Here is a 55,692-nt window from a genome sequence, read left to right on the forward strand (position 1 = left end):
CTGCGCATGCAGCGCCATTGCGACAATGCGCTCACCGTCGCCGGCTGGCTCTCCGACCACCCCAAGGTCGAATGGGTCGCCTATCCCGGTCTCAAGAGCGACAAGAACCACGCGCTGATGAAGAAGTACTCGCCGCAGGGCGCCGGTGCCGTCTTCACCTTCGGCCTCAAGGGCGGCTACCAGGCCGGCGTCAAGTTCGTCGAGGGCCTCGAGCTGTTCTCGCACCTTGCCAACATCGGCGACACCAAGTCGCTCGTCATCCATCCGGCCTCCACCACCCACCGCCAGCTCTCCGACGAGCAGAAGGTGGCGGCGGGCGCTGGCCCTGACGTCGTCCGCCTGTCGGTCGGCATCGAGGACGTCAGCGACGTCATCGCCGACCTCGAACAGGCGCTGGCCAAGGTCTGATCGGTCATGCAACAGTGGCCCCGGCCCCAAGCCGGGGCCATTTTTGCATCCTGGGGGTGGACTTGCCGAGATTCCTGACGATCGAGACCGATGGCATCGAGCCGGAAGCCGGTGCTCCGGCGGAAGGCCGGCTGATCTCCGGCGATCCGAAATTCCGCACCTGGAACGCCGAGGAAGCCGAAGGCGGCCTCTATGCCGGCATATGGGAGGCGACCCCCGGCAAGTGGCGCATCGAATACGACGAATGGGAGTTCTGCCACATCCTGTCGGGCGTTTCGGTGCTTGCCGAGGAGGGCGGCGAGACCCGCACCGTGCGTGCCGGCGACAGTTTCGTGCTCAGGCCCGGCTTCAAGGGAAGCTGGGAAGTGCTTGAAACGACTCGCAAGGAATACGTGATCCGCGTCTGAACAGTCACGCCCGCCCGTCGTCATATCTTGCCGAGGCGCTTGCCAGTGCGTCGATCTCGCTTGCGCAAAGCAGCGGTTTCAGCGCCTCGAATTTCTCCGCCGTCCAACTGTAGACCTTCAGCTCCAGCAGCCTGTCGAGGGTGGCCTGGGGGAAACGCGTCTTGATCGGCACTGCCGGATTGCCCGCAACGATCGTGTAGGGCGCCACGTCCTTGGTGACGATCGCGCCTGACGCGACGATCGCGCCTTCGCCGATGGTGATACCAGGCATGATCATGGCACGCATGCCGATCCAGGCGCCGTCGGCGATGACCGTGTCGCCCTTGCCGGCATAGGCGTCGACGATGAATTCAGCGAAGGGATAGAGGCTGAACCAGTCCGTCCGGTGCGTGTGGTTCCCGCCGAGCAGGATCACCGCCTCGGCACCGATGCAGACATAGTCGCCAATATGCAGTTGGTCGATCGGCCATGCCGGTTCCCACGCCTTCAGGCTGTAGTCGTCGCCATAGAGGTAGCGCACTACGCTGTCTTCGAACGATCCCGTCCACGCATTGCTGTAATAGCTGTGCGTCCCGCGAATGCGGATGTTCGGATTTCGGACGGTCTCGTGCAGGTACTCCACCTTGGACCAGTGCTTGTTCGTTTGGGTCGGATCATTCATCGCGGGCATTCCATTTGGTTCAAATTAGCCGGCCTTGGTGGCGACGGCGTGAAGCCAGTCCGTCGGCCGGCCGTCATAGCCGCTTCCGGTTTCCCGGCCGATCTCCAGGGCACTCCAGCGCTCCGTGCCAAAGGCCCGTGCCAGCCATTCGGGAGACGGGTAGTTGTAATATCTTCCGAAGCGATCGCGTCCTTCGGCTTGGCCGGCCTTGAAGCTGGCGTAGAACACGCCGCCCGGTTTGAGCGCTGCATGCACCCGACGGATGATCGAAGGCAGTTGAGGGCGCGGCACATGCAACAGGCAGGCATTGGCCCACACGCCGTCGTAGCTGTCTTGGTCGTCGATGTCCTCGAAGAGCAACACCTTGACCGGTCGCCCGAGGCGCTTGGCGGCGGCGGCAGCGATCTCGGGCGTGCCATCGGTCGGCATGACATCGAAATCGCTCGCCAGCATCGCTTCGCTGTCCTGCCCTGCGCCGCAGCCAAGTTCGAGCACGCAACCCCCCATCGGCAGGCGCGCCATGAAGGTGCGAAGATGGTGCTTGCTCGCCTTTTCGCCCCGCGTCGTATAGGCTTCCGCCTCGTTCGCGTAGAACTTGATCGTCTGGTTGTCCTTGGCTTCCGTCACGGTCGCTGCCCTTTTCAATACGTCCAGCGCCAAGAATCCGTGCAGTTGATTGCAGGGCGTCGTTTGATGGCCACCTTTACCGGCGCAGGTGCGGCAAGTTCCAGTGCCGGCCATTGAGCCAGCGCTTGCCGAAAGTTAGCGGCAGCTGAAATCAAGCCCCTTTACCGGCCTTGCACAATGATGACGCGGCATCCTATTTACAGGGCAAAGCCTCTGAACCGATTCTGCCCGCCCGGAGCCGGAATCCCATCTCGATAAAGGGATAGTCGATGAAGAACCCCGTCGAAACATACATGAACCTCGTTCCGATGGTGGTCGAGCAGACCAACCGGGGCGAGCGCGCCTACGATATCTTTTCGCGCCTGCTCAAGGAGCGCATCATCTTCATCACCGGCCCGGTCGAAGACGGCATGGCGACGCTGGTCTGCGCCCAGCTGCTGTTCCTCGAAGCCGAGAACCCGAAGAAAGAGATCAGCCTCTACATCAACTCGCCCGGCGGCGTGGTGACTTCGGGCATGGCGATCTACGACACCATGCAATTCATCAAGCCGGCGGTTTCGACGCTGTGCATCGGCCAGGCCGCCTCTATGGGCTCGCTGCTGCTTTGCGCCGGCCACAAGGACATGCGCTTCGCCACCCCGAATGCCCGCATCATGGTCCATCAGCCTTCGGGCGGCTTCCAGGGCCAGGCTTCGGACATCGAGCGTCACGCCCAGGACATCATCAAGCTCAAGCGCCGTCTCAACGAGGTCTATGTCAAGCACACGGGCAAGGACTACGAGACCATTGAAAAGACGCTCGACCGCGACCATTTCATGACTTCGGACGAGGCGCGTGACTTCGGTTTGATCGACAAGGTCATCGACAGCCGTGAAGCCGTTGAGGGTGCCACCGCTTCGTGATTGGACGCTGCGACCTGCCAATCGGGTCACATCTCGCATTTTTGAGATGTCCTGCGGCATTTCGGACACATTTTGCTGTTCCCTCGGCGAAAGCGGCGGCCTACGTTAAGGCTGCGTTGAGCTTCGACGGCTTAGCGTTGTTCAAGGGTGCCGCGACTCGTTGCAGCGACTTCTGGAATGTGAGTTGTACGGAGCTCGTTGCGGCGGCCAGGGGCTGGCGGTGGCGGCGTCCGGCGTTAGATTGCATATGCGCCCACAAGCCACTCCATCGGCCGGGCGGCAGTGAAAGGACTTGGACAAGATGAGCAAGGTCAGCAACGGCGGCGGCGACTCCAAGAACACGCTCTATTGCTCGTTCTGCGGCAAGAGCCAGCATGAGGTGCGCAAACTCATCGCCGGTCCGACCGTCTTCATCTGCGACGAGTGCGTCGAACTGTGCATGGACATCATCCGCGAGGAGAACAAGACCTCGATGGTGAAGTCGCGCGAGGGCGTGCCGACACCGCAGGAAATCCTCAAGGTTCTGGACGACTACGTCATCGGGCAGCCCTACGCCAAGCGCGTGCTGTCGGTGGCCGTCCACAACCACTACAAGCGCCTGGCCCATGCCGGCAAGAACAACGACGTCGAGTTGGCAAAGTCGAACATCCTGCTGATCGGCCCGACCGGCTGCGGCAAGACCCTGCTTGCCCAGACGCTGGCCCGCATCATCGACGTGCCGTTCACCATGGCCGACGCGACGACGCTGACCGAAGCCGGTTACGTCGGCGAGGATGTCGAGAACATCATCCTGAAGCTGCTGCAGTCGGCCGACTACAACGTCGAGCGCGCCCAGCGCGGCATCGTCTACATCGACGAAATCGACAAGATCTCGCGCAAGTCGGACAATCCCTCGATCACCCGCGACGTCTCGGGCGAGGGCGTCCAGCAGGCGCTGCTGAAGATCATGGAAGGCACCGTCGCTTCCGTGCCGCCTCAGGGTGGCCGCAAGCACCCGCAGCAGGAGTTCCTGCAGGTCGACACCGCCAACATCCTGTTCATCTGCGGCGGCGCCTTTGCTGGCCTCGACAGGATCATCTCGGATCGCGGCCGCAAGACCTCGATCGGCTTCGGCGCCACGGTCGCTTCGCCGGAGGATCGCCGCACCGGCGACCTGTTCCGCCAGGTCGAGCCTGAGGATCTGCTGAAGTTCGGCCTGATCCCCGAGTTCGTCGGCCGTCTGCCGGTTCTGGCGACGCTCGAGGATCTCGACGAGCCGGCGCTGATCCAGATCCTGACCGAGCCGAAGAACGCGCTGGTCAAGCAGTACCAGCGCCTGTTCGAGATGGAAAACGTCGACCTGACCTTCCACGAGAACGCCCTGTCGGCGATCGCCAAGCGCGCCATCGAGCGCAAGACCGGCGCTCGCGGCCTGCGTTCGATCATGGAAGCGATCCTGCTCGACACGATGTTCGAGCTTCCGGCCCTCGAAGGCGTCCAGGAAGTGGTGATTTCGGATGAGGTGGTGACCGGCAGCGCCCGGCCGCTCTACATCTATTCCGAGCAGAAGGAAAAGAAGGGCAACGTCAGCGCCTGAGGCCTGCCGTTTTCCCTTGAACCGCTCCAGCGAACGGCGCCCCAGCGGCGCCGTTCGGCATTTGGAGGTTTGCCGATCCCGGGTCGCTACACGGCAACGTGTTTGGCCTTGATGTTTACCCGGCGAAGCTCCAACTAACGGAGAAGAGGCGATGGGGTCTGTTCCGTGCTCTAATATGCCGCGCGGTAATCGGCGGTAGGCGGAACCGTCCATGGTCGTTAATATGAGATTCGCGGTTGGCCTTGCGCGACCGCGATATGAAAGGTTGGACAATGGCCAAAATATCCCGCTCTTCCAGCGAAGGAACCTTCGCAGTCCTGCCGTTGCGCGACATTGTCGTGTTCCCGCACATGATCGTCCCGCTGTTCGTGGGGCGTGAAAAGTCGATCAAGGCTCTGGAAGAGGTGATGGGTCAGGAAAAGCAGATCCTGCTTGCGACCCAGATGAATGCCGCCGACGATGATCCCGAGCCGGATGCCATCTACGACATTGGCACGCTCGCCAATGTGCTGCAGCTGCTGAAGCTGCCGGACGGCACCGTCAAGGTGCTGGTCGAAGGCACGACGCGCGCCCGGATCCAGTCCTTCACCGACAAGCCCGATTTCCACGAGGCCCACGCTCTCATCCTGACCGAGCCGGAAGAGGAAGAGGTCGAGGTCGAGGCGCTGTCGCGCTCCGTGGTTTCCGACTTCGAGAACTACGTCAAGCTGAACAAGAAGATTTCGCCCGAAGTGGTTGGTGCTGCCAGCCAGATCGAGGACTATTCCAAGCTCGCCGACACGGTGGCCTCGCATCTCGCCATCAAGATCACCGAGAAGCAGGAAATGCTCGGCACGCTGTCCGTCAAGGAGCGGCTTGAGAAGGCGATGGGCTTCATGGAAGCCGAGATCTCCGTCCTGCAGGTCGAAAAGCGCATCCGCAGCCGCGTCAAGCGGCAGATGGAGAAGACCCAGCGCGAGTACTACCTCAACGAGCAGATGAAGGCGATCCAGAAGGAGCTCGGCGAAGGCGAGGACGGCCGCGACGAGGCCGCCGAGATCGAGGCCCGCATCAAGAAGACGAAGCTGACCAAGGAGGCCCGCGAAAAGGCGGAGGCCGAGCTGAAGAAGCTGCGCTCGATGTCGCCGATGTCGGCCGAAGCCACCGTCGTGCGCAATTATCTCGACTGGATCCTGTCGATCCCGTGGGGCAAGAACTCCAAGGTCAAGCAGGACCTCAATTTCTCCCAGGAGGTGCTCGACACCGACCACTACGGCCTCGACAAGGTCAAGGACCGCATCGTCGAGTATCTCGCGGTGCAGAGCCGCCAGAAGAAGCTGAAGGGTCCGATCCTCTGCCTCGTCGGCCCTCCCGGCGTCGGCAAGACCTCGCTCGGCAAGTCCATCGCCAAGGCGACCGGCCGCGAGTTCGTGCGCATGGCGCTTGGCGGCGTGCGTGACGAGGCCGAGATCCGCGGTCACCGCCGCACCTATATCGGCTCGATGCCCGGCAAGGTCATCCAGTCGATGAAGAAGGCCAAGAAGTCCAACCCGCTCTTCCTGCTCGACGAGATCGACAAGATGGGCCAGGATTTCCGTGGCGATCCTTCGTCGGCGCTGCTAGAGGTGCTCGACCCGGAACAGAACGCAACGTTCATGGACCACTACCTCGAGGTCGAGTACGACCTTTCGAGCGTGATGTTCGTGACGACGGCGAACACGCTGAACATTCCTGCGCCCTTGATGGACCGCATGGAACTGATCCGCATCGCCGGCTACACCGAGGACGAAAAGGTCGAGATCGCCAAGCGGCACCTGATGCCGAAGGTGGTTCGCGATCACGCGCTGCAGCCCAAGGAGTTCTCCGTCTCCGAGGATGCGATCCGCGCCGTGATCCAGACCTACACGCGTGAAGCAGGTGTCCGTAGCCTCGAGCGCGAGCTGATGAAGCTCGGGCGCAAGGCGGTCACCGAGATCATCAAGACCAAGAAGAAGTCGGTGAAGGTCACTGCGGCCAACCTCGACGACTATCTGGGCGTGCAGCGCTATCGCTTCGGCCAGGTCGAGGGCGAGGATCAGGTCGGCGTGGTCACGGGCCTTGCCTGGACCGAGGTCGGCGGCGAGCTGCTGACGATCGAAGGCGTGATGATGCCGGGCAAGGGCCGCATGACGGTCACCGGCAACCTGCGCGACGTCATGAAGGAGTCGATTTCGGCTGCGGCGTCCTATGTCCGCAGCCGCGCTATCGATTTCGGCGTCGAGCCGCCTTTGTTCGACAAGCGCGACATCCACGTGCACGTGCCGGAAGGCGCGACGCCGAAGGATGGTCCGTCGGCCGGCACGGCCATGGCCACCGCGATCGTGTCCATCCTGACGGGCATCCCGGTCAGGGCGGATGTCGCGATGACCGGCGAGATCACGTTGCGTGGTCGGGTGCTGCCGATCGGCGGCCTCAAGGAGAAGCTGCTTGCAGCGCTTCGCGGCGGCATCAAGAAGGTGCTGATCCCGGAAGAGAACGCCAAGGACTTGGCCGACATTCCGGAAAACGTGAAGAGCGGCATGGAGATCATCCCGGTCAGCCGCATGGGCGAGGTTATCAAGCATGCGCTGGTGCGCCAGCCCGAGCCGATCGAGTGGACTGAGCCGGTCGACGTTCCCGCGGCCAAGACGGACGCGGGCGACGATGCCGGCAAGGGCTTTGCTCATTAAGTTGCATCTAAAGTTGCACTGAAAACGGAAAAGCCGGGCCCGCGCCCGGCTTTTTCATGTGAAAAAAGCGCGGAATTCCGGGCTTTGTGAGCCTTTTCGACTTGGTTGTGCCCAAGCTTCTTTCTAAAGTCCGTGTCCTACCGGCTGAGTCTATGTCCCGGTTTTCTCATGGAAGGGAATTTGAATGAACAAGAACGAACTAGTGTCCGCCGTCGCCGAGGCTGCCAAGCTCTCCAAGGGCGATGCGCAGTCCGCTGTTGATGCAGTGTTTTCAGTCATCACCGGCGAACTGAAGGGTGGCGGCGATGTCCGGCTTGTCGGTTTCGGAAATTTCACCGTGTCAAAACGTGCGGAGTCCACCGGCCGCAACCCGCAGACCGGCGCGGAAGTGAAGATCCCGGCTCGTACCGTCCCGAAGTTCTCGGCCGGCAAGGGCCTCAAGGACGCGGTCAACTGATCGCTGTCTGAGAGACAAATGCTTGAAAAGCCGGGCTTGCCCGGCTTTTCTTTTGCCTGCGCGGGCAGGGGCGGGATCAGTGGATCTCTGTTTTCGACCGGCTGATGAAGAAGCCATGCCCGTCGTCGCGGTTGCAGCTCAACCCGGCTTTCGTCGCCTCGCAGCTGAACGGTCCCTTCTTCCAGCTGTTGCCATATTTAAGCGTGTGCGAACCGTCGCAGCAGCCGGTGTCGCCGACATTCTGGTAGCGCTTGGCCTTTCCCGATTTGCCGAGGATGAACCTCTGGTATGCCGGTTCGATGCGGTCGCAGCCGAGCTCCGGGCCGCCGTCCTCGGGCATGTAGACATCCGAGCCGCCCGCGGGCGTGTACTGGCAGCCGACATTGCCCGACGGCATGTTGAAATAGACCACGCCGCCATCCGCCGGGAAAGTCTGTTCCACGGCGCTCGCATTGGTCGACATCAAGGCAATCACCGCCACGAGAAAAGATCGCACAGCCCCTCCAGTGCAGTATCCAGGCTCCTGGCTGCAACGATAGCTTTGTGCCGGGCCGTTGAACAGCCTGCCGGCCGGCCCTTGGCGCGTGGCAGCAGGGCATGTAACCCCAACAAAAAAAGGGCCGCTGCTGCGGCCCTTTCGTCTGTCGAGAGGCGGTTAGGCCTATGCCTTGACCACGAAGGCCTCGCGCGGCAGGTCGGACAGCACCTCGGCGCGGTTGCCGCGCAGGATCACGATCTCTTCCAGCCGCAGGCCGAAGCGGCCCTGCAGGTAGATGCCGGGCTCGATCGAGAACACGTTGCCTTCCTGCAGGATCGTTTCCGACGTGCCGGTGATGTAGGGCTGCTCGTGGATGTCGATGCCCAGGCCGTGGCCGGTACGGTGCAGGAAGTTCGGGCCATAGCCGGCCGCCGCAATGACGTCGCGGGCGGCCTTGTCGACTTCCTTGGCGGCAACGCCGGGCTTGGCGGCCGCTATCGCCGCCTGCACCGCGCGTTCGAGCACGCCATGCACCTCGTCGAAGCCTTCCGGCTTGTCGCCGAACACGCCGACGCGGGTCATGTCGGAGGGATAGCCGTCCTTGCGGCCGCCGATGTCGATCAGCACGGCCTCGTTCGCCCTAAGCTTGCGGTTGCCGGTGTGGTGGTGGGGGAAGGCTCCGTTTTCGCCGAAGCAGACGCTGACGAACTCACCCACGGCGCCGTTCCTGGCATAGAAGTCGCGGATCGCCTGGCCGACTTCCAGTTCGGTCACGCCGTCCTTGAGCGCGGCAAAACCTGCCTTCATGGCGCCGTCATTGAGCACGGCATTCATCTTCAGCAGCGCGTATTCCGCCTCGTCCTTCTTGCCGCGCAGGAAGCTTACCGTGTCGTTGAGGAAGCTGCGCTTGGCGCCACCGGGGAGGGCATCGAGCAGCAGCAGCGCGAAGTCGGCGCGCATCGTCTCGTCGAGCGCAACCGAAAGGCCTTCCTTGACGCCGCAATCGGCGAGCAGCTGAGCAAGTGCGGCCTGCGGGCCGTCAGCGTCGGCCCAGGGGTAGAAGGGCAGCTTGGTGAAGGGGCGCTGGCTGTCGGCGTTCAGTGCCGGCATCAGGAAGCCGGCGTGCTTCTGCGCAACGAGCAGCAGCACCGGGCGCTCGTCGCCATGCGGCGACATGCCCGTGAGCCACACCAGATGCGACGAGGGGCCGACGACCACGAGGTCGGTTCCCGTCTCAGCCATGCGTTCGCGCAGGCGCGCCATCCGCTCTTGGTACATTGTCTTTGCCTTCCGAGATTCTGCTTTGTGGTAAGGAAAAAGGGCCGCTCTCGCGAGCGGCCCTGGCGTCTTGCCTGGGTTAGTTCTTCTTGACCAGACGGTAGTAGACGAAGTCCGACGTCGCGCCATTGACGTAGCCGTCGACGTTCTTGGCCCGCGCCACCTGGGTCGCGGCCTGGAACATGATGACGATCGGCGACTTCTCCTGCACCTTCTTCTGCAGGTCGACATACATCGCGCTGCGCTTGGCCTGGTCGGGCTCGGCGAGCGCTGCCTTCGTCTCCTTGTTCAGCTCTTCAGGCACGGCCCAGCCGTTCCGCCACGTGGTGGTCGACTGGTAGTTTCCGTCCGAGTTGTCCTCGTTGTAGGCGAAGGCCTTGGCGTTGGAGTGCGGGTCCATGAAGTCGGGCCCCCAGTACAGCAGCATCGCCTCATGCGTGCGGGCGCGGTACTTGGTGATCACCTGCGAGCCCGTGCCCGGGATGATCTCGAAGTTGATGCCGGCTTCGGCGAAGCTTGCCTGCAGCGACTGTGCCATGTCGGTGAACGGCGTCGAGTTGATGACGTCGAGCGTGACGGTGATCGGCGTCTTGACGCCGGCATCGGCCAGGATCTGCTTGGCCTTGGCCGGGTCGTAGGTGTAGGGCGTCTCGTCGAGCGAGCCGGGGAAGCCCGACGGCCAGAATGCCTGGTGCGTCTGCATCTGGCCCTTCAGGAAGGTGTCGGTCATGCCCTTGTAGTTGACCAGGTAGCGCGCGGCATCCCACACGGCTTCCGGCTGCAGCGCCTCGTCCTTCTGGTTGAACGACAGGAAGTGCACGGCCGCCTGCGGATAGGTCTCGGTTACCAGCGTATCCTTGCCGGCGATCGTCGCGATCTGGTCCGAGGTCAGGTTCTTGGCCATGTCGACGTCACCCGATTCCAGCAGCAATTGCTGGGTCGCCGCTTCGGCGACGTGGCGGATGATGACACCCTTGATGGCCGGTGCGCCGTTGAAATACTCGGCATTGGCCGTCAGGTTGATCAGTTCGCCCGGGCGGAAGGCCTTGAGCACGAACGGGCCGGTGCCTGCCGAGTTGGACTTCAGCCAGCCATTGCCCATGTCGCCATTGGCCTCGTTGGCCTGGAGCGTGACCGCGTCGACCACCGAGGCGGGGCGGGCCGCCAGGACGTTGAGCACGAAGGCCGAGGCGAAATCGCCCTCATATTTGACCACGACCTTGTTGCCGTCGGCCTTGACCATCGAATCGAAGTTTTCCGGCGTCCAGCCGAGCTGGGTCAGGATGAAGGCGGGCGCCTTGTTGAGCACGATGACGCGCTTCCACGAATAGACCACGTCTTCGGCGCGCAGCGGATTGCCGGAGGTGAACTTGACGCCGTCGCGCAGCGTGAAAGTGATGGTCTTGGTGGCGTCGTCGGCTGCCCATTCCTTGGCGAGGCCGGCTGCCAGCGTCTTGGTGTCGGCGGCATCGTACTGGACCAGGCGGTCGTAGGTCTGCGCGACATACTCGCCCGAGGAGAATTCGTAGGCCTCGGCCGGGTCGATGCTGACGATGTCGTCGATGTTCTGCGCCACCACCAGGATGTCGGCCGGCGTGGTGGCCAGGCTGATCGCCGGCGTCATCGGCATGGCAAGCGCCGCCGCAAGCAGCGCGGCTTTGAACAGTTTCATCATTTTCTCTCCTTTTTGGTTCCCGTTTTCTTTGTCTCGGCCCGTGAACCGCGCAGGGCCGGATGTTCCGTGCGTGATCTGAACATCGGCAAGGTGCCGGTCCAGAGCATGCGCGCGAATGTGTCGGTGTCGTTCGACCAGGAATGCGGGCGGTTGCCGCGGAAATGCAGGCTGTCGCCGGCCGTAAGCACCATTTCGTCGTTCTCGAGGCGCTGGGTGATCGAGCCTTCGAGGATGAACAGGATTTCCTCGCCCTCGTGGCTGACCGTCTCGGAGCGATAGCCGGGCGGAACATTGAGGATGAAGGACGACAGCACATTGCCGGTGAAGTCGGCGGCGATGCGCTCGTAGATGATCGAAGACCCGTCGACCGAGAAACGGTTGCGCTGGTCGGCTCGGGTCAGCCCGTCCTCCATCGAGGGGGTGGCGATGAAATAATCCACAGCCACGTCGAGGCTGCGGGCGAGCTGGGCGAGGGTGCCCAGCGACGGGGTGGCATGGTCGCGCTCGACCTGGCTGAGATAACCGACGGAAATGCCCGCCGCGTCGCACAATTCCTGCAATGTCATCGACAACTGCCTGCGGCGCGCACGGATCAGTGCGCCCACCTTCGGCTGGCTCGCCGTCGCGTTCTTGCTGGCCTCCGAGGACACGCCGAATTTTGCTCCCATCAAAATTTTTTTGATCTAAGCAAAATTATTTGTATAGTCCAAGCGGAATTTTGCTCGACAGACAACATCCGTGCCGCATCCGCAGCGCGGCCAATGTGGTAGGAACAGACACCGCGTGGCATCAGAAACCGACTCCGCCGCTCAGGCGCTTCCAACAGGGTCCGGCGGCTCGCCGCGCAATGCGCGGCAAGCCTGGAAAACGCTGAAGGGGGTACTGGGCGTCCTTGCCGCCGTTGCCTTCACCTTCCTCGGCCTCCTCGCCATCACGTTCTTCATTGGCCGCGTCGTGCCGATCGATCCGGTGCTCGCCGTCGTCGGTGACCGCGCGCCCCGCGCCGTCTATGAGGCCGCCCGCATCGAGATGGGGCTCGACAAGCCGCTGATCGTCCAGTTCTTCAACTATGTCGGCAATGTCCTGACCGGCGACCTCGGCATGTCGGTGTCGACCGGCAAGCCGGTGGCCGAGGACTTGGCCCGCGTCTTCCCGGCGACCCTCGAAATGGCCACGCTCGGCATCATCATCGGCGTGCTGATGGGCGTGCCGATGGGTGTTTATGCCGCGAGCCGCCAGGGCAGCCTGCTCGACCAGGTCATCCGCGTCGTCGGCCTGCTCGGCTATTCGGTGCCCGCCTTCTGGCTCGGCCTCGTCGGCCTCGCGCTGTTCTACGCCAAGCTGCAATGGGTCGGCGGCCCCGGCCGGCTCGACATCTTCTATGACGGCATGGTCGACCCGGTAACGGGCCTGATCCTCATCGACAGCCTGATCGCCGGCGAAACCGACATCTTCTTCAATGCGCTCTCGCATATCGCCCTGCCGGCAGCAGTACTCGGCTTCTTCAGCCTGGCCTACATCGCCCGCATGACACGGTCCTTCATGCTCGACCAACTGGCGCAGGAATATGTCACCACCGCCCGCGTCAAGGGCGTCTCGGAGCGGCTGGTGCTGTGGCGCCATGCCTTCCGGCCGATCCTCGTGCCGCTCATCACCGTCATCGGCCTGTCCTATGCCGGCCTTCTCGAAGGCTCGGTGATGATCGAGACCGTCTTCTCCTGGCCCGGCATCGGCAATTACCTGACCACCGCGCTGCTCAATGCCGACATGAACGCCGTGCTCGGCTCGACGCTTGTCATCGGCGCGGTCTTCATCGGCATAAACAAGATTTCGGACGTGCTCTACCGCGTCCTCGACCCGAGGGCACGCTGATGATCACCCGCGACTGGCTTCTCGACGATTCCCCGACCTCGCGCCTCCAGGCGCGTCTCGGCCGCAGCTACCGCCTTGCGCGCTCCCTGATGCGCAATCCCCTGGCCATGGTCGGCGCGATCATCGTGCTGACGCTCATCCTGGTGGCGTTGTTCGCGCCCTGGATCGCCACCCATTCGCCGGTCGGCCAGGACCTGGCCATGCGGCTCAAGCCGCCGAGCTGGGACAACTGGATGGGCACCGACGAGCTCGGCCGCGACATCTGGAGCCGCGTCGTCTATGGCGCGCGCATCACGCTGATGATCGTGGCGGTGGTGGCCGTCCTTGCCGCTCCCGTCGGCCTCGTCATCGGTGCTGTCGCTGGCTATTTCGGCGGCTGGACCGATCGCATCCTGATGGGCATCACCGACATCTTCCTGTCGATGCCGAAGCTCATCCTGGCCCTGGCCTTCGTCGCGGCCCTCGGGCCCGGCATCCAGAACGCCATCATCGCCATCGCCATTGCCACCTGGCCGGGCTACGCCCGCATCGCCAGGGCGGAGACGCTGACCATACGCAACTCGGAGTTCGTTGCGGCAGTGGAATTGCAAGGTGCCTCGTCGTTCCGCGTCATCGTCAATCACATCCTGCCGCTCTGTACGTCGTCGATGATCATCCGCGTCACGCTCGACATGGCCGGCATCATCCTCACCGCCGCCGGCCTCGGCTTCATCGGCCTCGGCGCCCAGCCGCCGCTGCCCGAATGGGGCGCGATGATTTCGCGCGGCCGTTCCTTCATCCTCGACCAGTGGTGGGTCGCGACCATGCCCGGCTTTGCCATCGTCATCGTCAGCCTCGGCTTCTGCTTCCTCGGAGACGGCCTGCGCGATGTCCTCGACCCCAAGCATGGAGACCGCCAATGAGCGCCTTGCTTGAAATCGAGAACCTGCGCGTCACCTTTCCGACGGCGCGCGGCCCGATAGACGTGGTCAAGGGCCTGTCGCTGACGCTCGGCCGCGAGCGCCTTGGCATCGTCGGCGAAAGCGGCTCTGGCAAGTCGATGACTGGCCGCTCGATCCTGCGGCTGATCCGTGCCCCCGGCAAGGTCACCGCCGACAGGCTGCGCTTCGACGGCGTCGACCTGCTCGCCCAGTCGGAGCGGCAGATGCGCGCCATCCGCGGCGCCCGCATCTCCATGGTCATGCAGGACCCGAAGTTCTCGCTCAACCCGGTCATGACTATCGGCGACCAGATCGCCGAGGCGTTGCTGACCCACCAGAAGCTCGGCCGCGCCGACATCAGAGGCCGCACGCTCGCCATGCTGGAGGCCGTGCGCATCAACGACCCCGAGCGCGTGCTCGGCCTCTACCCGCACGAGGTCTCCGGCGGCATGGGCCAGCGCGTCATGATCGCCATGATGCTGATCCCCGAGCCGGACCTGCTCATCGCCGACGAGCCGACCTCGGCGCTCGACGTCTCGGTCCAGGCGCAGGTGCTCGAGATCATCGACGACCTCGTCAAGCGCAAGGGTATGGGCCTGATCCTGATCAGCCATGACCTCGAATTGGTCTCCAGCTACTGCGACCGCATCCTGGTGATGCGCAGCGGCGAGGTGGTCGAGGCGTGCGATGCCGGCGAGCTCAAGAACGCCAGGCATCCCTATACGCGCGGCCTGCTGGCTTCGATCCCGCGCATCGACGAAAGCCGCGACGAGCTTCCCGTCCTCGAACGTACTGGGGCCTCGACATGAACGCGCTGGCGATCGACAACCTCGACATCTCCTATGGCGACTCGAAGGTCACCCACGGCATCGGCTTCAACGTTGCCGAGGGCGAGAGCTTCGCTCTGGTCGGCGAAAGCGGTTCGGGCAAGACGACCGTGCTCAAGGCCATCGCCGGCATGGCGAAGAGCTGGACCGGCTCTATTTCGGTGTTTGGCGAGCAACGCACGCATGGCATCGACCGCGGCTTTGCCCGCCAGTGCCAGATGGTGTTCCAGGACCCCTACGGCTCGCTCCATCCGCGCAAGACGGTGGATGCGACGCTGAGCGAGCCGATGGCCATCCATGGCATGGGCGACAGCGGTGCGCGTGTCGACGAGGTCATGCAGTCGGTCGGCCTCGACCGCCGCTTCCGCTTCCGCTTCCCGCACCAGCTCTCGGGCGGCCAGCGCCAGCGTGTCGCCATCGCCCGCGCCCTGATCCTCAAGCCCAGGCTGTTGCTGCTCGACGAACCGACGTCGGCGCTCGACGTGTCGGTACAGGCCGAGATCCTCAACCTGCTCAAGCGCCTGCGCCGCGAGCAGGGGCTGACCTATCTGATGGTCACCCACAATCTTCCTGTCGTTTCGTTCCTGTGCGACCGCCTTGCCGTCATGCGTCATGGCCGGGTGGTCGAGATCGCTGATGTCGGCCAGCTCAAGCGCGGCGAGATGCAGGATCCCTATTCGCGCGAACTGACCAGGTTCAGCGCTGCTCATCCCCAGACTTGAAATAGAGGTACGTCATGACAGAGACCAATTTCGCCGAGGCGCTGGCCGCCTTCGATGCCGCCATTGCGACCACGACTGACGTCGAGGGCGTGTGGAAGGCGCTCCAGGCGCTGGCCGATGTGCTCGTCGGCGCCAAGCTGTTCACGGTGATGAAGCTTGACTGGGCCACCGAGGTCTCGGCCCGCACCTACACCAGTCACCCGGACGCCTATCCGGTGTCGGGCACCAAGCCGATCAACCGCACCCACTGGTTCGACACCATCCACGTCAAGCGCCAGCCCTTCGTCGCCAATACCATTAAGGACATTGCCGACGTGTTCCCCGACCACGAGACGATCTGGTCGCTCGGCTGCGGTTCGGTGCTCAACTGGCCGGTCTTCGTCGGCGACATCATGCTCGGCACCGTCAACATGCTGCATGACGAGCATTACTACACGCCTGCGCGCGTCGAGGCCGCCAGCCGCCTGTCGCTCGCCGCCAAGGCTGCTTTCCTCGCCGTCGAGCACCTCGAGCGCCGCTAGGACCTTGTGAGCGTGGCCAGTCGCCGCGCGCTTGACTCGTCTGCCGGCGCTCTTGTGCCGGCAGACCCATTTCCCCGATCGGGCCTCCCTAGGACCCTGCAAGGATTTCGGCGAGCGGGCTGCCGGGCGGCGGGTCGAACGTCGGCGTAATCGAGTTGTTGTAGAGGTGGATCGCGTAGGTCCTTGGCGTCGTGACGTCCCTGACCGACAGCCCAGCGTCGAAGAGCAGGTCGGTCATCGCCTGATGGACAGGATAGAAGGCGTCCATCGGGAGCGCCTTGTCTGCTAGGCCGTATTTCTTGATGAGAAAAGTGAGCAATTGGGGGCCAGTCGTCCCCCAGCGCGTCCGCCTGATATCACGCCCAAGCCCGACTTTCTCGAGTCGCTTGTAAACCGCCGTCTTGCCTGGCGACCACCATGGCGCGATGAAATGCCGGCCGGAGGTGCATTGGACGAGGCTCTTGACGAGATCGCTGTCGGCCGGTGCCTTCAGGACGGCATTGTTGACGACGTTGTTGCTCTCCCACCCGAAAAGCCAGTCTTGCTCAGGAAACGGTCGGACGCAGTAGACATCGCAGTCGGCGTAGATGCCGAGCCCTGCCTGAAGCAGCCTGTAGCGGTAGATGTTTGCGGTCAGCGCCAGGCTCTTCTCGTGCCTGTAGGTCACGATCTCGCTTCGTGACAGCAGCTGCGAGGCATCGAACATCTCGACGCCATCGGGCGTGTCCTTGGGCGTTTCGAACGCGTGCAGCACCGTGCGATGCCCATGCCGCCGAAACGAGCGGATGCAGGCGGCGTGCAATGGACCGAGCTTGTCGCCGATCCACACGAAATTGACGGTTTCGCCCATGGTGCCTTGCCGGTCGGGTGAAGTTGACAGGAATGCTTTCAGGGTGTGCGAGTTGTTTCGATCGTCGCCCGCACATGCCTCTGGTTGCAATCTTTGCGGGAAATTCAGCGGCACGGCAACAGCACAGGAACGTCTCGCCCTGGGCTATGCCTCTGGAGCGTCGGCCTAGTGGCTGCTCACCAGCGCAGGGATGGCAAGCCGCGCGCTCGTCTCGTCCAGGATCGAGAAGGCGTAGCGGCCGAACTGGTCGCGCTCGACCGAATAGGTCAGCCGGTCGGCGATGCGGTTGTCCTTGTCGAAGGTCAGCACGCGCGGCTTGAGCGTGGTGATCTCGTTCTCGTTCACATAGACGGAGTTGCAGATGATGATCTGGTCTCCGGCCTGGCAGGTACGGGCGGCGGCCCCATTGAGGATGCAGCAGCGCGAGCCGCGCTCGCCGAGGATCACATAGGTCGAAATCCGCGCGCCGGAATTCTTGTTCCAGATCTCGACGAACTCCATCGGCAGGATGCCGGCTTCCTCGCAATGGTCGGGGTCGAGCGTGATCGAGCCGTGATAGTTGAGGTTGGCTTCGGTGATGTGGATGCCGTGCAGCTTGCCGGCGACGATCTTGCGCATTCTTCCTCCTGATAGGCCAGCGTCGTTCTCACATTCCCAGCACCAGCGCACCGCCGGTCAGGCCGGCGCCGGCTGCCGCCAGCAGTAGCGTTTCGCCGCGCTGGAACGGCTGGGCCCGGTGCGCCAGCGACAGCGACAGCGGGATCGTCGCGGCGGACGAATTGCCGTATTCGGCGATGGTCTTGACGATCCTGTCGTCATCGATGCCGAGCGACTTGCCGACGGCGTTGAAGATGCGGGCGTTGGCCTGGTGTGGCACGAAGCGGCTGACCGCTGCTGTGTCCAGCCCAGCGGCAGCGAGCGCCTCCGTCGAGCAACGGCTCATCATGTCGACCGCCTTGGCGAACACTGCGCGTCCGTCGGCGATGGTCATGCGCGTTTCGGCGATGTCGAGCTCGTCGGAAAATGGCCGGTTGCTGCCGCCGGCGGGGATCTGGATCAGGCCGTAGCCGCCGCCGTCGGCAGCGACCGAGGCGCCCTGGATGCCGTGGCCGGGATCGTCCGAAGGCGCAAGCACCACGGCGCCGGCGGCATCGGCGAACAGCACCGCACTCGCCCGCTCGGCCCGATTGATGCGGCGGCTCAGGATGTTGGCGGCGATGACTACGGCCGGCTTGTTGTGCAGGCGCACGAAACCGTCGGCGAAGGTCATGGCATAGATGAAGCCCGCACAGGCGCCGGCAAGGTCGACCCCGCCGGCATGGGCGAGGCCGAGCCGGTGCGCCACCAGCGGCGCGCTCGGCGGCAGCAGGTGGTCGGGTGTCGAGGTGGCGAGCAGCAGCAGGCCGATGTCCGCGCGCGCGATGCCGGCCTGTTCGAGCGCCATGTCGCCGGCCTTGACGGCAAGCTCCGACAACGTGTCCCGGGGCCCGGCCCAGAAGCGCGCACGAATGCCCGTGCGGCCCTCGATCCAGCCCGCATCGAGCCCGAGGCTCGCCTCGATCTCGGCGTTCTCGACCCTGCGGCCCGGCACGTGGTGGCCGAAGCCGGCGATGCGCGCGGTGCGGCTCATCCGGCACCACCGGCAAGTTCGGCTGCCTCGTCGACGGCATCGTAGAGCCGGTCCAGTTCAGCCGAGGTCACGCAATAGGGCGGCAGCACGTAGATGACGTTGCCCAGTGGCCTGATCAGCAACCCGCGTTCGAGGAAGAAGGCGCGTAGCTTCGGCCCGACCTCGGCGAGATAGCCGCCCTTGCCGACGACGAGGTCGAGCGCGGCGATGGTGCCGGTCGTGCGCACGTTCTCGAAGCGCGGATCGGCGCCGAACCGCGCGACCTTTTCGGCCTGCATCCGCGACAGTGCCGCCACCCGCTCGGCCACCGGCTCGTCGCGCCAGATCGCGACATTGGCGAGGGCTGCGGCACAGGCGATGGGATTTGCCGTGTAGGAGCTCGAATGGAAGAAGGTCTTCGCCCGGTCCGTCGAAAAATGCGCCCGGAAGACCGCGTCGGTCGCAAGCGTTGCTGCGAGCGGCACCGAGCCGCCGGTCAGCCCCTTGGAGGTGCACAGGATGTCCGGCGAAATGCCTGCCTGCTCGCAGGCGAACATGGTGCCGGTGCGGCCCCAGCCGGTCATCACCTCGTCGGCGATCAGCAGCGTGCCGGATTTTTCGGCGATGCGCTTGAGCTCGGCCAGCACCCGGGCCGGGTACATCAGCATGCCGCCGGCACCGAGCACCAGCGGTTCGACGATCAGGGCAGCGGCCTTGCCGTCACGGATCAGCGCCTCGAAACGGTCCAGCGTTTCCTGCTCGCGTCCGGCCACGGGGAAGGGGATGGTATCGACCTCGAACAGCAGCGGGTCGTAGGCGGCGTTGAACACGCCGCGTTCGCCGACGCTCATCGTGCCGATCGTGTCGCCATGGTAGCTGTGCTCCATGACCACGATGCGCGAGCGCGGAGCACCGTTGTTGCGATGGAAGCCGAGCGCCATCTTCAGCGCCACCTCGACGCTGGTCGAGCCGCTGTCTGAGTAAAACACCCAGTCGAGCCCGGCAGGCGCCATCTCCACCAGTGCCGCGGCCAGCTGTTCCGCGGGTTCGTGGGTCAGGCCGGCGAAGATCACCTGGTCGAGCGTTTCGGTGGCGGTGCGGATCGCCTCTATGATCTTGGGCGCGCGGTGTCCATGGGTGACGACCCACCACGACGAGATCGCGTCAAGGATGCGCTTGCCGTCGGACGTCTCGACATAGGCGCCCTCGGTGCGCGCGATCGTCGGCGGCACCGGTTCGGTGGCGTGCTGGGTGAAAGGATGCCAGACGGCGGAACGGCTCATGGCTTTGCCTCGAAGAACTGGGCCTCCAGGAAATCGGCGGCATTGAAATTCGCCTGCATCGCCTTGGCCAGCGTCTGCGGCGTCAGCGCGTCGAGCCTGGGCAGGCGTCCGAGCACGCGCACCTTGCCCATCTCGGCGATGGTACGCTGGGTGTCCGCCATCTCGTCGCCGATGAAGGTTACGCCGAGCAGCGGGATGGCGCGGCTGCGCAACGCCTCGATGGAGAGCAGCGTGTGATTGATCGTGCCGAGCCCGGTGCGGGCGCAGAGCACCACGGGGATAGCCCAGCGCGCGAAGACGTCGATGTAGAGCGTGTGCCGGTTGACCGGCACCATCAGCCCGCCTGCGCCTTCGACGACCAGCGGCCGCTCGGTTGGGGGCAGGGCGAGTTTGTCGGCATCGATCTCGACCCCGTCCAGTTCAGCGGCGCGATGCGGCGACAATGGCGCGTTCAGGCGCCAGGCCTCCGGCAGCACCCGATCCTGGGGCAGGCCGGACAGGCGCGCGACGATCTCGCTGTCGGTCTCCTCTTCGATGCCCGACTGCACCGGCTTCCAGTAGACACCGTCGAGAAGGGCCGTCAGGCCCGCCGCGAACACGGTCTTGCCGATGCCGGTGTCCGTGCCTGTCACGATGATCGCCTGGCTCATCGGTCCCATTCCTCGGCGAGAGAGTCGAACAGCGCCGAAACGTCGTCCTCCCCGACATTGAGCGTCAGCGAGACCCGGAGCCGTGCCGTGCCTTCCGGTACGGTCGGCGGGCGGATGCCGCGCACGTCGAAACCGCGCGCCTGCAGGGCTTCCGCGAGTTGCATCGTCTTCGCATTGTCGCCGATGACGATGGGCAGGATCTGCGAGCCGCTTGGCTGGAAGCCAAGTGCCTGTGCCCGCTTTCCTGCAAGCGTCACAAGCCCGGCCAGTCGCTCGCGGCGTGCGGGTTCGTCGGCCAGGATGTCGAGCGCTGCCATGGCCGCCACCGCCATCAGCGGCGAGGGCGCCGTGGCGTAGATGAACGGCCGGCTGCGGTTAACGATATAGTCGGCAAGCACGGCTGGTGCGGTGACGATCGCGCCCGAGCCGCCCAGCGCCTTGCCGCAGGTGTGCAGCACCACGACATTGTCGCGGCCTTCGAGATGGTGCGCCAGCCCGCGCCCCTCGGGGCCGTAGACGCCGGTGGCATGCGCCTCGTCGATGAACAGGAAGGCCTCGTGCCGGTCGGCCACGGCGGCGAGTTCGTCCAGCGGAGCGCGGTCGCCATCCATGGAATAGAGGCTTTCGGCGACGATCCATGCACGCCCGGTGCCACCACCCTCGCGCCACGCCTTGATCGCATCGTCCACCGCATCGGCGTCGTTATGCCTTGCCTCCGCCACCTCGGCACGCCCGGCGCGGGCGCCTTCATGGGCGCTGGCGTGGATCAGCTCGTCGAGCACGATCAGGTCGCCCTTCTGCGGCAGGGTCGTCAGCACGGCGAAATTGGCGACATAGCCGCCGCCGAAAAACAGCGCCCGTTCCGTGCCGAAGAAGCGCGCCGACTTCGCTTCCAGCGCCTCGTGTTCGGGGTCGTTGCCGCGCAGCAGCCGCGAACCGGTAGCGCCGACGGGCGTGCCATTGGCAAGCGCCACGGCCACCGCATCGGCCAGGCGCTTCGACCCGGCCAGCCCGAGATAATCGTTGGAGGCGAAATCGAGCCCGGCGCGGCCGCTCAGCGAGCGCAGCCGGCTCTTGCGGGCCAGCCCGCGCAGGCTGGCCTCGTAGCGGTCGAGCAAAGCTCGTCCGCTCACTGCGCGTCGCGCTCCATCGGCTGGATGCCGAGACGGCGGAACAGCGCTGTGTCCTTGTCTTCGCCGGGGTTCTCGGCGGTCAATAGCGTGTCGCCGACGAAGATCGAGTTGGCGCCGGCGAAGAAGCACAGCGCCTGCATTTCGTCGCTCATCGCCGTGCGGCCGGCCGATAGGCGCACATGCGACTTGGGCATCATGATGCGGGCCAGTGCGATGGTGCGGACGAATTCGATCGGCTCGATCGGATCGGCCTCGCCCAGCGGGGTGCCTTCGATCGGGATCAGCATGTTGATCGGCACCGAGTCGGGATGCTCTGGCAGGTTTGCCAGCGTCATCAGCATGTCGACGCGGTCGGTCTTTTCCTCGCCCATGCCGACGATACCGCCGCAGCAGACCTTGATGCCGCTGTCGCGGACATTGGCCAGCGTGTCGAGTCGGTCGGCGAAGGTGCGCGTGGTGATGATCTCGTTGTAGTAGCGCTCGGAGGTGTCGATGTTGTGGTTGTAATAGTCGAGTCCGGCCTCCTTCAGCCGCTGTGCCTGGCCGAGATCGAGCATGCCGAGCGTCATGCAGGTCTCCATGCCGAGGTCCTTGACGCCCTCTATCATGGCGACCACCGCGTCCATGTCGCGTTCCTTGGGGCTGCGCCAGGCAGCGCCCATGCAATAACGCGTTGCACCGGCGTCCTTCGCCTTCTTCGCCTCGGCCAGAACGCGCTGCACTTCCATCAGCTTCGAGGCCTTGAGGCCTGATTCATGGCGCGACGACTGGCTGCAATAGCCGCAATCCTCGGGGCAGCCGCCGGTCTTGATCGACAGCAGGCGCGAGAGCTGGACACGATTGGGATCGAAATTCTGGCGGTGGACTGTCTGTGCCCGAAACAGCAGGTCGTTGAAGGGCAGGTCGTAGATCGCCTGGGCTTCCGCCCGGGCCCACTGCGGCTGCGCCCCGCTGATCTCGGTTGCGGCTGCATTCAGGTGCAAGTCGGCGTTCATACGCTCTCCATTGCCAAGAGTTGTCTGTGCCATCCCGCCGCGGCGGGACCATTGCCTCGGTCAGGCGACCGTGTCCAGTCCAATATCGAGGATCGGCGCACTGTGCGTCAGCCAGCCGACCGAAATCAGGTCGACGCCGCTGGCCGCGATGTCCCGCGCCGTCGCCGGGCTGACCCGGCCCGATGCCTCGGTAATCGCCCGCCCGCCGACCATTTCGACGGCCCTGGCAAGCGTTTCCGGCGTCATGTTGTCGAGCAGGACGGCATCGACGCCGAGGGCCAGCACCTCATCCAACTGTTCGAGCGTGTCGACTTCGACCTCGATCTTTACCAGATGCCCGACATTGGCCTTGGCCCGCTCGATGGCGGCCTTCACGCCTCCGGCGATCGCGATGTGGTTGTCCTTGATCAGCACGGCGTCGTCGAGTCCGAAGCGGTGGTTGGAGCCGCCGCCGGCGCGCACCGCATATTTTTCCAGCGCGCGCAGGCCGGGCGTGGTCTTCCGCGTGCAGACGATGCTTGCCTTGTGACCGCGCACCGCCTCGACGATGCCGGCGGTGGCCGTGGCGACGCCGCTGAGATGGCAGAGGAAATTGAGCGCCACGCGTTCGGCGGTCAGCAGGCCACGCGCCGGGCCGCTGAGCGTGGCAATCGCATCGCCTGCCGCGAGCCTGCTGCCATCAGGCCTTGCGACCTTCATCTCGATGGCGGGGTCGATCAGCCGAAAGGCAAGCGCCGCCAGGTCCAGCCCGGCAACCACGCCAGGCTGGCGCGCCGCGAGCACGACGGTCGCCCGATGGTCGGCGGGCACGACGGCGTCGGTGGTGATGTCGCCGGCGCGGCCGAGGTCTTCCAGCAGTGCTGCCCGAACCAGCGGCTCGAGCATGACCTGGGGCAGGGGCGAAAGGGTCATCGTTCAGGCGCTCCGGGCAAGCGGCGTGGCGTCGAGTGCTGCAGCGGTGTCCAGCGCCTCGACCAGGGTGATTTTCGAGCGCCGTGCGACGGTCGCGCGGAGCGGGAAGTCTGCCCGGCTGTGCGCGCCGCGGCTTTCTTCGCGCCGAAGGGCGGCGACAACCATCATCAGCGCCACCGCCGCCGGGTCGGAGGCCGGACTGGCTCCCCTGGCAAGGGGCAGCAGCGTCGATGCCGCTTCGCGCAGGCTTTCGCCGTCGCGCGTTACGCCCAGTGCCGGCGAGGTTATGCTGCGAACCAGCACGGGATCGGGCCGCATGGGCACTGAAGGCATGGCGATGGTCTTCCGTCCCATGCCGGGCGAGGCAGTGACGCTTCTGGCCGCCCAGCCGGCCATCACCACCGCCTCGGTCAGCGAATTGCTGGCAAGCCGGTTGGCGCCGTGCAGGCCGGTCGAGGCGACTTCGCCGCAGGCCCACAGGCCGGCCACCGAACTGCGGCCGTCGGAGCCCACGGCGATGCCGCCCATATGGTAATGCGCCGCCGGCCGCACCGGGATCGGATCGAGCGCCGGGTCGATTCCGGCGTCGCGGCAATAGCCGGCTATGGCGGGGAAGCGGTTAGCAAAGCCTGCACCCAGGCAGGCTCGTGCGTCGAGAAACACGCGGTGCCCCCGCGCCAGGTGGCGGTGGACCCCTCGCGCCACGGCGTCGCGCGTGCCGAGTTCCGCGCCCGGCAGGTCGGCAAGGAAACGTCGCCCGGTCTCGTCGATCAGTACGGCGCCTTCGCCGCGCACAGCCTCGCTGATCAGCCGCATTGGCCGCTGCGCACCGTCGAGTGCCGTCGGATGGAATTGCACGAATTCGAGATCGGCGAGTTCGGCGTCCGCGCGCGCGGCAAGCGCCAGCCCCTGGCCGAAGCAGCCGAGCGGGTTGGTGGTGTCATGGAACAGGCCGCCGACACCGCCGGTGGCGAGCACCACGCGGCCGGTCGCAAACGACAGCTCACCCGATGCTCCTGCGGCGAGCACGCCGGTGATCGCGCCGTCCTCGACCAGCAGGCGCCGGGCTTCGAGGCCCTCGACGATGGTGATTGACGCAGTCCGCCTGACGGCCGCGACGAGCGCCCGCATCAATTCGCTTCCGGTTGCCGCACCGGCTGCATGCACGATGCGCCGGCGGCTATGGGCGGCCTCCAGCCCAAGCTGCGGGGCGCCATCCCTTGCCCGGTCGAAAGCGACTCCGAAATGTTCCAGCCTCTCGATTGCCGCGGGCGCTGCCTCGATGATGCGCCTCGCCACGGCCTCGTCGCAAAGCCCGTCGCCTGCCGCCAGCGTGTCGGCCAGATGCAGGGCAGGGCTGTCGTCGCCGCCGATGCTGGCGGCAAGCCCGCCCTGCGCCAGCGCGCTCGACGCTTCGCAGCCGAGCGGTGCCGCCGACAACAGCACGACCGGCTCCGGTGCCATCTCCAGCGCCGTCATCAGCCCGGCCAGGCCGCCGCCGATGATGACGGGACAGCCTGAAGGCGCGCTGAGGCTCATACGGCGAGCATCCGCTCGACCGCCAGGCGGGCACGCGCGGCAACGGCGGGATCGATGGTCACGGCATGTTCGTTGCGTTCCAGTGCGGAACGGATGTTACCGAGCGTGATCCGCTTCATGTGCGGGCAGAGATTGCACGGCCGGATGAACTCGACGTCGGGATGCTCGACGGCGACGTTGTCGCTCATCGAGCATTCCGTCACCAGGACGACGCGCGACGGCTTCTTGGTCCCGACATAGTCCGACATGGCTGCGGTCGAGCCGGCGAAGTCGGCCTCGGCAACGACCTCCGGCGGGCATTCGGGATGTGCCAGCACGGTGACGCCGGGATGGGCGGCACGCATCTCGCGGATGTCTTCGGGCGTGAAGCGCTCATGCACTTCGCAATGGCCTTTCCAGGCGATGATCTCAACATCGGTCTGCTTGGCGATGTTCTGCGCCAGATATTCGTCCGGCAGCATCAGCACGCGCGGCACGCCGAGGGATTCGACCACGGCCTTGGCATTGCCCGATGTGCAGCAGATGTCCGATTCAGCCTTCACCGCAGCCGACGTGTTGACGTAGGTCACGACCGGTACGCCGGGGTAGCGCTGGCGCAGCAGGCGGATGTCGTGGGGCGTGATCGAATCGGCCAGCGAGCAGCCGGCGCGCATGTCGGGGATCAGCACCGTCTTGGCGGGGTTCAGCAGCTTCGCCGTCTCGGCCATGAAATGCACGCCGGCGAGCACGATCACGTCGGCCTCGACCTCCATCGCCTTGCGGGCGAGCGCCAGGCTGTCGCCGACGATGTCGGCCACGCAGTGGAAGATTTCCGGCGTCTGGTAGTTGTGCGCCAGGATGACGGCGTTGCGCTCGCGCTTGAGCTTGAGGATGGCGTCGATGTCGTCGGAAAACACCGGCCATTCAATGGCGGGAATGACGCGCTGGACGCGGTCATAGAGCGAGGCGGCGGAAGGGGTCATGCCAGACATCGTCATCCTTATTATGCTCTAGTTGAGTATAATAAGGACATATGCTTAGCATGAGCATAAGTCCTGTCAAGCGGTGATTTTCTTATTTGGTTCCGGCGACCGGGCGATCGTCGAGCACGGCATGGCGGAAACGGAACAGTTTGGCCGGGCGTCCGCCGGTGTCGGCGCTCATTTCGCCAGTCTCCTCGACGAGGTCTTGCTGCTCGATGAGCCGGCGGAAATTCTGCTTGTGGACCGCCACGCCGGCCAGCGCTTCGACCGCGCGCTGCAGTTGCAACAGCGTGAAGGATGGCTGCATCAGTTCGAACACCACGGGACGGTATTTGATCTTGGTCCGGAGGCGGCCGATGCCGGTGGCCAGGATCCGTCTGTGGTCGCCGCTCATCGCCTTGCCGGGAACGGTCGCCGCAATCTTTGCGCCCGCTGCGCGAACCGCTTCGTCGACCAGCCCTGCCTCGTAGAGCAGTTCGTAACGTTGCAGCACCATTTCTTCGTTCCAGTGGCGGTCGTCGAAACCGAAGGCGGCCGCAGCACGGCGCAGGCGGTTCTGTCGCGTGTCCTGCTGCTCGGCCTCGTCGGCCCACTGGCGCAGGCGCGGCACGATGATGTCGCGGATGATTTCAGGTGCGCCGGCGCGATGGTCTTCCCATGGAAAGAACTCGTACCAGTTGCGCCAGCTTCCCGGCGGCGTGCGGTGCGAGGGTTCTTCGCGCGTCAGGCCGAGATAGCTGATCGAGATCACCCGGCCGGCCGGTTCGTCGCTGCCGCGGTCACGGTCGGCAAAGGTGTAGAGCTGTTCGATATAGCCGACCGGATGGCCGGTCTGCTGCTCAACCCAGTTGCGCAGTCCCGATTGCAGCGAGCGGTGGATAAGTTCGAACGGACCGGAGGGCAGGGCGGAGCCATCCTTGACGGTCAGCACCACCGGGTTGCCGTTGGGGGCTGCGACAAGCACCGCGATCAGGTCTGCACTGATCGCGTGACGCTCCGCGGCACTTTCCCTGGTCAACCCTGATGTATCCCGCATTTCGCCCTGGTTGGATTCTTCTGGCGGTGATCGGAAGGCCAGACGGATCAAAGGTCAACACCCCATCGCCTGCAGCAGGCAATGTCATGCTCAACTATTGGCCTGCAGGAGCAAGAAAATCCACACCGCCTGCGAGATTCGCGGATGACGCTGGGGCAGGAGTGCTTTGTCTCAGGGGACAGAAAAAGCCGGCACTTCGGCGGGATGTCAGTGAAGCGAAGGCCGGGAGGGCCAACGACCGTCCGAGAGGCGGGTCGATTCGATGCGGTTGCGGCCTTTTTCCTTGGCGATCTGGATCTGGTGTTCGGCCGCAACAAGCAGGTCGTCGGCGGTAGCCTCCGTCTCGAACAGCACGGCGCCGACGCTGACCGTCAGCGGCCAGTTCGATCCGCTGGGTTCGAAGAGCACTTCGGATACGGCATGCCGGATGCGTTCGGCGACCTTCTCGGCGTTTTCCTTGCTTGCGCCAGGCAGGTAGACGCCGAATTCGTCGCCGCCGATGCGGCCGACCAGGTCACCGCTCCGGACCGTGCTGCGGATGATGCCCGCGATGACGCTGATCGCCTGGTTTCCCGCGCTGTAGCCGATGTGCTCGTTGATCCTTTTCAGATGGTCGATGTCGACCATCAGCAGCGCGCCCTTCCGCCGGCCGGTTCCCGTCGCGAAGACGTCGATCGCAGCCGAGAAAAGCGTTCCGTTGAGACAGGAGGTCAGGCTGTCATGCGCAAGCTCCTGCGCGTATTTCTGCTTCAGCAATGCATTCTCGTGCAGTTTCACGCCCAGCAGGGCAAGCAGCGGCGCGATGAACAGAAGCGGGAGGACGTAGCCGCTCAACAGGCCCGGTCGACCTGCATTGGCATCGCCGGCGAACAATGCCTGCACCGCCCAGGAAATGGCTATGAATGCGAGCGTGCCGGCCACCGTCAGGAGTGTGACCTGGAACCACTTCTGGTTTGGAAATGCACTGAGTTTGCTGAACATCCGTCCCCGCGACTCAAGCTTCTGCTGCCCGATCTCTTCGGCATATCCGACCCGGCAACCCAGAGACAGGCTCATCGGTCATGCATCACAGCTAAGAAGCGGTAAGGTTAACGATCGGTCAATGCCAGCCTGTAGCGCGTAGCAAGCACCACGATCGCGGCAGAAGGGTGGAGGCGAGGGAGGGACATAGCCGCCGTCCTCGCGGGCATGCCCTCCAGCCTAGGCCAGGGTCAGCCTGTCATGTGGCTTTTCGAGATATTTGCGGATCTGGGCTGCCGGCTTCGGCGCGCTGAAAAAGTGTCCCTGAACCGCGTCGCATCCGGTGGCCCGAACGATCAGGAGCTGCTCTTCGGTTTCGACGCCCTCGGCGATGGTGGTGATTTCCAGCGCATGAGCAAGGTTCACGATCGCACTGACGATGGCCATGTGATCCCTGTTGCCGGCGATCTCCGCGATGAACGATCGGTCGATCTTGACCTTGTCGACGGGAAAATTCCTGAGATAGCTGAGCGACGAATAGCCGGTTCCGAAATCATCGAGAGAGATCAGGACGCCGAGGGCATGCAGCCGGTTCAGTGCAAGTAGTGTTTCCTTGCTGTCGTCGAGCAACAGGGATTCCGTGATCTCGAGTTCAAGGCGCTCGGCTGGAAGCCCTGTCATCGCAAGCACGGTGGAAACGGTGTCGACGATGTTCCCCCTTCGGAACTGGCTCGGCGACAGGTTGACGGCGACATTCACTTTGCCCGGCAGGCTCATGGCTTGCCGGCAGGCACCCTCCAGGACCCAGGCGCCAAGCTGCACGATCAGGCCCGTGCTTTCGGCGATGGGGATGAACTCGTCCGGCGTAACGTGACCGCGCTGGCAGCCAGGCCAGCGCAACAGGGCTTCCACGGCCGTGACTGCCTTGCTTTGAAGATTGATGATCGGCTGGAAGGCGAGTTCGAACTCCTTGTCGAAATCGGCCGCTCTCAGGTCGAGTTCGAGCATGCGGCGGCGCTGCAGCCGGTCATCCATCTCCGGCTTGTAGAACTGATAGGTCCCGCGCCCGTCGCTCTTGGCGCGATAGAGCGCAAGGTCCGCGTTCTTCACCAAATCGTCGGGGCCGGTCTTGGTTTCCGATTCGAGCGCGATGCCGATGCTCGCGCCGACCACCACCAGATGCCCGTCGAGCTGGTAAGGCTGTTCGAGTGCCTCGATGAGCCGCCGCGCCACGCGGCCTGCCTCGTCGCGTCCGACCGCCGGCTGGACGATGAGGAACTCGTCGCCGCCAAGGCGGGCCACCACGTCGTCTTCGCGCACGAGGCCTGAAACGCGGGACGCGACCTCGCGCAGCAATGCGTCGCCGATCGGGTGGCCGAGCGTGTCGTTGACGTTCTTGAAATTGTCCAGATCGAGGCAGAGGACGGCAGTGTCCTTCTGGTGGCCATGACTTTGCATGAGGATTTGTTCGAGCCGCTCGCGCAGCAGCAGGCGGTTGGGGAGCCCGGTCAGCGGATCGTGGCGCGCCATGTGGGCGATGCGCTCTTCCGCCTGGTGACGTTCGGTGATGTCCTCATATGTCGCAACCCAGCCGCCTCGCTCCATCGGCTGGTGGCTCACCGAGATGATGCGGCCATCGGTCAGCTTCTGCAGCAGGATGCCGGGCTTGCGGTTGTCGATCAGCTGCTGCTGCTTCCAATAGGCCAGTTCGGCGCTCTGCTGCGTCGAGCTACCCGCCTTGATCGAGCTCAGCTTGAGCTCTTCCGGCGTCGTTCCGGGCGGCAGGCTTTCCGGGGGGACGCCATACATGGTGGCGAACTTGCCATTGCTGACGATCAGCCGCTGGTCCGCATCGAACATGCAAAGCCCGTGCGACATGTTGCTCAAGGCCGCGTCGAACAGGCCGTTCTGGGTCGCCAGCGCATGGTTGGCTTCAAGCACCGCGGCGTTCGCACCCTCCAGGTCCTTTGAAGTGCGGCGCAGGTCGGCGTTCACAGTGTTGAGCGCGTCGTAAGTATGGGTCAGCAGGCGATTGTGCCATCCGAGCAGGCCGATAAAGGCCAGGCTGCACAGGAAGAAGCCGACCGCGACGGCGGAGAAATTGCCGTGCAGCCGCAGCAGTTCGTTGTCGACCTTGGCCATCTGGATGGCGCTGTACTGGTTGGCCTCGGAGGCGAGGCCGATGAGGTCCGTTTCCAGCGGTGCCATCGAACGCACCGCCGATCGCGCGACCTCTGGCTCGCCGATGCGGGCCATCATGGCGTCCAGTTCCTTGAGCAATTCGGACAGCCGCCTGACCGTATCCTCCCGCTCGGGCGCCTCACTCACGAAGGTCTGGAATTGACCGCTGGTGAACAGGTTGAGCCGGCTCTTGAGGATGTCGAACCGAAGTTGCACGTCGGCTTTGAGAGGTTCGCCCCCGGACGCCGCGAGCGCGGTGAGGCGCTGCGACAGCCGCAGATATTCGTTCATCCCCTGGCTCGCGCTCCACGCCACATCATATCGCGAGATCTTGCCGATCGATGCCTGGCGTTCGTAGATCACGAGCGACAGATATGCTGCGGCAATGGCGAAGGCGGCGATGGTTCCGATCAGGAGTGTCTTGAGCAGGTGAAATGCGAACGCGCGGCGGGAACCAGGCGCAAACAAGGAACCCATGGCATTGGGTTCCCTACCGCACGATCAGGCGGGCAAGCTGCCATACCGAGCGCGAATAGAATTGCTGGCTCTGCAGCTCGGGATTGCTGTCGTAGGGGTAGACGATGAAGAGCGGGCCCTTGTCGCTGACGGGCATGTACTGACCGTCGCGCTTGAGCGCGAGCAGCACGCCATGTTCGGCGAAATCCTTGAGCGGCAGCGTCGTGCTGTAGTCGTTGAGCGCCACAGCGACGACCTCGTTGCCGTCGGCCCCGACCAGCTTCATGATCTTGTCGAGCGGCACGCCTTCGAATTTCACCTTGCCGGTAAACCACGGTGTCATCGTCTCGAATGACGTGACGCCGAGCTCCTCAAGCATTTCGCGGTCGAACTGGGCCTTGCCGTCGGCATTGGTCACGCTGATCTTGCCTTCGATGGTCAGGATCGGGGTGCCTTTGGGAGCGGCCAGTTTTCCGTCTTGGGCGAGGGCGGGCGAGAGCGCCATGAGCATGATCGACGACGCGACCGCCAGGGCGCGGATGAGTGAAGACGGAACGTGGTACATGGCGCGCTTTCCTTGGTGCTGTCGTGCTGTCCAGATGGTGCCTGAGCGCGCTGAACAACGTATTAATAGAATGCGAATTTCCTAATGTGCCGCAACCCGGAAGTCGAGGCATGCGCTTTATCCGGTTTGACCGGTAGGGCGTCCGGTGGCAGATTGCGCGCGAGCTTAAAATAGAATTCAGATGGATACGACTGCCAATGGTTGAGACGTTCAAGGAGTTTACTTTCGAGGCAGCGCATCAATTGCCGCCATTTTCAGGGCTCCACGGTCATTCGTTTCGGGTCAGCATCCATTTGGTTGGCGCTCCCGATCCGGTTTTCGGCTGGCCGGCCAATCTCTACGAGGTGGAAAAGCGAATCGAAATCGTTCGCAAGACCCTCGACCACACCTATCTCAATGACATCGAGGGGCTTGCCGTCCCGTCGATCGAGAACATAGCGCGCTGGATCTGGGAGCAGATGGAGAATCACTTCCCGCAGCTCGATCGCGTCGCCGTCGCGCGCGGCGCGGACGGCCAGGCCGAAGGCACCGTCTATCGCGGCAGGCTGGCGAACTAAGGATCGCGCATTGCGAAGCGCCGTCTTGCGGCGGCAGCCTTGATCAAGGCACACATGGCAGGCCGCTCCTTGTCGGCCTGCCATGGCTCTTTCCGGCCGTCGCACGGCGGTGGGTGCCATCAGGTGCTATTGCGGCTGCAGCGGCCGCCAATCGAACTCACCCTTGAACAGTATTGAACGTGTCTGGCGGATCGCGTCCGCGACCGCATCTTGCGCGGTATTGCCCATGGCAGTTTGCCGAACGTCTCGCTCGGCTGCTCCGAAAACAGCAGCAATTTCAGGGGAGGTATGGTGGGCGATGACGGGCTCGAACCGCCGACATCTTCGGTGTAAACGAAGCGCTCTACCAACTGAGCTAATCGCCCCAACCGCGCGGAGCAATAAGCGGTTCATCCTTGATCTGCAAGTTCAAATGCATGCCGCAAGGGCAGGCAAGTGCGTCCAGAAGCCGGGTTTCCGGTGTCTTGAAAAATAGACGGCGAAGATTGTCGATTATCTCTTCGATGTCGCTTGACACCTAACAGCGAACGCCGTAATTCACCGCCAACGACGCGGCGCCCAGCGCCAACGTCCAGAGCGCGGGTGTAGCTCAGTCGGTTAGAGTGCCGGCCTGTCACGCCGGAGGTCGCGGGTTCGAGCCCCGTCACTCGCGCCAGTTTTTCAAGGGCTTAGGCCCTTTTCCTAATCCTCCGTATTGACCGACTTTGAGCCCTGGTGATGCAGGGCACGCATGGCGAAGCAAGCTGCAAGGCGCCGCTTCTGGCGACCATTCAGCCGCGAATCGCAGCCACGACAACCCATCCGATGGCTTTGTAAGAGAGCGCCGCCCGTTCGCGCAGGGTGCGACGCAGCTTGGTGCCTCAGGAGTCGGCTACCCTCGAATCGGATTCGATTCGGCTCTCGATCAGAGATACTGGCCGAGCTTCTTGCCTGCCTTGATGAAACGCAGCGGATCGATGGCATCGCCGCCGCGGCGCACTTCATAATGCAGGTGCGGGCCGGTCGAGCGGCCGCTGCTGCCGACTTCGCCGATCTCGTCGCCGGCGACGACCTTCTGGTCGGGCGCCACCAGCACCTTGCTCAGATGCGCGTAGCGCGTGACGAAGCCGTCGCCATGGTCGATCTCTACCATGCGCCCGTAGCCGCCGTTCCAGCCGGCCTTGGTGACGACGCCGGCGGCCGTGGCGCGTGCCTGTGAGCCGTAGGGCGCGCGAAAGTCCATGCCCGAATGCAGCGCCGGCGTGCCGATCAGCGGATCCTTGCGGACGCCGAAGCTGCTCGAGATCGAATAGCCGGGGGCGGGGTTGGCCAGCGGCAGCTTGCGCGCCTGCGTCTTGATCCGGTCGAGCGTATCGAGGGCTTCGTCGAGTTCCTTGACCTTGCTGTCGAACGCCATCGGATTGTCGAGCGCGACGAGCGGGCCTCCGACGCCCGATTGTCCAAGATCGGCATCGACCGGCAGTCCGGCCCCTTCCAGCGTTTCTGAAATGGCGTCGGCGGTCTGGTAGGCATTCTCGGCCAGCGTGCCGATGCGCTGGACCTGCTCGTCCTCGATGCTGCGCAGCGATTTGTTGATCGCGACGAACAGCTTGTCAGCCCGGTCGGCGCGGCTTTCGCTGTCGGGTGTGATCGACCTCGTCGACCAGAAGGAGAAGGGGCGCATCGCTTCGCTTGTGGCGGCGAGGGCCAGCGTGTCGGCTGCTTCGATCGTCTTGCCGGTCAGGCTCGCCCGTTCGTCCGGTGTCTTGGCGGGCGCCACGGGCTCGGCCACGACCGATGCCCGATCCAGGACCTGTCCCAGCCGCCCGTTGCGCTCGCTGAGCTGCGACTGCCGCGCCATCAGTTCGCTGACCTTCGTCTCCATCAGTTGCTGGTCGAGCAACTGCCGGCTGGTAATGCGGTCGACCTGGGCGCGAAGCGCCGAGATTCGATCCTCATAGGCATGCTGCATGCGCGCCTGGCGGGCCGTGGTGGCGCCGATGAGATCGTCGCGCAAGACGAGATAGGATGTCGCAAGGAGATAGCCGACCGCGACGGCGGCCAGCGCCGAGCCTGCGGCCGCGGCGACCCAGGGGCGCACCGTGAAATGCCGGATCTCGTTGCCGCGCGCGATGATGACCGTGTGCGGTTCCTTGCGCCGGCCAAAAACGGCGGCCTGATTTGCTGCTTTCACCGGACCGAACTCTCATCAAGAGACAGTGACGGTCCGATTACACATTATTAGGGTTAACAAAGCTTTGCGCGCATGGCGCCCGGTCGACCGCATTCGCAGAAAGACAAATCAAGCTCGCCTGCAAATGCAGGCGGGCTTTCGAGATTTATCAAAGATAGAAGAGGCACATTGGCGCCGTCATGGCCGCGATACAAAGAATTGACACGCACTAACGCCGGATGTTCATTTGCTTTAGCGCAGGAAGAGCCAAAGCAGGATGATGATGGGGATCGGAATACCGATCATCCAGAGGATGATGCTGCGGAACATCTTGTTTCTCCCGTCGATTGCGTCCTGTCTGCAACGCCGGGAGAAGGGATCGGTTCCGCGGCAGGCGATATTCGCTAGAGCGCCTTCACCGCCTCGAGAACCTCTGCGGCATGGCCCGGCACCTTCACCTTGCGCCAGATGCGCGCGATCTTGCCATCAGCACCAATCAGGAAGGTCGAGCGCTCGACGCCCATGTATTTGCGGCCATACATGCTCTTTTCGGTCCACACGCCATAGGCTGCGAGCGCCTTTCGCTCTTCGTCGGCCACCAGGTCGATGCCAATTTGGTGCTTGGCCTTGAATTTGTCGTGTTTCTTGGCGCTGTCGGGCGACATTCCGATGACGACCGCTCCGGCCTTCTCGAACTGCGGCTTGAGCTGGGTGAAATCGATGGCCTGGGCCGTACAGCCGCTCGTATCGTCCTTGGGGTAGAAATAAAGGACAACCGGTTTGCCGGCGAGGTCGGAAAGCGTCAGAATACCGCCGCCGTCGCGCGGCAGAGCGAATTGCGGGGCGGTTTGGCCGGTCTCGAGTTCAGACATATCGATACCCTTGTTTGAAGTTACGGGTGAGCTCGCAAGGATGTCAGGTTATTAATGCCGGACGTGGATTCGTTCACGACCGAAACGACTACGGGACATCGCGTGGTTCAGGAAGTGCCCCGGCACGAGAAAATCCGGTTCAGGCGCGACGAGATCACCGATCTCGGCGCAATGCCTTCGGCTGCCGGCCAGGAGCTGGCTCGCGAGCGTCCTTCGTTGCGGCGCCGCGCCGGCCATTGCTTGTTTGCCGCGGTGGCCGTGCTTGGCTCGCTGATCCTGCTCGTCATCATTGCCATCGAAGCCCTCAGCTATTCCGGCGTCGGCCAGGATAGGATGCGGGCCGAGGCGGAGCGGGCGATCGAAGGTCTGGCCGGGGTCGATGTCGATGTCTCGATGGGCCAGGTGCGGCTGGCGCTCGACGGCTTCAGGCTGATTGCGGTCGAGGTTCCCGATGTTCGCCTGAAGCGCGCCGACGGCAAGCCGATGGCCGAAGCCGGCATGATGCGGTTTGGCATACGGTTGTTGCCGCTGCTGTCGGGCGACGTGCGCCTCGGCAACGCCATGATCTCCGAGGCCCGCATCGTCGTCGACGCCATGCCGGAGACCGGCGGCACCGATTGGAGCGCCGTGCTGCGCAATCGGGACGGGCTGATCGATCCGCAGAAACTGTTGGACGAGACCTTCCACGGCGTGCGTCGCGGCTTCGAGGCGGTTCAGTACGACGCTATGCGCGAGATCGCGCTGGCCGATGTCGAATTCGTGCTGCCCTCGGGCGGGGAGGTCAATGTCGTTCGCGTCGTTGACGCCTCGCTCGCCAAGACGCGATCGGGCGAGCTGAGGATCGGCGCCAATTTTGACGTCGACGGTCGCGATGTCGCGCTTTCGGCGGCAGCCACGCGCGCAGCCGGCGCCGATCGCATCGCGGCCCTCGACGCCACCGTATCGATGATCGACCCCTATGCCGGAAAGACCGACATACCCGCTGCCAAGGCGAGCCGCATCGGCTCCGCCGATCTTGTCATCACCGGCAGCGAAGGGGCGGGCGACGACGTTTCCGAGCTGGTCGCCAAGGGCTCGATCGGCAAGTCGACGCTCGATCTCAAGGAGCGCGGCCAGCTTGTCGGCGACATTGCCATCGATCTGCGGCTGGCCGACGGACTGGACAAGCTCGACATTCGCCGCCTGCTCGTCACCACCGACCGCTCGACCTTCGATTTCAACGGCGGTCTCGGGCCGCGCCCGGCGACGGGCAAGGTCGGCGACAACCCTGCCTATCGCTTCGAACTGATGAGCCGGGAGTCGCGGCTGGCGCCGGGCGAATCGCCTGAGCCTGCCGTAAGCTTCCTGGCCCGCGTCGCCGGCAGCTATGACATCGTGACCAGGACGCTCGCTGCCGAGCAGATCGGCTTGAAGTCGGGTCCCGGCGGCGAGGCGATCGGCAAGGCGTCGGTGCAGTTCGTGGAGGGCAAGGCGCCGGGCATCTTCCTCGCATTCAATGTCCACGACATGTCGGTCGCCCATGTGAAGCAGCTTTGGCCGTGGTTTTCGGCGCGCAATGCCCGGCTTTGGGTGCTGCAGAACCTGTTCGGCGGGCGCGTCGTCGACGGCAACGTCCAGTTCAGCGTGCGGCCCGACCGTCTCGGCAATGGCGTGCCGCTCACTTCCCAGGAGGTCTTCGGCCGCTTCGAGATAGACGGTTCGCGTTTCGACACCGCAGGCCTCATTCCGCCGATCCGCGATGCCAAGGGCGTCGTCGAGTTCCATGGCAACGACGTCGACGTGGCGCTGTCCTCGGGCACGGTCTTCATGCCCAGCGGCCGCACGGTGGCGGCGAGCAATGGCACGCTGAAGGTCGTCAAGGCCAACGTCATGCCGGTGATCGGCTCGCTCGACATCGATGTCGCCGGCAGCGCGGATGCCGTTGCCGAACTCGCCTCCTACGAGCCGATCAACGCCATGCGCCATGTCGGCATCCTGCCGGAGGAGTTGACGGGCGACGTCACCGGCAACGTCAAGGCCGACATTCCGCTGACCAAGGGCATCGACACCGACACGCTCGATTGGACCGTGGCGCTGGACTACGAGGACCTGTCGGTCGCCAAGCCGCTCGACGGCCAGAAGCTTTCGGACGCGAAGGGCACCATCACGGTCACGCCCAGCAAGGCCGTTATCGCCGCCGACGGCAAGCTCAATGGCGTCCCTGCCGAACTGAACCTCGTCGAGCCGCTGCGCGACAAGGACATCGAGAAGGAACGCAACGTCCAGTTCGTGCTCGACGACAAGGCGCGCAACGCGCTCGTTCCCGGCCTGTCGGACATGCTGTCGGGCACCATCAAGGTCGATGTCGAGCAACTCGACAAGGGCAGGCGCAACATCGATGCCGACCTGACCGCCGCGCGGCTGGACCTCCCCTGGGTCGGCTGGAGCAAGGGGCCGGGCATTCCGGCCAAGGTTTCGTTCACGATGGATACCGAGGGCGAGCGCTCGACGCTGTCCGACTTCGGCCTGACCGGAAAGACCTTCAGCATCAGCGGCGACGTCTCGCTCGCCAATGGCAGCTTGACCTCGGCGCGCTTCGGCCAGGCGCGGCTCAATCGCGGCGACGATGTCGACGTCAGCATCAAGCGGTCCGGCAAGGGTTTTGCGGTTCAGGTGAAGGGCAATTCGCTCGATGCGCGCGCCTTGATCAAGCAGTTCATGTCCGACACCGACTCGGCCACCAAATCGGCGGGAACGGGCGCCGTGTCGGTCACGGCAAATGTCGGAACACTGGTCGGTTTCAGCGGCGAGAAGCTGTCCAACGTCACGCTCGAATATTCCGGCTCGGGGTCCAAGGTCGGTGGCCTAAAGGTCAATGCGACGGCAAATTCGGGCGGTCTGATAACCGTCAGCAACGCCCTGCAGGGCCAGGGCAGGCGGCTCGATGTCCGTTCGGCCGATGCCGGTGCCATCCTGCGCTTCCTCGACGTCTATGCGCGCATGCAGGGCGGCAGCCTGGCGCTGGCGCTCGAGTCGTCGGGCAATGGCCCGCTCAAGGGCCAGGTCGACGTGCGCGAATTCTGGGTCGTCGACGAGCCGCGTCTCGCCTCCATCGTTTCCAGCAAGCCTGCCGGCGACAACCGCAGCCTCAACCAGGCGGTGCGCAAGGACATCGATACCTCGCGCGTCAAGTTCGAGCGCGGTTTCGCCCAGATCGACAAGCGCGAGAAATACCTGGCGCTGGAAAACGGCGTGCTGCGCGGGCCGCTGATCGGCACCACCTTCCAGGGCGTGCTCTACGACCAGCAGGGACATATGAACATGACCGGCACCTTCATGCCGGCCTATGGCCTCAACCGCCTGTTTGGCGAGCTGCCGCTGGTCGGCGTCATCCTCGGCAATGGCCGCGACCGCGGCCTGATCGGCGTCACCTACAAGCTCTCTGGCGACGCCAACACGCCCAAGCTGCACGTCAATCCGCTGTCGGTGATCGCCCCCGGCATCTTCCGGGCCATCTTCGAGTACTGAGCACCTGCGGACATGAAAATGGCCGGCAATGCCGGCCATTTCTGTTCCATGACGTGCGGACGGTCAGGCCGGGCGCACCAGGATGTGCTTCTTCTTGCCGAGCGACAGCTTGACCACGGCCTCCGGCGTCAGGTCGGCGGTAGTGACTGCGCGGCGCTCGTCATTGACCGGCTGGTCGTTGATGCGCACGGCACCGCCCTGGACGTGCCGGCGGGCCTCGCCGTTCGACGCGGCAAGCCCGGCACGCACCACCAGTGACAAAAGGCCGATGCCGGCCTTCAGCTCGTCGCCCCCAACCTCCACCGTTGGCAGGGTCTCGGCCAATGCGCCTTCCTCGAAGGTTTTCCGCGCGGTCTCGGCCGACTGCTCGGCGGCTTCGCGGCCGTGCAGCATCGCCGTCACTTCGGTCGCCAGCACCTTCTTGGCGTCGTTGATCTCCGAACCGCCCAACGCTGCCAGCCGTGCGATCTCGTCCATCGGCATCGCCGTGTAGAGCTTCAGGAAACGCTCGACATCGGCGTCCTCGGTGTTGCGCCAGTACTGCCAGAAATCATACGGGCTCAGCATGTCGGCATTGAGCCACACCGCGCCATTCATCGACTTGCCCATCTTGGCGCCCGACGAGGTGGTCAGGAGCGGCGAGGTCAGCGCATAGAGCTGCGGCGTGCCGAGGCGGTGGCCAAGGTCGATGCCGTTGACGATGTTGCCCCACTGGTCGGAGCCGCCCATCTGCAGGCGCAGGCCGTAGCGCTTGTTGAGTTCGACGAAGTCGTAGGCCTGCAGGATCATGTAGTTGAATTCGAGGAACGACAGCGATTGCTCGCGGTCCAGGCGCTGCTTGACGGAATCGAAGCTCAGCATCCGGTTGACCGAGAAGTGCTGGCCGACGTCGCGCAGGAACTCGAGATAGTTGAGCGGCAAAAGCCACTCGGCATTGTTGACCATCATCGCATCGCGGGGGCCGTCGCCGAAGGTCAGGTAGTTGGAAAACACCCGCTTGATGCCGTCGATGTTCGACTGGATCGTCTCGGGCGTCATAAGCTTGCGCGCCTCGTCCTTGAACGAGGGATCGCCGACCATGCCGGTGCCGCCGCCCATCAGCGGGACGGGGCGATGGCCTGTCTTCTGCATCCAGTACAACATCATGATCTGGATCAGGCCGCCGGCATGCAGGCTCGATGCCGTTGGATCGAAGCCGATATAGGCCGACACGGTTTCCTTGCAGAACAGGTCGTCGAGGCCGGCGTCATCCGAAGTCTGGTGGATGAAGCCGCGCTCGGAAAGGGTGCGCAGGAAATCGGATTTGAAGCCGGACATGGTGCTTTCTCTTGGCGGACGATTGGGATCGGACGATCCGGCATTGGATCGGCGAAGCTGGGGCTTTAGCATCTGAAGCCTTGGAATCACAAGGACGGCGGACCTCATGGCGCTTCTGACAGCCATTGGATTGATGAGCGGCACCTCGATGGACGGCATCGACCTCGCCATACTGCGCAGCGACGGCGCCAATGTGCTTGAATTCGGCCCGTCCATGGCGGTGGCCTACGATGCCGCCTTTCGTCGCCGCATCGAGGCTTCGCTGGAAACGGCAAAGGCGATCGTCCGTCGCGAGGACCGCCCCGGCGACCTTCGCGATCTCGAACGCGAAATCACCATGCGCCACGCCGCGGCGGTCAAGGATTTCATCCGTTCTCTGCCCTCCAAATGGCAAGAACCGGACCTCATCGGCTTCCACGGCCAGACCGTGCTGCATCGTCCGCATCTCGGCCTCACCGTCCAGCTTGGCGACGGTGCGCTGCTTGCCCGCGAGGCCGGTTTCCCTGTCGTCTACGACATGCGCGCCAACGACATGATCCATGGCGGGCAGGGTGCGCCGCTGGTTCCTGCCTATCACGCAGCGCTTGCCCGGTCGCTGCCCGAGCCCTACGCCACGATGAAGCCGGCGGTGTTCGTCAATGTCGGCGGCATCTCCAACATCACCTATGTGCCTGCGTCGGGCGACCCCGTTGCCTTCGACACCGGTCCCGGCAACACGTTGATCGACCAGTGGGTTAGCCGCGAGGGCGGCGTGCCCTACGATGCCGGTGGCACCATCGCCAGCGAGGGCGGCGTGGTGGCCGAGGTCGTCGCGCGCTATCTCGACAATCCGTTCTTCGGTAAATCGGGGCCGAAATCGCTCGACCGCAACGATTTCACGCTCGCCCTGGCCGAAGGCCTGGAACTGGCCGACGGCGCCCGCACGCTGGCCAATGTCTCGGCCGAGGCGATCCTGAAGTCTGTCGAACATTTGCCGGAACCGCCAAGGCTCTGGATCGTCTGCGGCGGCGGCCGCAAGAACCCGCACATCGTCGGCGATCTTCGTCTGGGCGCCGAAAAGGCCGCAGCCGAGGTGATCGTCGCCGAGGATGCCGGTCTCGACGGCGATGCGACGGAAGCCGAGGCCTGGGCCTATCTGGCTGTTCGCTCGGCTCTGGGGCTGCCCTTGACCTTCCCGACGACGACCGGCTGCCGCGCCCCCGTCAGTGGCGGCGTCCGCGCCGACCCCTGATCCGGGCGGGTCATCAAAGTTTCATTCAGGCGTCACCGGGCCGACATGGCGCGCTCCTAGCAGGGGCACGTCAGTTCAACCAACCGAGGTCCACCATGCGACGCTCTCTCCATCTGGCTGCAGCCGTTCTCGCGATTTCCACCGCCGCCGCCCTCGCGGACGGCACGGAGTTCAAGGCAACGCTTGCCGGCCATGCGATCCTGCCCGCCAACACCATCATAGCGGCGCCCGAAAACGCGCCCGAGCACCTGCGCACCTCGGGCAAGTTCACCACGCCGGACCGCAACCGCGCCGAAGGCCTGGGCTCCGTTCCGGGCAAGGATGGCGTGCGCACGACGGGTCTCTCGCTGCCCTTCGACGGCCAGCCGGTGCAGGGCTTTTCGGGCATCAAGGCGGTTGGCGACGGCACGTTCTGGTCGCTGTCCGACAACGGCTTCGGCGCCAAGCTCAATTCGACCGACGTGGCCCTGATGCTGCACCACATCTCGTTCGACTGGGACAAGGGCACGATGAACCGCATCAAGACCCTGTTCCTCACTGATCCGGACCGCAAGGCGCCGTTCCCGATCGTGCTCGAAGGTTCCGACACCCGCTTTCTCACTGGCGCCGATTTCGACGTCGAATCGATCCAGCCGGTCGCCGACGGTTTCTGGGTCGGCGAGGAATTCGGTCCCTACCTGTTGAAATTCGACCTCGACGGCAGGCTGACCGACGTCATTGCGACCGCCGTCGAAGGCGAGCCGGTGCGTTCGCCCGATCACCCGACGCTGACGCTGCCGGGCAACCCCACCGCCAAGAACCCCACCTTCAACCTCAAGCGCTCGGGCGGTTATGAAGGCCTGGCGATGTCGAAGGACGGCGCCAGGCTCTACGGCCTCCTCGAAGGTCCGCGCTACATGGCCGATGATTCCGTCGAGACGGTTGATGGCAAGACCGCGCTTCGTGTCATCGAGTTTGACGCCGCCCAGAAGGAGTGGACCGGCCGCAGCTGGCTCTATCCGCTGGCCGACGGTGGCGAGGCCATCGGCGACTTCAACATGATCAGCGAAACCGAAGCGCTGGTCATCGAGCGCGACAACGGTGCCGGGACCGCGGACAAGGCTTGCGCCGATGCCAACGATCCCAAGCCGGATTGTTTCGCCAGGCCGGCCAAGGTCAAGCGCATCTACAAGATCGAGATGACCGACGACAACGTCGGCAAGGCCGTGCGCAAGGTCGGCTACATCGACCTGATGAAGATCGCCGATCCCGACAACAAGAAGCGCCTGGGCGGCGGCGAGGGCTTCTACGACATGCCCTTCGTCACCATCGAAAATGTCGACCTCGTCGACGACAGCCACATCGTCGTCGGCAACGACAACAACCTGCCGTTCTCGGCCGGCCGTTCCCTGGTCAAGGCTGACGACAATGAGTTCGTGCTGCTGGAAGTCGGCGCGTTCCTGAAGGCCAGGTAAGGGACGTCTCGACGTGGCGGGCGGCCACCGGCCGTCCGTCATTTCTGAATGAGGTCGCTGCAGCTGAAGTCACGTTGTTCGAGACCAGCGGCTATTCGCCCGTCAGCCCGCCATATTGCCGGACCAGTTGCGCCATGCTGTCGTCCGCGCCCTGGTCCGCTTCCAGTCCCGTGGCCACGCCTGCGCGGTCGCCTACCGGCCGGTTCTGGCTGACCTTCCATTTGCCGTCGATGCTGGCAATGTCGATCTCGAGCCCGACGATGCCCTTGATCTGGGCGTCGATGTAGGCCTGGGGCGCGTCGGTCACCTGCCAGGGCTCGGCGCGGCCGGCCTCGTGCGTCGCCGTGAGCGTGGCAACCTGGGCGGCGAGCCATCCCTTGTCCTCGATCACCCGCACCGTGCCGCGCACCTGGACCATTGCGTAGTTCCAGGTCGGCACCACCTTGCCGGTTTCGCGCTTGGTCTCGTACCAGGATGGCGTGATGTAGCTTTCGGCGCCCTGGAACACCACCAGCACAGGCTCGGCCATCTCGGCCAGCTGCCGCCATTGCGGGTTGGCGCGCGCCAGGTGCGCCTGCAGCCTGCCGTTCGGCCCGACATCGGCGTCGAGCAGGAACGGCAGCGGGTTGGCGACCGGGCCTTCCGATCCGTTGCAGACCAGAAGGCCGAGCGGGTGGCTGCGGATCAGCGTATGCAGCACGTCCAGCCTGGTCTCGCGAAACAGGGGCGGCTGGTACATGCGGGGTGGTCCCTTAGCGGAGGCGCTTCGGACGCGGATCCGAAAGCTCGCCGGCGAGACGCCGGTCGAGATATTCGGCGCATTCGTCGATCACCATCTCCGGATCGTTGCCGAAGAAGTGGTTGGCGCCGGTCAGCGTCTTCTGGGTGATGGTGATACCCTTCTGCGTATGCAGCTTGTCGACCAGGCCCTGCACGTCCTTGGGCGGGGCCACCTTGTCGGCGTCGCCATGGATGATCAGGCCGGACGAAGGGCAGGGCGCCAGGAACGAGAAGTCATAGGTGTTGGGCTGCGGTGCCACCGAGATGAAGCCTTCGATCTCCGGGCGGCGCATCAGCAGCTGCATGCCGATCCATGCGCCGAAGGAATAGCCGGCGACCCAGCAGCTCTTCGAATCGGGATGCAGCGACTGCACCCAGTCGAGCGCGGCTGCCGCGTCCGAAAGCTCGCCGGTGCCGTGGTCGAACTCTCCCTGGCTGCGGCCGATGCCGCGGAAATTGAAGCGCAGCGTGGTGAAGTCGCGCTTCTGGAACATATAAAAGAGGTCGTACACGATCTTGTTGTTCATCGTGCCGCCGAACTGGGGGTGCGGGTGCAGGATGATGGCGATCGGCGCGTTCTTTTCCTTGGACGGCTGGTAACGACCTTCCAGGCGACCCGCCGGACCGGTGAAAATGACCTCTGGCATAGAATACTCCACTTGACGCAAAGCCGATGAAACAATCCTGTTCCAGCCTTGACGCGGGGGACGCGTCTTCATAGAAGCTAGTTTAGAACTGTTCAAAACTGGGTGGCGAGGCCACCTGTTTGGCAAAGCGGGTAGATAGGACGGCTCGCCTTGGAATTTCAAGGAAATTGCGCGTCCCCACACCCAAACGTGATTTGACAGGGCAGATTGTACGGAAATGGCCGGATCGCGCGCCTATCTCGACCACAACGCCAGTGCGCCGCTGCTGCCCGCAGCGCGTGCGGCCGTGGTTGCAGCGCTCGACGTCGTCGCCAATCCGTCGTCCGTGCACAGTGAAGGCCGGGCCGCCCGCAGGATCATCGAGGATGCCAGGCGCGATGTCGCCGCGCTCGTCGGCGCCCAGCCCGGGCATGTCGTCTTCACCTCGGGCGCCACAGAGGCTGCAACGACGCTGCTTTCGCCGGACTGGCGCATGGGCCGTGGTGCGGTCCGCATGTCGCGTCTCTTCGTCACCGAAGCCGACCATCCTTGCGTGCTGAACGGCGGGCGCTTTCCCGCCGAGCGGATCGCGCGGCTGGGTGTCGACGCCAACGGCATCATCGATCTTGTTGCCTTGGAGGGAGCACTTGCCGCCCACGACAAGTCCGAGGGCCTGCCGCTGGTGGCGATCCATGCCGCCAACAACGAGACCGGCGTCATCCAGCCCGTTCGTGCCATTTCCGAACTGGTCAAGGCTGCCGGCGGCGTGCTGGTGCTCGACGCGGTCCAGGCGGCCGGGCGCATTCCTCTCGACATGTCAGAGGGTTACGCCGACTACCTGATTCTCTCCTCGCACAAGATCGGCGGTTCCAAGGGCGCCGGTGCGATCGTCGCCTTCGCCGACCTGATGATGCCGGCGCCGCTCGTCACCGGTGGCGGCCAGGAGAAGGGCCATCGCGGCGGCACCGAAAACCTGCCGGCCATCGCCGGCTTTGGTGCTGCTGCGCGCGAAGCGCTGGCGGGCCTTGCCGAAATCGAGCGGGTGCGCACCGTGCGCGACGGCATCGAGGCAGCGATCATGCGGCTTGCCCCCGATGCCGAAATCTTCGGAAAGGCCGTCGAACGGCTTGCCAATACGACATTCTTCGCTATTCCGGGCGTCAAGGCCGAGACGGCGCAGATCGCCTTCGATCTCGCGGGCGTCGCGCTCTCGGCCGGCTCCGCCTGCTCGTCGGGCAAGGTCGGTCCCAGCCATGTGCTGAAAGCCATGGGTTATGCCGACAATCTCGGTGCCCTGCGTGTCTCGATCGGAAGGCAGACGACCGGGGCGGACGTGGAAAAATTCGAAACGGCCCTTGCCGCGCTCCTGGCGCGCCGCACGGATCGTACGCAGGCCGCCTGAAAGGGTGGCAAATTTGGCCCAAGGGCCAGTGAACGGGTGTGTCAGGGGCGCCGCAAGGCGGCCTTCCGGGTGAATTCCCGGACGGAATGCACTATATGGAACTTACGCCGCTCCAGCGGTGCCATAGTTTGAAAACTGTCGGGCCTTGACCCCGGCGTGGATGGAGAACGCTTATGCCTGCTGTGCAGGAAACGATCGAGCAGGTCCGCAAGATCGATGTGGACCAGTACAAATACGGATTCGAGACCGAGATCGAGACTGAAAAGGCTCCCAAGGGCCTGAACGAAGACATCATTCGTTTCATCTCGAACAAGAAGAACGAACCGGAATGGATGCTCGAATGGCGCCTGGAAGCGTTCCGCCGCTGGCTGACGCTCGAAGAGCCGACCTGGGCGCGCGTCGACTATCCCAAGATCGACTTCCAGGACATCTACTATTACGCCGCGCCGAAGAACCAGTCGGGCCCCAAGTCGCTCGACGAGGTCGATCCCGAGATTCTCAAGGTCTATGAGAAGCTCGGCATCCCGCTGCGCGAGCAGGAAATCCTCGCCGGCGTCCAGAAGGAAGCGGCACCTGTCGGCGACCTGTCCGAAGACGAGCCGGGCGACAACGTCTACAAGTCGGGCCGCGTCGCCGTCGACGCCGTGTTCGACTCGATCTCGGTCGTCACCACCTTCAAGGAAGAGCTGGCCAAGGCCGGCGTCATGTTCTGCTCGATCTCGGAAGCCATCCGCGAGCATCCCGAGCTGATCAAGAAGTACCTCGGCTCGGTCGTGCCGACTTCCGACAACTATTATGCGACGCTGAATTCGGCCGTATTCACCGATGGCTCCTTCGTCTTCGTGCCCAAGGGCGTGCGTTGCCCGATGGAACTGTCGACCTATTTCCGCATCAACGAGAAGAACACCGGCCAGTTCGAGCGCACGCTGATCATCGCCGAGGAGGGGGCCTACGTCTCTTATCTCGAGGGCTGCACCGCACCCCAGCGCGACGAGAACCAACTCCACGCCGCCGTGGTCGAGCTGGTCGCGCTCGACGATGCCGAGATCAAGTATTCAACCGTCCAGAACTGGTACCCGGGCGATGCCCAGGGCAAGGGCGGCATCTACAACTTCGTCACCAAGCGCGGCGACTGCCGTGGCGACCGGTCGAAGATCTCTTGGACCCAGGTCGAGACCGGTTCGGCCATCACCTGGAAGTACCCGTCCTGCATCCTGCGCGGCGACGACAGCCGCGGCGAGTTCTACTCGATCGCCGTGTCCAACGGCTACCAGCAGATCGATTCGGGCACCAAGATGATCCACCTCGGCAAGAACACGTCGAGCCGCATCATCTCCAAGGGCATTGCTGCCGGCAATTCGCAAAACACCTATCGCGGCCAGGTCTCGGCTCACCGCAAGGCGACCAACGCCCGTAACTTCACCCAGTGCGACTCGTTGCTGATCGGCAACCAGTGCGGCGCGCACACCGTGCCTTACATCGAAGCCAAGAACGCCACGGCCCAGTTCGAGCACGAGGCGACGACCTCGAAGATCTCCGACGACCAGAAGTTCTACGTCATGCAGCGCGGCATTCCCGAGGAGGAAGCCATCGCGCTGATCGTCAACGGCTTCGTCAAGGAAGTCATCCAGGAACTGCCGATGGAGTTTGCCGTCGAGGCGCAGAAGCTCATCGGCATCAGCCTCGAGGGGAGCGTCGGCTGATGGATCCGGTCACGATGGTCTTCTACGCGGTCGTCTGCGGCGGACTTGCGGCGGCTGCGCCGTCGTTTCAGTCGCGTGCTGCACGGCTTGTCGTGGGAACCATCACCGGCATCGTTGCCGCAAGCCTTTTGCCGCTGCTGCGCCGTGTGTTCGGGATCTGAGAATTCCGTGCCGCGCCGGCAACGTCATTGACAGGAATTGCGCCGCCCGCTCGGCGCCAGATGTGAAGAAAGCTGAAGAAAAATGCTTGAGATCAAGAACCTGCATGCCCGCATCGCCGAGAGCGGCACCGAGATCATCCGCGGCCTCAACCTGACCGTGAAGGCCGGCGAAGTCGCTGCCATCATGGGCCCTAACGGCTCGGGCAAGTCGACGCTGTCCTACATCCTCGCCGGCCGCGACGACTACGAGGTCACCGAGGGCGACATTCTCTACAACGGCGAGTCGATCCTTGAGATGGACCCCGCCGAGCGCGCCGCCAAGGGCCTGTTCCTGGCCTTCCAGTATCCGATGGAGATACCGGGCGTCGCCACCATGGAGTTCCTCAAGGTCGCGATGAACTCGCAGCGCAAGGCGCGTGGCGAGGAGCCGCTCAAGGTGCCTGAATTCATCAAGCGCGTGAAGGACGCCGCCGGCACGCTCGAGATGGACTTCAACATGCTCAAGCGTCCGGTCAATGTCGGCTTCTCCGGCGGCGAAAAGAAGCGCGCCGAGATCCTGCAGATGAAGCTGCTGGAGCCGAAGCTGTGCGTCCTCGACGAGACCGACTCCGGCCTCGACATCGACGCGCTCAAGATCGTCTCCGACGGCGTCAACGCCCTGCGTTCGCCCGACCGCGCCATCATCGTCATCACCCACTACCAGCGCCTGCTCGACCACATCGTGCCGGATACCGTCCACGTCCTCTACAAGGGCCAGGTCATCAAGTCGGGCGACAAGTCGCTGGCGCTCGAACTCGAAGAGAACGGCTACGCCGGGATCATCGAAGAGGCTGCTTGAGGTGTCGGTCATGAACATGCGAGCTGAAATACAGCGGACCCCGGCGGAGGCGGCGATCGTCGATGCCTTCGGCGAGCGGCTGTCGCTGCTGCCCGGCGACGGAGCGATCATGGTCAAGCGCGACGATGCGATCGAGCAGATCAAGGCAGGCCTGCCGACCCGCCGGGTCGAATCCTGGCACTACACCGACCTGCGTCGCCTTCTGGCTTCCGTGCCGGCCTTCGATGCCAGCGCCGAAGCCAAGGCGATTGCGCCCCTGCTCGAAGGCTCGACCCTGCTTTCGATCGTCAACGGCGTTTCGTCGGCCACGCCGGATTTGGAAGGCGTGTCGTTCCAGCGCCTCGGCGACAAGCTCGTCGATGGCAGCTACGCGCCGGCGCTGGTCACCTATGGCAGCGACGACGCTGTCGGTGCGCTCAACACGGCCTTCGTTGCAGACGGCTACTTCGTCGACATCGAAGCGGGTACTCAGCTTGAGAAGCCGATCGAGCTGCAGAACATCCAGGCCGGTGGCCAGAGCCATGTGCGCCTGCCGGTGCGTGTCGGCGCCGGCTCCAAGGCCATCATCGTCGAACGCCAGACGGGCGAGGGCGTAGGCCTTGTCAGTTCCGTCAGCCAGTTGCTGCTCGGCGATGATGCCGAGGTGCTGTGGCTGATCGTCCAGGACCAGCCGGAGACGGCGACCCATCTCGCCCAGTTCAAGGCCGAACTCGGCAAGAACGCCAGGCTCACGCTGTTCGTCATGAACGCTGGCGGCAAGCTCGTGCGCCAGGAGGTCATCGTCAAGGCCAATGGCGAAGGCGCCGACTTCAAGCTGCGCGGCGTCAACCTGCTTGCCGGCGACAGTCATGTCGACGTCACCATGGTGCTCGACCATGCGGTGCCGCACACCACCTCGACCGAAGTCGTGCGCAACGTCGTCACCGGCCGCGCCAAGGGTGTGTTCCAGGGCCGCATCAACGTGCACCAGATCGCCCAGAAGACCGACGCCCGCATGGCCTGCAACACGCTGCTGCTGTCTGACGACGGCGAGTTCTCGACCAAGCCGGAGCTGGAGATTTTCGCCGACGACGTCGCCTGCGGCCATGGCGCCACCGTCACCGAGATCGACCGCAACCACCTGTTCTACCTGATGGCGCGCGGCGTCGACGAAAAGACAGCCCGCGGCCTTCTGGTGCGGGCGTTCCTGGCCGAAGTCATCGAGGAGCTCGAGGACGAAACGGTCGTCGATCCGCTGGAAGAGCTGCTGGGCAACTGGTTTGCGACGCATGGGTAACGGTTGAGGGGCGCGAGCAGCACCCCTCAACCGACCTCGCTCCGCTCGGCCACCTTCTCCCGCAAGGGGAGAAGGGACCGCGCCCGCCTTCTCCCCTTGTGGGAGAAGGGATTGGCTCGAAGCGCCAAGACGGATGAGGGGTGTTGGAAGAAACGTGGCTTAGAGAAGACGCGATGGACAAGAAAGTCGAAGACAGCACCTATGACGTCGAGGCGATCCGCCGCGACTTCCCGATCCTGTCGCGCGAGGTCTACGGCAAGCCGCTCGTCTATCTCGACAACGGCGCCTCGGCCCAGAAGCCGCAGGTCGTGATCGACACCATCGCCAACGCCTATTCCAATGAATACGCCAACGTTCACCGCGGCCTGCATTATCTCTCCAATGCCGCGACCGACGCCTATGAGAAGGCGCGCGAGAGCGTGCGCCGCTTCCTCAACGCGCCCAGCGTCGACCAGATCGTCTTCACCTCCAACGCCACTTCGGCGATCAACACCGTCGCCTATGGCTATGGCATGCCGAACATCGGTGAGGGCGACGAGATCGTGCTGTCGATCATGGAGCACCACTCCAACATCGTGCCGTGGCACTTCATCAGGGAGCGCCAGGGCGCCAGGCTGGTCTGGGTACCGGTCGACGATCTCGGCGCCTTCCACATCGAGGAATTCGAAAAGCGCCTGACCGGTCGCACGAAACTGGTCGCCGTCACGCACATGTCGAACGCGCTCGGCACGGTCACGCCGATCAAGGAGATTTGCCGCATCGCGCATGCGCGCGGCATCCCGGTCTTGGTCGATGGCAGCCAGAGTGCCGTCCACATGCCGATCGACGTGCAGGACCTCGATTGTGACTTCTTCGTCATGACCGGCCACAAGCTCTACGGCCCTTCGGGCATCGGCGTGCTCTACGGCAAGCGCGAACTGCTTGAGCGCATGCGTCCCTTCCAGGGCGGCGGCGAGATGATCGTCGAGGTCACCGAGGACATCGTCACCTACAACGAGCCGCCGCACCGCTTCGAGGCCGGCACGCCCCCGATCGTCCAGGCCATCGGCCTGGGTGCCGCGCTCGACTACATGGACAGCATCGGCCGCGAGCGCATCGCGGCGCACGAGGAGATGCTGCGCGACTATGCCCATGAACGACTGCGCGCCATCAATTCGCTGCGCATCTTCGGCGACGCGCCCGGCAAGGGTGCCATCGTCTCGTTCGAGCTGCAGGGCATCCACGCCCATGACGTGTCGATGGTCATCGACCGCCAGGGCGTCGCCGTGCGCGCCGGCACGCATTGCGCCCAGCCGCTGTTGAAACGCTTCGGCGTAACCTCCACATGCAGGGCGTCCTTTGCCATGTACAATACGAAGGCCGAGATCGACGTCCTGGCCGAAGCGCTTGAAAAAGCGCGCAAATTCTTCGGGTGAGCACCATGGAAGACGTTATCGCCGCCACAGTTGACGACACCGCGCCGGAAACGGCCGGCAAGGGCATCGTTTCAGCCTCGGCCATTCCGGCTGATGAGCTGGCGCGCCTGACCGACGACATCGTTTCGGCGTTGAAAACGGTCTACGACCCGGAAATCCCCGCCGACATTTATGAGCTCGGCCTCATCTACAAGATCGACATCGAGGACGACCGCACCGTCAGGATCGACATGACGCTGACCGCGCCGGGCTGCCCGGTAGCAGGCGAAATGCCCGGCTGGGTGCAGAACGCCGTCGGCGCCGTCGAAGGCGTGTCGGGCGTCGAGGTCACCATGACCTTCGACCCGCCATGGACCCCCGACCGCATGTCGGAAGAGGCCCAGGTCGCGGTGGGCTGGTACTAGGCCACTGTTTGGTGAGGCTTGCACGAAGAAGCAATCTTCACCATCTTAGCTTTGGAATGAGTCATTCCGCGGGCCTTGAACCCGTCGACGAATGGAGACTGGAATGGGACGCTTCGCCGTCATCTCAATGACCGACAGGGCCGCCGAGCGCGTGCGCGAGATCATGGCCACCCGCGAGAATGCGCGAGGGATTCGCCTCGGCATCAAGAAGGGTGGCTGCGCGGGCATGGAATACACGGTCGACCTGGTGACCGAGCCGAACCCCAAGGACGACCACATCGAGCGCGACGGCGCCCATGTCTATGTCGCGCCTGAGGCGGCACTGTTCCTCTTCGGCACGCAGATGGATTTCGAGGTCACGACGCTGCGCACCGGCTTCACCTTTTCCAACCCGAACCAGAGTTCTGCCTGCGGTTGCGGCGAATCCGTCGAACTGAAGCCCGCCGATCTCAAGGCGCTCGCCGAAGCACGCGCGCAAAGCCCGGCCTAGAAGCAAGCCGATGAGCGCCGAAGCCTATCGCTGGCGGTGCTCATGTTGCAGCGAAGAACATGTCGGCCTGCCGATGGACATGATGTTCGGCGAGCCTGTCGACTGGGACTCGCTTGACGATGCGACGCGGGCGGCGTCGAACCTCGATGATGATTTCTGCGAGGTGCGCTATTCGACCGGCGAGGTCGATCGCTTCATCCGCTGCCTTCTGCCGTTGCCAGTGCCGAACCTCTCGACAGAATTCCGCCTCGGCGTCTGGATGTCGTTGTCGGAGCGCAGTTGGGATATCTACAGAGAGGGTTTTGTCTCCGGCGCCTACGCCGAGGAAGGCTGCTTCGGCTACCTCATGCACGACGTGCCGGGGTTTCCCAGTTCGCTGTTTCTCAACGCCGATGTCTGGTTCCAGCCGGAGCGGCTTCGCCCGCGCGTCGCGCTTCATGAAACGCATCATCCGCTGTACATGGCTCAGTGTGTCGGTATCTCGCCATCGCAGGTCAAGCGTTGGGCGATGTTGATGCACGAGACACATGGCAAGGAGGATCGCCAATGAGCGACGAAGCCATCCGCGAGACCTTCTCCGGCCTTGGCGAGGTCACCATCCGCAAGATGTTCGGCGGCAAGGGTATCTACCATGATGGCCTGATCGTCGGCGTCGAGGTGCGCGGCGAAATCCTGCTCAAGGCGGACGCCGTGAGCGCGCCCGATTTCGAGGCGGCTGGTGCTGCGCGCTGGACCGATGCCGGCGGGCGGCCGGTCAACATGCCCTACTGGACCATCCCCGAAAGCGCTGTCGACGACCCCGACGAAATGGCCGGGTGGGCGCGCAAGGCCTTCGAGGCGGCACTGCGCAGCAAGAAGTAGTCACATCGCGCCGGGCGGTACGAAGAAGCAGTTCTCGTGCTCTTCGGTCGGATGCAGGCAGATATGATAGTCGCCGTCGCCCGAGGGTATTTCCGAGCCGTAAGGTACGAAATAGCGGTTGCGGTGCGTCACCTTGGGGTGATCGCCAGGTTCCAGCACGATAGACCAGCCGCCGCCATTCTCCTTCACCGCCTTTTCGGGAATGGTCCGGCACTCGCCATGTTCGACGTCGCCATGGCAGCAGGCCGGCGGATAAGTCCAGCCGGTAGCCGCCCTGTGCGCCGATGAAGGGGCGATTGTGATGAAAAATGCTGGCAGTGCGAGCAGGGTCGCGCAACAGCATGCGGCTGGCTGCAACCTGGCATATCGGCAACGCCCGCCAATGCCGGACATCACTCAGCTCCGATGATGCCGCCGGTCAATTCCGGACGGCTGGCCGCGCTGCAGCTTATGCCTGCCTGTCCGGAATGTATATTATGAAATGCTAATATTGAGGCGTCTTACGGCCGCTCACGCCTTGGCAAGCGCGATTGCCACCTTTGCCGCTAGCCGTGCATTGTTTTCCACCAGCGCGATGTTGGTCTTGAGGCTGGCGCCGTTGGTCAGCTCGAGAATCTTCGCCAGCAGGAACGGCGTCACCGCCTTGCCCGAGATGTTCTGGGCTTCGGCTGCCTTCTGCGCCGCCTCGATGTAGCCGGCCATCTTGTCAGCGGGGATCTCGTCGCTCTCCGGCACCGGGTTCGCCACCAGCAGACCGCCGTCGAGGCCAAGCGCACCACGGGTCGCGTGCAGGCGGGCGATCTTCTCGGGAGCATCGAGCCTGAGCGGCGCCGCATAGGGCGATTTGCGCGACCAGAACGCCGGCACGATGTCGGAGCCGAAGGCGACGACAGGCACGCCGCGCGTCTCCAGCACTTCGAGCGTCTTTTCGATGTCGAGGATGGCCTTGGCCCCGGCCGACACCACGATGACGGGCGTGCGCGCCAGCTCGTCGAGGTCGGCGGAGATGTCGAAGCTCTTCTCCGCGCCCTTGTGCACGCCGCCGATGCCGCCGGTGGCGAACACCTTGATGCCGGCGAGATGCGCCGCGATCATCGTCGCTGCCACCGTCGTGCCGCCGGTGCGGCCTTCCGCCACCGCATAGGCGATGTCGGCGCGCGACAGCTTCATGGCGCCGCCGGTCATCGCCAGCGACTCGCGCTCGCCGTCGGACAGGCCGATCTTGATGCGGCCGTTGATGACCGCGATCGTTGCCGGCACCGCACCTTCGTCGGAGATGATCTTCTCGACATTCGCCGCCATCGCGCTGTTGTCGGGATAGGGCATGCCGTGGGTGATGATGGTGCTTTCGAGCGCCACGACCGGCTTGCCTGCGGCGAGCGCGGCCGCGACGGGAGCGTGGATGTCGATGAAGGGACGGGCGGTTTCTGGCGTCATGGTGATCTCCTTGGTCCGCGTCATGCCATTTCCCGGGCTTGCGGCACAAGGGCCAGCACCTCGTCGAAGGCTGCCTGGCCGAGTTCCGGTACGGCGGATGGGCTCTCGATGGCCAGCACCGCGGCGGCGATGCCTTGCCTCAATGCGCTTGCCAGCCCTTCGCCGCGCAGCAAGGCGACCGTGGTCGTGCCCGCCAGCGCGTCGCCGGCGCCGGTGACGTCGACGACCTGGCGCGGCGCCGGCGGGGCGATCATCGATAGCCCTTCGGCGTCAAAGGCGAAGACCGCGCTGCCGCCGGCGGTGACGACGCCACGCTTGAGCCCTGCGGCGCGCAGCCCGCGCGCGATCTCGCTGGCGTCGGCTTCGGCATTGGTTCCGGCCAGCACTGCGGCCTCGCGCCGGTTCATGAACAGGCATGACAGCCTGTCGAGGATCGGCACCATGCGCACCGCCTTGGCCGGCGATATGGCGATGGCAAACAACGGCACAGTGCCGGCCGCTTCCGCCAGCCGCCAAAGTGCCGTCTCCGGCAGGTTGGCGTCGCACAGCACGGCATCGGCTGCCGCGATCGCCTCGCGCATCTTGGCGCGCCGCATCTGTTTCGGAAACGCCAGCTCATACAGTCCCATGTCGGCAAGCGCCGCCACCACGTCGCCGCCGCGGTCGAGCAGGGCCGTGTAGCTTGGCGTCGCGCGGTCGAGAAACACCGCCGACAGGTCCGAGATGCCGTTGGATGCGATTTCCGCCGCCACCGCCTCGCCGGCGGCATCGCCGCCGCGCACCGACATCAGCGAACCTGCCGCGCCCCGCCGGACCGCACCGCGCAGCGCGTTGAAAGCCCCGCCGCCGACCTCTTCGCTCATGGCCCCGGGGATCGAGGCCCCGGGCACGAAGGGAGCCGACATCCGCCCGCGTCGGTCGACATGGGCGCCGCCGATGGCAAGGATTCTGGGTGACTTCATGCTGCTGCTGTCCGTTGGCGTTTCAGGCGGCGAACTTAGTGTTCCGCGCGGAGGGCGGCAACCGCCGCCGAATCGCGATGACGGGCTTTTCCGGGCGAGGGGCTTTCGGCTCGATGCGACATCGGATCACGCGTGGTGCAAAAACAAAAAAAGAACACGATGCAGATTTGCATTCAATATCAATAATTTGGCTGCTCTTGCCAAATGTGAACAAAACCGGTACAAATTTGTATCGGCATCGGATAGACCGGCCTTCATTGATGACCACGGGGTGATGTATCATGGCTCAAAATTCATTGCGGCTTGTAGAGGAAAATTCGGTGGACAAATCTAAGGCTCTGGACGCGGCGCTGTCGCAGATCGAACGCGCCTTCGGCAAGGGCTCGATCATGCGGCTCGGCGCCAACGAGCAGGTCGTCGAGATCGGCACCGTCTCCACAGGCTCGCTCGGCCTCGACATCGCGCTCGGCGTCGGCGGCCTGCCGCGCGGCCGCATCATCGAGATCTACGGTCCGGAAAGCTCGGGCAAGACGACGCTTGCCCTGCACACCGTTGCCGAAGCCCAGAAGAAGGGCGGCATCTGCGCCTTCGTCGACGCCGAACATGCGCTCGACCCGGTCTATGCCCGCAAGCTTGGTGTCGATCTCGAAAACCTGCTGATCTCGCAGCCCGACACCGGCGAGCAGGCGCTGGAGATCTGCGACACGCTGGTCCGCTCGGGTGCCATCGACGTCCTGGTCGTCGACTCTGTGGCGGCTTTGACGCCGCGCGCTGAAATCGAAGGCGAGATGGGCGAGTCGCTGCCCGGCCTGCAGGCCCGCCTGATGAGCCAGGCGCTGCGCAAGCTGACCGCGTCGATCTCGCGCTCCAACACCATGGTCATCTTCATCAACCAGATCCGCATGAAGATCGGCGTCATGTACGGTTCGCCCGAAACGACGACGGGCGGCAACGCGCTCAAGTTCTATGCTTCGGTTCGTCTCGACATCCGCCGCATCGGCTCGGTCAAGGACCGCGACGAGGTCGTCGGCAACCAGACCCGCGTCAAGGTGGTCAAGAACAAGCTGGCTCCGCCCTTCAAGCAGGTCGAGTTCGACA

The 55,692-nt window shown here is 64.3% G+C and carries 55 protein-coding genes and 2 tRNA genes (2 of these 57 running past the window's edge); 28 read left to right on the top strand and 29 right to left on the bottom strand.

Features of this window, described 5'->3' with window-relative positions; genetic code table 11:
* A protein-coding gene (locus tag GGR00_RS11070; protein WP_055971362.1) for an O-acetylhomoserine aminocarboxypropyltransferase crosses the window boundary here: on the top strand, positions 1-408 show its end. The gene continues 876 nt to the left of window position 1, outside the view; the window shows 408 of its 1,284 coding nt (coding positions 877-1,284); its start codon lies off the left edge, out of view; it ends in the stop codon at positions 406-408.
* Between the two features lie 62 nt (positions 409-470).
* On the top strand, positions 471-815 hold the full coding sequence (locus GGR00_RS11075; protein WP_184117325.1) for a cupin domain-containing protein: 345 nt from the start codon (positions 471-473) through the stop codon (positions 813-815).
* Between the two features lie 4 nt (positions 816-819).
* On the opposite strand, the gene GGR00_RS11080 is transcribed toward GGR00_RS11075, so the two are convergent.
* Positions 820-1,476 carry a CatB-related O-acetyltransferase gene (locus GGR00_RS11080; protein WP_184699477.1) on the bottom strand — a complete coding sequence of 219 codons (657 nt, stop codon included), beginning with the start codon at positions 1,474-1,476 and terminating at the stop codon, positions 820-822.
* A gap of 24 nt (positions 1,477-1,500) precedes the next feature.
* Entirely contained in the window at positions 1,501-2,217 is a 717-nt protein-coding gene (locus tag GGR00_RS11085) for a class I SAM-dependent methyltransferase (RefSeq protein ID WP_184699478.1), read from the bottom strand.
* 155 nt (positions 2,218-2,372) lie between these two features.
* Here GGR00_RS11085 and GGR00_RS11090 point away from each other — a divergent pair, with 155 nt between their 5' ends.
* From GGR00_RS11090 to GGR00_RS11105, 4 genes are all read left to right on the top strand, one after another.
* Positions 2,373-3,005 carry an ATP-dependent Clp protease proteolytic subunit gene (locus tag GGR00_RS11090; protein ID WP_055971349.1) on the top strand — a complete coding sequence of 211 codons (633 nt, stop codon included), beginning with the start codon at positions 2,373-2,375 and terminating at the stop codon, positions 3,003-3,005.
* A 301-nt stretch (positions 3,006-3,306) separates the two neighbouring features.
* A complete protein-coding gene (gene clpX / locus GGR00_RS11095) occupies positions 3,307-4,581 on the top strand; it encodes an ATP-dependent Clp protease ATP-binding subunit ClpX (RefSeq protein WP_055971345.1) in 1,275 nt (424 codons plus the stop codon).
* Positions 4,582-4,853: 272 nt separating this feature from the next.
* Positions 4,854-7,268, top strand: a complete 2,415-nt coding sequence (gene lon, locus GGR00_RS11100) for an endopeptidase La (RefSeq protein WP_055971342.1) — start codon at positions 4,854-4,856, stop codon at positions 7,266-7,268.
* 184 nt (positions 7,269-7,452) lie between these two features.
* On the top strand, positions 7,453-7,725 hold the full coding sequence (locus tag GGR00_RS11105) for an HU family DNA-binding protein (protein WP_055971339.1): 273 nt from the start codon (positions 7,453-7,455) through the stop codon (positions 7,723-7,725).
* A gap of 76 nt (positions 7,726-7,801) precedes the next feature.
* Here GGR00_RS11105 and GGR00_RS11110 read toward each other — a convergent pair whose 3' ends face one another.
* From GGR00_RS11110 to GGR00_RS11125, 4 genes are all read right to left on the bottom strand, one after another.
* Complete coding sequence (locus tag GGR00_RS11110) at positions 7,802-8,221, bottom strand: hypothetical protein (RefSeq protein ID WP_343065536.1); 420 nt, start codon at positions 8,219-8,221, stop codon at positions 7,802-7,804.
* 165 nt (positions 8,222-8,386) lie between these two features.
* Complete coding sequence (locus GGR00_RS11115; RefSeq protein ID WP_055971337.1) at positions 8,387-9,481, bottom strand: M24 family metallopeptidase; 1,095 nt, start codon at positions 9,479-9,481, stop codon at positions 8,387-8,389.
* Positions 9,482-9,560: 79 nt separating this feature from the next.
* Positions 9,561-11,153, bottom strand: a complete 1,593-nt coding sequence (locus tag GGR00_RS11120) for an ABC transporter substrate-binding protein (protein ID WP_055971334.1) — start codon at positions 11,151-11,153, stop codon at positions 9,561-9,563.
* Positions 11,153-11,824 carry a helix-turn-helix domain-containing protein gene (locus GGR00_RS11125; RefSeq protein ID WP_055971331.1) on the bottom strand — a complete coding sequence of 224 codons (672 nt, stop codon included), beginning with the start codon at positions 11,822-11,824 and terminating at the stop codon, positions 11,153-11,155. The genes GGR00_RS11120 and GGR00_RS11125 overlap by 1 nt, the downstream gene beginning before the upstream one ends.
* A gap of 202 nt (positions 11,825-12,026) precedes the next feature.
* On the opposite strand from GGR00_RS11125, the gene GGR00_RS11130 reads away from it, so the two are divergent.
* The 5 genes from GGR00_RS11130 to GGR00_RS11150 are packed head-to-tail and all read left to right on the top strand — an operon-like array spanning position 12,027 to position 16,018.
* Positions 12,027-13,028 (top strand): ABC transporter permease, encoded by a 1,002-nt coding sequence (locus GGR00_RS11130; RefSeq protein WP_055971705.1) that lies wholly within the window; start codon positions 12,027-12,029, stop codon positions 13,026-13,028.
* Positions 13,028-13,930, top strand: a complete 903-nt coding sequence (locus GGR00_RS11135; protein WP_184699479.1) for an ABC transporter permease — start codon at positions 13,028-13,030, stop codon at positions 13,928-13,930. The genes GGR00_RS11130 and GGR00_RS11135 overlap by 1 nt, the downstream gene beginning before the upstream one ends.
* Positions 13,927-14,757, top strand: a complete 831-nt coding sequence (locus tag GGR00_RS11140; RefSeq protein ID WP_055971325.1) for an ABC transporter ATP-binding protein — start codon at positions 13,927-13,929, stop codon at positions 14,755-14,757. Before GGR00_RS11135 ends, GGR00_RS11140 begins: the two co-directional genes overlap by 4 nt.
* Complete coding sequence (locus GGR00_RS11145) at positions 14,754-15,497, top strand: ABC transporter ATP-binding protein (protein ID WP_055971319.1); 744 nt, start codon at positions 14,754-14,756, stop codon at positions 15,495-15,497. Before GGR00_RS11140 ends, GGR00_RS11145 begins: the two co-directional genes overlap by 4 nt.
* A 14-nt stretch (positions 15,498-15,511) precedes the next feature.
* A complete protein-coding gene (locus GGR00_RS11150; protein WP_055971317.1) occupies positions 15,512-16,018 on the top strand; it encodes a hypothetical protein in 507 nt (168 codons plus the stop codon).
* Between the two features lie 88 nt (positions 16,019-16,106).
* On the opposite strand, the gene GGR00_RS11155 is transcribed toward GGR00_RS11150, so the two are convergent.
* The 14 genes from GGR00_RS11155 to GGR00_RS11220 form a co-directional block, all read right to left on the bottom strand.
* Positions 16,107-16,868: a hypothetical protein gene (locus tag GGR00_RS11155; protein ID WP_184699480.1), complete on the bottom strand. Its 762-nt coding sequence runs from the start codon at positions 16,866-16,868 to the stop codon at positions 16,107-16,109.
* 165 nt (positions 16,869-17,033) lie between these two features.
* A complete protein-coding gene (panD, locus tag GGR00_RS11160) occupies positions 17,034-17,486 on the bottom strand; it encodes an aspartate 1-decarboxylase (RefSeq protein WP_184699481.1) in 453 nt (150 codons plus the stop codon).
* A 28-nt stretch (positions 17,487-17,514) separates the two neighbouring features.
* Positions 17,515-18,498, bottom strand: a complete 984-nt coding sequence (locus GGR00_RS11165; protein ID WP_184699482.1) for a beta-ketoacyl-ACP synthase III — start codon at positions 18,496-18,498, stop codon at positions 17,515-17,517.
* Positions 18,495-19,760, bottom strand: a complete 1,266-nt coding sequence (locus GGR00_RS11170) for an adenosylmethionine--8-amino-7-oxononanoate transaminase (RefSeq protein WP_184699483.1) — start codon at positions 19,758-19,760, stop codon at positions 18,495-18,497. Before GGR00_RS11170 ends, GGR00_RS11165 begins: the two co-directional genes overlap by 4 nt.
* Positions 19,757-20,410, bottom strand: coding sequence for a dethiobiotin synthase (bioD, locus tag GGR00_RS11175; protein WP_184699484.1), 654 nt, complete (start codon positions 20,408-20,410; stop codon positions 19,757-19,759). The genes GGR00_RS11170 and bioD overlap by 4 nt, the downstream gene beginning before the upstream one ends.
* Entirely contained in the window at positions 20,407-21,543 is a 1,137-nt protein-coding gene (locus tag GGR00_RS11180; RefSeq protein ID WP_184699485.1) for an aminotransferase class I/II-fold pyridoxal phosphate-dependent enzyme, read from the bottom strand. The genes bioD and GGR00_RS11180 overlap by 4 nt, the downstream gene beginning before the upstream one ends.
* Entirely contained in the window at positions 21,540-22,538 is a 999-nt protein-coding gene (gene bioB, locus GGR00_RS11185; protein WP_184699486.1) for a biotin synthase BioB, read from the bottom strand. The genes GGR00_RS11180 and bioB overlap by 4 nt, the downstream gene beginning before the upstream one ends.
* Positions 22,539-22,598: 60 nt before the next feature.
* Positions 22,599-23,450: a carboxylating nicotinate-nucleotide diphosphorylase gene (gene nadC, locus GGR00_RS11190; protein WP_184699487.1), complete on the bottom strand. Its 852-nt coding sequence runs from the start codon at positions 23,448-23,450 to the stop codon at positions 22,599-22,601.
* Positions 23,451-23,453: 3 nt separating this feature from the next.
* Positions 23,454-24,989, bottom strand: a complete 1,536-nt coding sequence (locus GGR00_RS11195; protein WP_184699488.1) for an L-aspartate oxidase — start codon at positions 24,987-24,989, stop codon at positions 23,454-23,456.
* A complete protein-coding gene (gene nadA / locus GGR00_RS11200; RefSeq protein ID WP_184699489.1) occupies positions 24,986-25,960 on the bottom strand; it encodes a quinolinate synthase NadA in 975 nt (324 codons plus the stop codon). Before nadA ends, GGR00_RS11195 begins: the two co-directional genes overlap by 4 nt.
* An 82-nt stretch (positions 25,961-26,042) precedes the next feature.
* Positions 26,043-26,987, bottom strand: coding sequence for an NUDIX hydrolase (locus GGR00_RS11205; RefSeq protein WP_184699490.1), 945 nt, complete (start codon positions 26,985-26,987; stop codon positions 26,043-26,045).
* A 207-nt stretch (positions 26,988-27,194) separates the two neighbouring features.
* Positions 27,195-27,968: a GGDEF domain-containing protein gene (locus tag GGR00_RS11210; RefSeq protein WP_184699491.1), complete on the bottom strand. Its 774-nt coding sequence runs from the start codon at positions 27,966-27,968 to the stop codon at positions 27,195-27,197.
* A gap of 219 nt (positions 27,969-28,187) precedes the next feature.
* On the bottom strand, positions 28,188-30,605 hold the full coding sequence (locus tag GGR00_RS11215; RefSeq protein ID WP_184699492.1) for a putative bifunctional diguanylate cyclase/phosphodiesterase: 2,418 nt from the start codon (positions 30,603-30,605) through the stop codon (positions 28,188-28,190).
* Between the two features lie 13 nt (positions 30,606-30,618).
* Complete coding sequence (locus GGR00_RS11220) at positions 30,619-31,095, bottom strand: putative pterin-binding protein (RefSeq protein ID WP_377865163.1); 477 nt, start codon at positions 31,093-31,095, stop codon at positions 30,619-30,621.
* A 251-nt stretch (positions 31,096-31,346) separates the two neighbouring features.
* On the opposite strand from GGR00_RS11220, the gene GGR00_RS11225 reads away from it, so the two are divergent.
* Positions 31,347-31,706, top strand: coding sequence for a 6-pyruvoyl trahydropterin synthase family protein (locus tag GGR00_RS11225; protein WP_055971287.1), 360 nt, complete (start codon positions 31,347-31,349; stop codon positions 31,704-31,706).
* A 289-nt stretch (positions 31,707-31,995) separates the two neighbouring features.
* Here the strand turns inward: GGR00_RS11225 and GGR00_RS11230 are convergent.
* A tRNA-Val gene (locus GGR00_RS11230) sits at positions 31,996-32,071 on the bottom strand.
* A gap of 213 nt (positions 32,072-32,284) precedes the next feature.
* Between GGR00_RS11230 and GGR00_RS11235 the strand changes: the two genes are divergently transcribed.
* Positions 32,285-32,361, top strand: a tRNA-Asp gene (locus GGR00_RS11235).
* A 249-nt stretch (positions 32,362-32,610) separates the two neighbouring features.
* Here the strand turns inward: GGR00_RS11235 and GGR00_RS11240 are convergent.
* Both GGR00_RS11240 and GGR00_RS11245 read right to left on the bottom strand, forming a co-directional pair.
* Positions 32,611-33,879 carry a M23 family metallopeptidase gene (locus GGR00_RS11240; protein ID WP_055971284.1) on the bottom strand — a complete coding sequence of 423 codons (1,269 nt, stop codon included), beginning with the start codon at positions 33,877-33,879 and terminating at the stop codon, positions 32,611-32,613.
* A 383-nt stretch (positions 33,880-34,262) separates the two neighbouring features.
* Entirely contained in the window at positions 34,263-34,730 is a 468-nt protein-coding gene (locus tag GGR00_RS11245) for a peroxiredoxin (RefSeq protein ID WP_184699493.1), read from the bottom strand.
* 102 nt (positions 34,731-34,832) lie between these two features.
* On the opposite strand from GGR00_RS11245, the gene GGR00_RS11250 reads away from it, so the two are divergent.
* Complete coding sequence (locus tag GGR00_RS11250; RefSeq protein ID WP_184699576.1) at positions 34,833-38,237, top strand: YhdP family protein; 3,405 nt, start codon at positions 34,833-34,835, stop codon at positions 38,235-38,237.
* A 63-nt stretch (positions 38,238-38,300) separates the two neighbouring features.
* Here the strand turns inward: GGR00_RS11250 and tyrS are convergent, their stop codons facing one another.
* The gene (gene tyrS / locus GGR00_RS11255; RefSeq protein WP_055971275.1) at positions 38,301-39,554 is read right to left on the bottom strand and encodes a tyrosine--tRNA ligase; all 1,254 of its coding nucleotides are present in this window, start codon (positions 39,552-39,554) and stop codon (positions 38,301-38,303) included.
* 106 nt (positions 39,555-39,660) lie between these two features.
* Between tyrS and GGR00_RS11260 the strand changes: the two genes are divergently transcribed.
* Together GGR00_RS11260 and GGR00_RS11265 are read left to right on the top strand one after the other, a co-directional pair.
* Entirely contained in the window at positions 39,661-40,785 is a 1,125-nt protein-coding gene (locus tag GGR00_RS11260) for an anhydro-N-acetylmuramic acid kinase (RefSeq protein ID WP_184699494.1), read from the top strand.
* 95 nt (positions 40,786-40,880) lie between these two features.
* Positions 40,881-42,239 (top strand): esterase-like activity of phytase family protein, encoded by a 1,359-nt coding sequence (locus GGR00_RS11265; protein WP_184699495.1) that lies wholly within the window; start codon positions 40,881-40,883, stop codon positions 42,237-42,239.
* Between the two features lie 91 nt (positions 42,240-42,330).
* Here the strand turns inward: GGR00_RS11265 and GGR00_RS11270 are convergent, their stop codons facing one another.
* Together GGR00_RS11270 and GGR00_RS11275 are read right to left on the bottom strand one after the other, a co-directional pair.
* Entirely contained in the window at positions 42,331-42,978 is a 648-nt protein-coding gene (locus tag GGR00_RS11270) for an FMN-binding negative transcriptional regulator (protein ID WP_184699496.1), read from the bottom strand.
* 13 nt (positions 42,979-42,991) lie between these two features.
* Positions 42,992-43,666, bottom strand: a complete 675-nt coding sequence (locus GGR00_RS11275; protein ID WP_108608424.1) for an alpha/beta hydrolase — start codon at positions 43,664-43,666, stop codon at positions 42,992-42,994.
* A 217-nt stretch (positions 43,667-43,883) separates the two neighbouring features.
* Here GGR00_RS11275 and GGR00_RS11280 point away from each other — a divergent pair, with 217 nt between their 5' ends.
* From GGR00_RS11280 to GGR00_RS11325, 10 genes are all read left to right on the top strand, one after another.
* A complete protein-coding gene (locus GGR00_RS11280) occupies positions 43,884-45,047 on the top strand; it encodes a cysteine desulfurase family protein (RefSeq protein WP_184699497.1) in 1,164 nt (387 codons plus the stop codon).
* A gap of 173 nt (positions 45,048-45,220) precedes the next feature.
* Positions 45,221-46,750 carry a Fe-S cluster assembly protein SufB gene (gene sufB, locus GGR00_RS11285; protein ID WP_184699498.1) on the top strand — a complete coding sequence of 510 codons (1,530 nt, stop codon included), beginning with the start codon at positions 45,221-45,223 and terminating at the stop codon, positions 46,748-46,750.
* Positions 46,750-46,911: a hypothetical protein gene (locus GGR00_RS11290; protein WP_184117326.1), complete on the top strand. Its 162-nt coding sequence runs from the start codon at positions 46,750-46,752 to the stop codon at positions 46,909-46,911. The genes sufB and GGR00_RS11290 overlap by 1 nt, the downstream gene beginning before the upstream one ends.
* An 82-nt stretch (positions 46,912-46,993) precedes the next feature.
* Positions 46,994-47,749: a Fe-S cluster assembly ATPase SufC gene (gene sufC, locus GGR00_RS11295; RefSeq protein WP_055971255.1), complete on the top strand. Its 756-nt coding sequence runs from the start codon at positions 46,994-46,996 to the stop codon at positions 47,747-47,749.
* 10 nt (positions 47,750-47,759) lie between these two features.
* On the top strand, positions 47,760-49,025 hold the full coding sequence (sufD, locus tag GGR00_RS11300; protein ID WP_184699499.1) for a Fe-S cluster assembly protein SufD: 1,266 nt from the start codon (positions 47,760-47,762) through the stop codon (positions 49,023-49,025).
* Positions 49,026-49,198: 173 nt separating this feature from the next.
* Complete coding sequence (locus GGR00_RS11305; RefSeq protein ID WP_184699500.1) at positions 49,199-50,440, top strand: cysteine desulfurase; 1,242 nt, start codon at positions 49,199-49,201, stop codon at positions 50,438-50,440.
* 5 nt (positions 50,441-50,445) lie between these two features.
* Positions 50,446-50,844 carry an SUF system Fe-S cluster assembly protein gene (locus GGR00_RS11310; RefSeq protein WP_184699501.1) on the top strand — a complete coding sequence of 133 codons (399 nt, stop codon included), beginning with the start codon at positions 50,446-50,448 and terminating at the stop codon, positions 50,842-50,844.
* A 103-nt stretch (positions 50,845-50,947) separates the two neighbouring features.
* Entirely contained in the window at positions 50,948-51,334 is a 387-nt protein-coding gene (gene sufA, locus GGR00_RS11315; protein WP_055971247.1) for a Fe-S cluster assembly scaffold SufA, read from the top strand.
* A gap of 10 nt (positions 51,335-51,344) precedes the next feature.
* Entirely contained in the window at positions 51,345-51,884 is a 540-nt protein-coding gene (locus GGR00_RS11320) for a DUF2199 domain-containing protein (RefSeq protein ID WP_082496401.1), read from the top strand.
* Positions 51,881-52,195 carry a TfoX/Sxy family protein gene (locus GGR00_RS11325; protein ID WP_184699502.1) on the top strand — a complete coding sequence of 105 codons (315 nt, stop codon included), beginning with the start codon at positions 51,881-51,883 and terminating at the stop codon, positions 52,193-52,195. Before GGR00_RS11320 ends, GGR00_RS11325 begins: the two co-directional genes overlap by 4 nt.
* Here the strand turns inward: GGR00_RS11325 and GGR00_RS28265 are convergent, their stop codons facing one another.
* From GGR00_RS28265 to GGR00_RS11340, 3 genes are all read right to left on the bottom strand, one after another.
* Positions 52,196-52,384 (bottom strand): hypothetical protein, encoded by a 189-nt coding sequence (locus tag GGR00_RS28265; RefSeq protein WP_244487756.1) that lies wholly within the window; start codon positions 52,382-52,384, stop codon positions 52,196-52,198. It abuts the gene before it with no gap.
* A gap of 321 nt (positions 52,385-52,705) precedes the next feature.
* Entirely contained in the window at positions 52,706-53,632 is a 927-nt protein-coding gene (locus tag GGR00_RS11335; RefSeq protein WP_055971675.1) for a pseudouridine-5'-phosphate glycosidase, read from the bottom strand.
* A 20-nt stretch (positions 53,633-53,652) separates the two neighbouring features.
* Positions 53,653-54,594, bottom strand: coding sequence for a carbohydrate kinase family protein (locus GGR00_RS11340; RefSeq protein ID WP_184699503.1), 942 nt, complete (start codon positions 54,592-54,594; stop codon positions 53,653-53,655).
* Here GGR00_RS11340 and GGR00_RS11345 point away from each other — a divergent pair.
* The gene (locus GGR00_RS11345; RefSeq protein WP_162244891.1) at positions 54,593-54,928 is read left to right on the top strand and encodes a hypothetical protein; all 336 of its coding nucleotides are present in this window, start codon (positions 54,593-54,595) and stop codon (positions 54,926-54,928) included. The two genes, GGR00_RS11340 and GGR00_RS11345, sit on opposite strands and share 2 nt — an antisense overlap.
* Positions 54,876-55,692: the 5' portion of a recombinase RecA gene (gene recA, locus GGR00_RS11350; protein WP_055971237.1), read on the top strand. The gene runs 272 nt beyond the window's last position; 817 of the gene's 1,089 nt are visible here — the first part of the coding sequence; its start codon is at positions 54,876-54,878; the stop codon falls past the right edge of the window. The genes GGR00_RS11345 and recA overlap by 53 nt, the downstream gene beginning before the upstream one ends.

It is taken from the genome of Aminobacter aganoensis (assembly GCF_014206975.1).
Taxonomy (GTDB): Bacteria; Pseudomonadota; Alphaproteobacteria; order Rhizobiales; family Rhizobiaceae; genus Aminobacter; species Aminobacter aganoensis.

Bases quoted from the DNA above. Each gene is read 5' to 3' on its own strand.
- GGR00_RS11115 (WP_055971337.1), bottom strand. From the start codon at position 9,481: ATGTACCAAGAGCGGATGGCGCGCCTGCGCGAACGCATGGCTGAGACG.
- lon (WP_055971342.1), top strand. From the start codon at position 4,854: ATGGCCAAAATATCCCGCTCTTCCAGCGAAGGAACCTTCGCAGTCCTG.
- GGR00_RS11125 (WP_055971331.1), bottom strand. From the start codon at position 11,824: ATGGGAGCAAAATTCGGCGTGTCCTCGGAGGCCAGCAAGAACGCGACG.
- GGR00_RS11345 (WP_162244891.1), top strand. From the start codon at position 54,593: ATGCTGCTGCTGTCCGTTGGCGTTTCAGGCGGCGAACTTAGTGTTCCG.
- GGR00_RS11150 (WP_055971317.1), top strand. From the start codon at position 15,512: ATGACAGAGACCAATTTCGCCGAGGCGCTGGCCGCCTTCGATGCCGCC.
- GGR00_RS11080 (WP_184699477.1), bottom strand. From the start codon at position 1,476: ATGAATGATCCGACCCAAACGAACAAGCACTGGTCCAAGGTGGAGTAC.
- nadC (WP_184699487.1), bottom strand. From the start codon at position 23,450: ATGACCCTTTCGCCCCTGCCCCAGGTCATGCTCGAGCCGCTGGTTCGG.
- GGR00_RS11195 (WP_184699488.1), bottom strand. From the start codon at position 24,989: ATGAGCCTCAGCGCGCCTTCAGGCTGTCCCGTCATCATCGGCGGCGGC.
- GGR00_RS11220 (WP_377865163.1), bottom strand. From the start codon at position 31,095: ATGCTCATGGCGCTCTCGCCCGCCCTCGCCCAAGACGGAAAACTGGCC.
- GGR00_RS11290 (WP_184117326.1), top strand. From the start codon at position 46,750: ATGGATCCGGTCACGATGGTCTTCTACGCGGTCGTCTGCGGCGGACTT.
- GGR00_RS11210 (WP_184699491.1), bottom strand. From the start codon at position 27,968: ATGTTCAGCAAACTCAGTGCATTTCCAAACCAGAAGTGGTTCCAGGTC.
- GGR00_RS11275 (WP_108608424.1), bottom strand. From the start codon at position 43,666: ATGCCAGAGGTCATTTTCACCGGTCCGGCGGGTCGCCTGGAAGGTCGT.
- GGR00_RS11260 (WP_184699494.1), top strand. From the start codon at position 39,661: ATGGCGCTTCTGACAGCCATTGGATTGATGAGCGGCACCTCGATGGAC.
- GGR00_RS11335 (WP_055971675.1), bottom strand. From the start codon at position 53,632: ATGACGCCAGAAACCGCCCGTCCCTTCATCGACATCCACGCTCCCGTC.
- GGR00_RS11205 (WP_184699490.1), bottom strand. From the start codon at position 26,987: ATGCGGGATACATCAGGGTTGACCAGGGAAAGTGCCGCGGAGCGTCAC.
- GGR00_RS11090 (WP_055971349.1), top strand. From the start codon at position 2,373: ATGAAGAACCCCGTCGAAACATACATGAACCTCGTTCCGATGGTGGTC.
- bioB (WP_184699486.1), bottom strand. From the start codon at position 22,538: ATGAACGCCGACTTGCACCTGAATGCAGCCGCAACCGAGATCAGCGGG.
- GGR00_RS11215 (WP_184699492.1), bottom strand. From the start codon at position 30,605: ATGGGTTCCTTGTTTGCGCCTGGTTCCCGCCGCGCGTTCGCATTTCAC.
- sufA (WP_055971247.1), top strand. From the start codon at position 50,948: ATGGGACGCTTCGCCGTCATCTCAATGACCGACAGGGCCGCCGAGCGC.
- GGR00_RS11170 (WP_184699483.1), bottom strand. From the start codon at position 19,760: ATGAGCCGTTCCGCCGTCTGGCATCCTTTCACCCAGCACGCCACCGAA.
- GGR00_RS11155 (WP_184699480.1), bottom strand. From the start codon at position 16,868: ATGGGCGAAACCGTCAATTTCGTGTGGATCGGCGACAAGCTCGGTCCA.
- GGR00_RS11140 (WP_055971325.1), top strand. From the start codon at position 13,927: ATGAGCGCCTTGCTTGAAATCGAGAACCTGCGCGTCACCTTTCCGACG.
- GGR00_RS11165 (WP_184699482.1), bottom strand. From the start codon at position 18,498: ATGAGCCGCACCGCGCGCATCGCCGGCTTCGGCCACCACGTGCCGGGC.
- sufB (WP_184699498.1), top strand. From the start codon at position 45,221: ATGCCTGCTGTGCAGGAAACGATCGAGCAGGTCCGCAAGATCGATGTG.
- GGR00_RS11340 (WP_184699503.1), bottom strand. From the start codon at position 54,594: ATGAAGTCACCCAGAATCCTTGCCATCGGCGGCGCCCATGTCGACCGA.
- bioD (WP_184699484.1), bottom strand. From the start codon at position 20,410: ATGAGCCAGGCGATCATCGTGACAGGCACGGACACCGGCATCGGCAAG.
- GGR00_RS11310 (WP_184699501.1), top strand. From the start codon at position 50,446: ATGGAAGACGTTATCGCCGCCACAGTTGACGACACCGCGCCGGAAACG.
- GGR00_RS11265 (WP_184699495.1), top strand. From the start codon at position 40,881: ATGCGACGCTCTCTCCATCTGGCTGCAGCCGTTCTCGCGATTTCCACC.
- GGR00_RS11245 (WP_184699493.1), bottom strand. From the start codon at position 34,730: ATGTCTGAACTCGAGACCGGCCAAACCGCCCCGCAATTCGCTCTGCCG.
- GGR00_RS11120 (WP_055971334.1), bottom strand. From the start codon at position 11,153: ATGAAACTGTTCAAAGCCGCGCTGCTTGCGGCGGCGCTTGCCATGCCG.
- GGR00_RS11105 (WP_055971339.1), top strand. From the start codon at position 7,453: ATGAACAAGAACGAACTAGTGTCCGCCGTCGCCGAGGCTGCCAAGCTC.
- panD (WP_184699481.1), bottom strand. From the start codon at position 17,486: ATGCGCAAGATCGTCGCCGGCAAGCTGCACGGCATCCACATCACCGAA.
- nadA (WP_184699489.1), bottom strand. From the start codon at position 25,960: ATGTCTGGCATGACCCCTTCCGCCGCCTCGCTCTATGACCGCGTCCAG.
- clpX (WP_055971345.1), top strand. From the start codon at position 3,307: ATGAGCAAGGTCAGCAACGGCGGCGGCGACTCCAAGAACACGCTCTAT.
- GGR00_RS11270 (WP_184699496.1), bottom strand. From the start codon at position 42,978: ATGTACCAGCCGCCCCTGTTTCGCGAGACCAGGCTGGACGTGCTGCAT.
- sufD (WP_184699499.1), top strand. From the start codon at position 47,760: ATGAACATGCGAGCTGAAATACAGCGGACCCCGGCGGAGGCGGCGATC.
- GGR00_RS11320 (WP_082496401.1), top strand. From the start codon at position 51,345: ATGAGCGCCGAAGCCTATCGCTGGCGGTGCTCATGTTGCAGCGAAGAA.
- GGR00_RS11305 (WP_184699500.1), top strand. From the start codon at position 49,199: ATGGACAAGAAAGTCGAAGACAGCACCTATGACGTCGAGGCGATCCGC.
- GGR00_RS11145 (WP_055971319.1), top strand. From the start codon at position 14,754: ATGAACGCGCTGGCGATCGACAACCTCGACATCTCCTATGGCGACTCG.
- GGR00_RS11085 (WP_184699478.1), bottom strand. From the start codon at position 2,217: ATGGCCGGCACTGGAACTTGCCGCACCTGCGCCGGTAAAGGTGGCCAT.
- tyrS (WP_055971275.1), bottom strand. From the start codon at position 39,554: ATGTCCGGCTTCAAATCCGATTTCCTGCGCACCCTTTCCGAGCGCGGC.
- GGR00_RS11325 (WP_184699502.1), top strand. From the start codon at position 51,881: ATGAGCGACGAAGCCATCCGCGAGACCTTCTCCGGCCTTGGCGAGGTC.
- sufC (WP_055971255.1), top strand. From the start codon at position 46,994: ATGCTTGAGATCAAGAACCTGCATGCCCGCATCGCCGAGAGCGGCACC.
- GGR00_RS11135 (WP_184699479.1), top strand. From the start codon at position 13,028: ATGATCACCCGCGACTGGCTTCTCGACGATTCCCCGACCTCGCGCCTC.
- GGR00_RS11280 (WP_184699497.1), top strand. From the start codon at position 43,884: ATGGCCGGATCGCGCGCCTATCTCGACCACAACGCCAGTGCGCCGCTG.
- GGR00_RS11225 (WP_055971287.1), top strand. From the start codon at position 31,347: ATGGTTGAGACGTTCAAGGAGTTTACTTTCGAGGCAGCGCATCAATTG.